At 56.1% G+C, this 57,671-nt stretch carries 50 protein-coding genes and 2 pseudogenes; 23 read left to right on the forward strand and 29 right to left on the reverse strand.

Features of this window, described 5'->3' with window-relative positions:
- From EGH23_RS17730 to EGH23_RS17760, 7 genes and pseudogenes are all read right to left on the reverse strand, one after another.
- Positions 1 to 75: pseudogene (locus tag EGH23_RS17730) on the reverse strand (IS6 family transposase); the annotation flags it as partial.
- A gap of 469 nt (positions 76 to 544) precedes the next feature.
- Positions 545 to 790 carry a hypothetical protein gene (locus EGH23_RS17735; RefSeq protein ID WP_220581316.1) on the reverse strand — a complete coding sequence of 82 codons (246 nt, stop codon included), beginning with the start codon at positions 788 to 790 and terminating at the stop codon, positions 545 to 547.
- A gap of 705 nt (positions 791 to 1,495) precedes the next feature.
- Positions 1,496 to 2,290, reverse strand: a complete 795-nt coding sequence (locus tag EGH23_RS17740) for a GNAT family N-acetyltransferase (RefSeq protein ID WP_220581317.1) — start codon at positions 2,288 to 2,290, stop codon at positions 1,496 to 1,498.
- A 4-nt stretch (positions 2,291 to 2,294) separates the two neighbouring features.
- Entirely contained in the window at positions 2,295 to 2,681 is a 387-nt protein-coding gene (locus EGH23_RS17745; protein ID WP_220581318.1) for a TFIIB-type zinc ribbon-containing protein, read from the reverse strand.
- A gap of 430 nt (positions 2,682 to 3,111) precedes the next feature.
- Positions 3,112 to 4,200: a CNNM domain-containing protein gene (locus EGH23_RS17750; RefSeq protein ID WP_220581409.1), complete on the reverse strand. Its 1,089-nt coding sequence runs from the start codon at positions 4,198 to 4,200 to the stop codon at positions 3,112 to 3,114.
- 95 nt (positions 4,201 to 4,295) lie between these two features.
- Positions 4,296 to 5,402, reverse strand: a complete 1,107-nt coding sequence (locus EGH23_RS17755) for a CNNM domain-containing protein (RefSeq protein WP_220581319.1) — start codon at positions 5,400 to 5,402, stop codon at positions 4,296 to 4,298.
- A 73-nt stretch (positions 5,403 to 5,475) separates the two neighbouring features.
- Positions 5,476 to 6,155, reverse strand: a pseudogene (locus EGH23_RS17760) (transposase domain-containing protein).
- Between the two features lie 1,713 nt (positions 6,156 to 7,868).
- Here EGH23_RS17760 and EGH23_RS17765 point away from each other — a divergent pair.
- Positions 7,869 to 8,057, forward strand: coding sequence for a hypothetical protein (locus tag EGH23_RS17765; protein WP_220581320.1), 189 nt, complete (start codon positions 7,869 to 7,871; stop codon positions 8,055 to 8,057).
- A 41-nt stretch (positions 8,058 to 8,098) separates the two neighbouring features.
- On the opposite strand, the gene EGH23_RS17770 is transcribed toward EGH23_RS17765, so the two are convergent.
- Together EGH23_RS17770 and coxB (EGH23_RS17775) are read right to left on the reverse strand one after the other, a co-directional pair.
- Positions 8,099 to 8,962: a cytochrome c oxidase subunit 3 gene (locus EGH23_RS17770; RefSeq protein WP_220581321.1), complete on the reverse strand. Its 864-nt coding sequence runs from the start codon at positions 8,960 to 8,962 to the stop codon at positions 8,099 to 8,101.
- A gap of 77 nt (positions 8,963 to 9,039) precedes the next feature.
- Positions 9,040 to 9,876: a cytochrome c oxidase subunit II gene (gene coxB / locus EGH23_RS17775; protein WP_220581322.1), complete on the reverse strand. Its 837-nt coding sequence runs from the start codon at positions 9,874 to 9,876 to the stop codon at positions 9,040 to 9,042.
- A 182-nt stretch (positions 9,877 to 10,058) separates the two neighbouring features.
- Here coxB (EGH23_RS17775) and EGH23_RS17780 point away from each other — a divergent pair, with 182 nt between their 5' ends.
- Together EGH23_RS17780 and EGH23_RS17785 are read left to right on the forward strand one after the other, a co-directional pair.
- Positions 10,059 to 11,774 (forward strand): cbb3-type cytochrome c oxidase subunit I, encoded by a 1,716-nt coding sequence (locus EGH23_RS17780; RefSeq protein WP_425433244.1) that lies wholly within the window; start codon positions 10,059 to 10,061, stop codon positions 11,772 to 11,774.
- Positions 11,774 to 12,019 carry a DUF6684 family protein gene (locus tag EGH23_RS17785; protein WP_220581323.1) on the forward strand — a complete coding sequence of 82 codons (246 nt, stop codon included), beginning with the start codon at positions 11,774 to 11,776 and terminating at the stop codon, positions 12,017 to 12,019. Before EGH23_RS17780 ends, EGH23_RS17785 begins: the two co-directional genes overlap by 1 nt.
- A 30-nt stretch (positions 12,020 to 12,049) precedes the next feature.
- Here the strand turns inward: EGH23_RS17785 and EGH23_RS17790 are convergent, their stop codons facing one another.
- The 5 genes from EGH23_RS17790 to EGH23_RS27245 form a co-directional block, all read right to left on the reverse strand.
- The gene (locus EGH23_RS17790) at positions 12,050 to 12,229 is read right to left on the reverse strand and encodes a hypothetical protein (protein WP_220581324.1); all 180 of its coding nucleotides are present in this window, start codon (positions 12,227 to 12,229) and stop codon (positions 12,050 to 12,052) included.
- Between the two features lie 66 nt (positions 12,230 to 12,295).
- A complete protein-coding gene (locus EGH23_RS17795) occupies positions 12,296 to 14,080 on the reverse strand; it encodes a GMC family oxidoreductase (RefSeq protein WP_220581325.1) in 1,785 nt (594 codons plus the stop codon).
- 1 nt (position 14,081) lies between these two features.
- A complete protein-coding gene (locus tag EGH23_RS17800) occupies positions 14,082 to 15,047 on the reverse strand; it encodes a gluconate 2-dehydrogenase subunit 3 family protein (protein ID WP_220581326.1) in 966 nt (321 codons plus the stop codon).
- A 107-nt stretch (positions 15,048 to 15,154) separates the two neighbouring features.
- A complete protein-coding gene (locus EGH23_RS17805) occupies positions 15,155 to 15,970 on the reverse strand; it encodes a DUF4396 domain-containing protein (protein ID WP_328766376.1) in 816 nt (271 codons plus the stop codon).
- Positions 15,971 to 16,062: 92 nt separating this feature from the next.
- Positions 16,063 to 16,413, reverse strand: coding sequence for a four-helix bundle copper-binding protein (locus EGH23_RS27245; RefSeq protein ID WP_236044924.1), 351 nt, complete (start codon positions 16,411 to 16,413; stop codon positions 16,063 to 16,065).
- A 221-nt stretch (positions 16,414 to 16,634) separates the two neighbouring features.
- Between EGH23_RS27245 and EGH23_RS17815 the strand changes: the two genes are divergently transcribed.
- On the forward strand, positions 16,635 to 17,375 hold the full coding sequence (locus EGH23_RS17815) for a proteasome assembly chaperone family protein (protein ID WP_220581328.1): 741 nt from the start codon (positions 16,635 to 16,637) through the stop codon (positions 17,373 to 17,375).
- A 429-nt stretch (positions 17,376 to 17,804) separates the two neighbouring features.
- On the opposite strand, the gene EGH23_RS17820 is transcribed toward EGH23_RS17815, so the two are convergent.
- Together EGH23_RS17820 and EGH23_RS17825 are read right to left on the reverse strand one after the other, a co-directional pair.
- The gene (locus EGH23_RS17820) at positions 17,805 to 18,293 is read right to left on the reverse strand and encodes a YciE/YciF ferroxidase family protein (RefSeq protein ID WP_220581329.1); all 489 of its coding nucleotides are present in this window, start codon (positions 18,291 to 18,293) and stop codon (positions 17,805 to 17,807) included.
- Between the two features lie 203 nt (positions 18,294 to 18,496).
- The gene (locus EGH23_RS17825; protein ID WP_220581330.1) at positions 18,497 to 19,648 is read right to left on the reverse strand and encodes an MBL fold metallo-hydrolase; all 1,152 of its coding nucleotides are present in this window, start codon (positions 19,646 to 19,648) and stop codon (positions 18,497 to 18,499) included.
- A 273-nt stretch (positions 19,649 to 19,921) separates the two neighbouring features.
- Here EGH23_RS17825 and EGH23_RS17830 point away from each other — a divergent pair, with 273 nt between their 5' ends.
- Positions 19,922 to 20,812, forward strand: a complete 891-nt coding sequence (locus EGH23_RS17830) for a sulfurtransferase (protein ID WP_220581331.1) — start codon at positions 19,922 to 19,924, stop codon at positions 20,810 to 20,812.
- Between the two features lie 94 nt (positions 20,813 to 20,906).
- Here EGH23_RS17830 and EGH23_RS17835 read toward each other — a convergent pair whose 3' ends face one another.
- Both EGH23_RS17835 and EGH23_RS17840 read right to left on the reverse strand, forming a co-directional pair.
- Positions 20,907 to 21,191: a DUF6684 family protein gene (locus EGH23_RS17835; RefSeq protein WP_220581332.1), complete on the reverse strand. Its 285-nt coding sequence runs from the start codon at positions 21,189 to 21,191 to the stop codon at positions 20,907 to 20,909.
- A gap of 66 nt (positions 21,192 to 21,257) precedes the next feature.
- The gene (locus tag EGH23_RS17840; protein ID WP_220581333.1) at positions 21,258 to 22,124 is read right to left on the reverse strand and encodes a cytochrome c oxidase subunit 3; all 867 of its coding nucleotides are present in this window, start codon (positions 22,122 to 22,124) and stop codon (positions 21,258 to 21,260) included.
- 860 nt (positions 22,125 to 22,984) lie between these two features.
- Between EGH23_RS17840 and EGH23_RS17845 the strand changes: the two genes are divergently transcribed.
- Both EGH23_RS17845 and EGH23_RS17850 read left to right on the forward strand, forming a co-directional pair.
- A complete protein-coding gene (locus EGH23_RS17845) occupies positions 22,985 to 23,503 on the forward strand; it encodes a hypothetical protein (protein WP_220581334.1) in 519 nt (172 codons plus the stop codon).
- A gap of 10 nt (positions 23,504 to 23,513) precedes the next feature.
- Positions 23,514 to 23,852: a hypothetical protein gene (locus EGH23_RS17850; RefSeq protein ID WP_220581335.1), complete on the forward strand. Its 339-nt coding sequence runs from the start codon at positions 23,514 to 23,516 to the stop codon at positions 23,850 to 23,852.
- A 393-nt stretch (positions 23,853 to 24,245) separates the two neighbouring features.
- Here EGH23_RS17850 and EGH23_RS17855 read toward each other — a convergent pair whose 3' ends face one another.
- Entirely contained in the window at positions 24,246 to 24,671 is a 426-nt protein-coding gene (locus tag EGH23_RS17855; RefSeq protein ID WP_220581336.1) for a hypothetical protein, read from the reverse strand.
- Between the two features lie 150 nt (positions 24,672 to 24,821).
- On the opposite strand from EGH23_RS17855, the gene EGH23_RS17860 reads away from it, so the two are divergent.
- From EGH23_RS17860 to EGH23_RS17890, 7 genes are all read left to right on the forward strand, one after another.
- The gene (locus EGH23_RS17860; RefSeq protein WP_220581337.1) at positions 24,822 to 25,280 is read left to right on the forward strand and encodes a DUF6789 family protein; all 459 of its coding nucleotides are present in this window, start codon (positions 24,822 to 24,824) and stop codon (positions 25,278 to 25,280) included.
- A gap of 109 nt (positions 25,281 to 25,389) precedes the next feature.
- Positions 25,390 to 27,129 carry a cbb3-type cytochrome c oxidase subunit I gene (locus EGH23_RS17865; RefSeq protein ID WP_220581338.1) on the forward strand — a complete coding sequence of 580 codons (1,740 nt, stop codon included), beginning with the start codon at positions 25,390 to 25,392 and terminating at the stop codon, positions 27,127 to 27,129.
- Positions 27,126 to 27,875 carry a cytochrome c oxidase subunit II gene (gene coxB, locus EGH23_RS17870; protein WP_220581339.1) on the forward strand — a complete coding sequence of 250 codons (750 nt, stop codon included), beginning with the start codon at positions 27,126 to 27,128 and terminating at the stop codon, positions 27,873 to 27,875. The genes EGH23_RS17865 and coxB (EGH23_RS17870) overlap by 4 nt, the downstream gene beginning before the upstream one ends.
- 239 nt (positions 27,876 to 28,114) lie before the next feature.
- The gene (locus EGH23_RS17875) at positions 28,115 to 28,474 is read left to right on the forward strand and encodes a DUF5789 family protein (protein ID WP_220581340.1); all 360 of its coding nucleotides are present in this window, start codon (positions 28,115 to 28,117) and stop codon (positions 28,472 to 28,474) included.
- A 574-nt stretch (positions 28,475 to 29,048) separates the two neighbouring features.
- Complete coding sequence (locus EGH23_RS17880; protein ID WP_220581341.1) at positions 29,049 to 29,309, forward strand: hypothetical protein; 261 nt, start codon at positions 29,049 to 29,051, stop codon at positions 29,307 to 29,309.
- A gap of 97 nt (positions 29,310 to 29,406) precedes the next feature.
- On the forward strand, positions 29,407 to 29,991 hold the full coding sequence (locus EGH23_RS17885; RefSeq protein ID WP_220581342.1) for a hypothetical protein: 585 nt from the start codon (positions 29,407 to 29,409) through the stop codon (positions 29,989 to 29,991).
- Entirely contained in the window at positions 29,988 to 30,638 is a 651-nt protein-coding gene (locus tag EGH23_RS17890; protein ID WP_220581343.1) for a DUF2238 domain-containing protein, read from the forward strand. Before EGH23_RS17885 ends, EGH23_RS17890 begins: the two co-directional genes overlap by 4 nt.
- 3 nt (positions 30,639 to 30,641) lie before the next feature.
- Here EGH23_RS17890 and EGH23_RS17895 read toward each other — a convergent pair whose 3' ends face one another.
- The gene (locus EGH23_RS17895; protein ID WP_220581344.1) at positions 30,642 to 30,863 is read right to left on the reverse strand and encodes a hypothetical protein; all 222 of its coding nucleotides are present in this window, start codon (positions 30,861 to 30,863) and stop codon (positions 30,642 to 30,644) included.
- 286 nt (positions 30,864 to 31,149) lie between these two features.
- On the opposite strand from EGH23_RS17895, the gene EGH23_RS17900 reads away from it, so the two are divergent.
- Positions 31,150 to 33,111: an archaea-specific SMC-related protein gene (locus tag EGH23_RS17900; RefSeq protein ID WP_220581345.1), complete on the forward strand. Its 1,962-nt coding sequence runs from the start codon at positions 31,150 to 31,152 to the stop codon at positions 33,109 to 33,111.
- Between the two features lie 828 nt (positions 33,112 to 33,939).
- Here the strand turns inward: EGH23_RS17900 and EGH23_RS17905 are convergent.
- The gene (locus tag EGH23_RS17905; RefSeq protein ID WP_220581346.1) at positions 33,940 to 34,131 is read right to left on the reverse strand and encodes a hypothetical protein; all 192 of its coding nucleotides are present in this window, start codon (positions 34,129 to 34,131) and stop codon (positions 33,940 to 33,942) included.
- Positions 34,132 to 34,371 carry a hypothetical protein gene (locus EGH23_RS17910; protein ID WP_220581347.1) on the reverse strand — a complete coding sequence of 80 codons (240 nt, stop codon included), beginning with the start codon at positions 34,369 to 34,371 and terminating at the stop codon, positions 34,132 to 34,134.
- A 150-nt stretch (positions 34,372 to 34,521) separates the two neighbouring features.
- Here EGH23_RS17910 and EGH23_RS17915 point away from each other — a divergent pair, with 150 nt between their 5' ends.
- The 6 genes from EGH23_RS17915 (at position 34,522) to EGH23_RS17940 (ending at position 46,776) form a co-directional block, all read left to right on the forward strand.
- Complete coding sequence (locus EGH23_RS17915) at positions 34,522 to 35,016, forward strand: hypothetical protein (protein WP_220581348.1); 495 nt, start codon at positions 34,522 to 34,524, stop codon at positions 35,014 to 35,016.
- 135 nt (positions 35,017 to 35,151) lie between these two features.
- Positions 35,152 to 36,276, forward strand: a complete 1,125-nt coding sequence (locus EGH23_RS17920; RefSeq protein ID WP_220581349.1) for a TrbL/VirB6 family protein — start codon at positions 35,152 to 35,154, stop codon at positions 36,274 to 36,276.
- Positions 36,277 to 36,296: 20 nt separating this feature from the next.
- A complete protein-coding gene (locus tag EGH23_RS17925) occupies positions 36,297 to 39,341 on the forward strand; it encodes a VirB4 family type IV secretion system protein (RefSeq protein WP_220581350.1) in 3,045 nt (1,014 codons plus the stop codon).
- Positions 39,341 to 43,285 carry a DUF8128 domain-containing protein gene (locus EGH23_RS17930; protein WP_220581351.1) on the forward strand — a complete coding sequence of 1,315 codons (3,945 nt, stop codon included), beginning with the start codon at positions 39,341 to 39,343 and terminating at the stop codon, positions 43,283 to 43,285. The genes EGH23_RS17925 and EGH23_RS17930 overlap by 1 nt, the downstream gene beginning before the upstream one ends.
- Before the next feature lie 510 nt (positions 43,286 to 43,795).
- Entirely contained in the window at positions 43,796 to 44,401 is a 606-nt protein-coding gene (locus EGH23_RS17935) for a class I SAM-dependent methyltransferase (protein ID WP_220581352.1), read from the forward strand.
- A gap of 2,162 nt (positions 44,402 to 46,563) precedes the next feature.
- Positions 46,564 to 46,776 (forward strand): type II toxin-antitoxin system VapC family toxin, encoded by a 213-nt coding sequence (locus EGH23_RS17940; RefSeq protein WP_220581353.1) that lies wholly within the window; start codon positions 46,564 to 46,566, stop codon positions 46,774 to 46,776.
- A gap of 217 nt (positions 46,777 to 46,993) precedes the next feature.
- Here EGH23_RS17940 and EGH23_RS17945 read toward each other — a convergent pair whose 3' ends face one another.
- On the reverse strand, positions 46,994 to 47,956 hold the full coding sequence (locus tag EGH23_RS17945) for a transcription initiation factor IIB (protein WP_220581354.1): 963 nt from the start codon (positions 47,954 to 47,956) through the stop codon (positions 46,994 to 46,996).
- 394 nt (positions 47,957 to 48,350) lie between these two features.
- Here EGH23_RS17945 and EGH23_RS17950 point away from each other — a divergent pair, with 394 nt between their 5' ends.
- Positions 48,351 to 48,782, forward strand: coding sequence for a universal stress protein (locus tag EGH23_RS17950; RefSeq protein ID WP_220581355.1), 432 nt, complete (start codon positions 48,351 to 48,353; stop codon positions 48,780 to 48,782).
- Positions 48,783 to 49,251: 469 nt separating this feature from the next.
- Here the strand turns inward: EGH23_RS17950 and EGH23_RS17955 are convergent, their stop codons facing one another.
- From EGH23_RS17955 to EGH23_RS17970, 4 genes are all read right to left on the reverse strand, one after another.
- A complete protein-coding gene (locus EGH23_RS17955; RefSeq protein WP_220581356.1) occupies positions 49,252 to 49,914 on the reverse strand; it encodes a helix-turn-helix domain-containing protein in 663 nt (220 codons plus the stop codon).
- Between the two features lie 107 nt (positions 49,915 to 50,021).
- Entirely contained in the window at positions 50,022 to 50,210 is a 189-nt protein-coding gene (locus EGH23_RS17960) for a hypothetical protein (protein ID WP_220581412.1), read from the reverse strand.
- Positions 50,207 to 50,605 carry a DUF7344 domain-containing protein gene (locus EGH23_RS17965; RefSeq protein WP_220581357.1) on the reverse strand — a complete coding sequence of 133 codons (399 nt, stop codon included), beginning with the start codon at positions 50,603 to 50,605 and terminating at the stop codon, positions 50,207 to 50,209. The genes EGH23_RS17960 and EGH23_RS17965 overlap by 4 nt, the downstream gene beginning before the upstream one ends.
- A 74-nt stretch (positions 50,606 to 50,679) precedes the next feature.
- A complete protein-coding gene (locus tag EGH23_RS17970; protein ID WP_220581358.1) occupies positions 50,680 to 51,519 on the reverse strand; it encodes a helix-turn-helix domain-containing protein in 840 nt (279 codons plus the stop codon).
- Between the two features lie 4,105 nt (positions 51,520 to 55,624).
- Between EGH23_RS17970 and EGH23_RS17975 the strand changes: the two genes are divergently transcribed.
- The gene (locus EGH23_RS17975; protein ID WP_220581359.1) at positions 55,625 to 55,957 is read left to right on the forward strand and encodes a DUF7344 domain-containing protein; all 333 of its coding nucleotides are present in this window, start codon (positions 55,625 to 55,627) and stop codon (positions 55,955 to 55,957) included.
- A gap of 801 nt (positions 55,958 to 56,758) precedes the next feature.
- Here EGH23_RS17975 and EGH23_RS17980 read toward each other — a convergent pair.
- A complete protein-coding gene (locus EGH23_RS17980) occupies positions 56,759 to 56,968 on the reverse strand; it encodes a dodecin (protein ID WP_220581360.1) in 210 nt (69 codons plus the stop codon).
- A 139-nt stretch (positions 56,969 to 57,107) separates the two neighbouring features.
- Entirely contained in the window at positions 57,108 to 57,644 is a 537-nt protein-coding gene (locus EGH23_RS17985) for a hypothetical protein (RefSeq protein WP_220581361.1), read from the reverse strand.
- Positions 57,645 to 57,671 lie beyond the last annotated feature (27 nt).

The raw sequence follows: 57,671 nt of genomic DNA on the forward strand, positions 1-57,671 counted from the left end.
GGGTGTCCGCTCGCGCTCCACAAAATCCAAATCAATCCAGTCTCTATTCCCGCTGAGGCGGCTGATTTCTGGCATGGACACCAAGAAATCCGTCCGCCTCACTTTTCATGCTTAACTAAACACGACCACATAGTCTGGAAAGAGAACTCAGCTTCTCAGCACTATTGCGTTTTGGCTGATCGCCTCCCACTCCACTTCTCCACTATTCTCCGCTTTTGTGGCGTATTCCCCTGATTTCACTAATCTCATTTGGAGACTGTCCTCTATTATCTGGTCTTGTTTCACCGGAAACGTGGTGTGTGTGCGGGATTGGTATCTTGTTGGAAGCCATTCCTCTAAAACAGATCTTTCTAAACTTTCGAGGGCGAGTTCTCCGACCCACTAGGGTTAGGGTTGAAGCCCAACACTCGGCTTAGTGGTCTTCGACACCGCTCTCGTTGTCCTTACGTAGTATTCGACCTTCCAGAACCAACCCCCAGAAATATGTCTCCCAAATCTCGGGATACTGTTCCAGCAAATGCTTTCCATCAATACCGTTCTCGTTTCACCGGAAACGTGGTGTGTGTCTCTTTGATCGATTTGTTCTACTTTCCTTGAATTTCACCGGAAACCCGGTGTGTGTCTCTCTTCTACTCTCGCTTCTCAGTTCTCCAAATAGACTCAAATCAATAATGATCAGTGCTTTGACCACGGTGAACGCGTCCTCATAGACTGCTTGCAGATAATCGTCATCGAATTTGTTGTCGATCAGGGTTGCCAGTGCCTGCTCAGCTCGACCGGAGCTGTCCATGGGCTAACCAACACTTGCGGGATAATTAGCTGTCTTGTTGGTTAGTGGTTCGGCCTCCGTTCTCTTTGAGGTTTTTCGCCTCAACAGCCTTCCCGTTGTGTGAAGTACCTCGGGGACAAGCCCCGAGGCACTCGCCTTGCTTATCTGTAAAAGATGTGACGACAGGTCTCGGGGACGTCGACTGGCCACGTCTACGGAACAACGGTAGCTAGCTGGTTCCACAACCTTGCCGAACGCGCTGGCGTACCTAAGAAGATTAACGGTATCCAGCGGAAGCCACATATGGGTCGACGATTCTGGTATGATGCATATTCCCGAACGACTCAGGATCTATTGGACCATGTGCAGGATATCGCCGACGAACAGGGGAGTGCAAGTGCGAACGTTGTATGGACAGCTATCTCGAAGAAGACCGCCGGCGAGAACTCCGACGGGAGTTCATGCGCGAAAAGTTGGAGTGTGCCTTCGAGAGGAGCTGACAAACTGCCATCTCTAAAAATAAATCACTATGAACGAGCGTATACCTAACTCGAATAGTGTAGATTATTCACTCGAAATAGCAATTAATATCTAAAAACTTAAATTATCGTTCTAATAGACGCCTATCGTCTGTATGAAAAACAAAACAACTCGTATCGGCTATGATGAACACATCGTATAGTGCTATCTGTTCTCTTTTCAGGTTTCATAGCATCGGGTTATGGATTATAGATATGCGCCGTCATAATCATCATTCGGCTTGCGGGTATTCCCGCAATCACCGCAGCGAACTCGCTCCATGTTGTCCATGGTGACGTCCGCCGACCTGCAGTTCAGGCAGTAGTAGCCATACTGCTCCGAGCGGTCAGCGTCGGAAAATGTTTCCACGAACCACCCCTCCGTTCCCTGGAATGGGTCGCCGCCCAGATGGAGCTCAGTGCCATCTGTCGCTGGTGCCGTCTCGGGAATTTCGGATGGTTGGTCAGCGCCCGACGCATCTGCGCTAGATGTATTTTGATTTGTCTCCCCGTCCATTTGTTCGACAAACACGTACTCGACGGTTTCTCGACCACCGATGTCAGTCGTTCGTTCGTCGAGCTGCTCAAAACCGAAGCGCTCGAAAAATGAGCCAGCGGACGTATTCGCCGCCAGTGTAACTGCACGAGGCTCCTCGATACCTTCGTCTGCGAGTGCTGACTGAATGCGCTCGAATAGTGCGGTTCCGACGCCAGCACCTCGTCGCTCGGGGTCAACGTGGAGCCATCGGATTTCAGCCTTGTCGTCATCGAGAGAAGCTTCAACGATACCGGCCACGACATCATCAAGTTCGGCGAGCACGATGATCGTTTCGGAGGCGTTGATTCGCTCGCGAATGAGGTCGGCATCGAACACGGATTCGGAGATCATTTCGATGTCCTGTGGACTGAGCGCGTACGACGCCGTCATCGAACTCTCGACGAGTTCCTCAATCCGTGGAGCATCCTCGGGCTCCACAGGACGGAGCGTCGGCTCGGGGCTCATCCGATCAGTCCTCCCGTTGCTTGTGGACGGCGTCCGATCCACAGGCCGGGCACTCGGTCGGCAACCCGTCGTCGAGTTCGTCCATCTCGCCGCAGTTCTCACAGCGCCACATGATGTACCCCTCCCCGAACTCGCTGCCGGGGTTGTTCTCCTGTTCGGATTTGTGCAGGCTCTCCTCGTTAGTCGTTGCTGCTTGATCACGCTCGTCATCCGACGAGGCGAGTGTCGCATACCCGTCTTCGTCGACATTTTCGATTTCCGCTTGCATCGAGACCTCGAAGCCTCTGCTCGTCATATCTGTGATGACACCAAGCTCGTTCCCCTCCGGGTCGTACACCATCAGTCCGGTCTCGATAGCTGTGGATGCTTCCGACGTATTGTCTTCGCTCATACTTTGACTTGTAGCGGACGACAGTTTAGTTTGGCGGTTGAGATGAGTTCTATTAAAAGAGCGCATTCGTAGGAATTCAAAAGAGAATATTGTGATATTTCCGATTTGAGTCCGTGTCGGATTTGTACATGTCAGTAGTATCAGGAAAATAGACATTCTACGGGCAGCGCTCACTCCTATCATTGCCCTCAGATGGGATGTAGCGTCGAGAATCATCGGGATGTTGCATGTCCAACCGGTTTGTGGTAGAAACCGAGGAGAAGGTATTTCGGCGGCGGCCGGATTCGGCCATAGATTCTGTGGCGTCATTATCGCCTGTCAATATTTCGTCTGCCTGGTCGGACTCGGATTCCGATAGCTGGTCGCGTAGCGACGACTGCGTATCCATACAGAAACCACTACGACCGCCCGAATAAGACTTCAGGGCGTCTTAGGTCCCGGTCGGATCCGCTCCACGGTACGCGTGTCCGGTTCGGTTGTCTATCGGATCTTCGAGGTCGCCCATGACCTCCTCAAAGGCGTCTGTCGAGGTTAGGAGACCAACGGTCTCGCCGCCCTCGGTGATGAGGGCGAGTTCCTGATTTTCCGTCTGGAAGCGGTCGATGGCGTCGCTGATTTCTTCATTGGCCGAGAGCGTCATCGGCGACGCGGCGATGTCTGCGATGTCGATGTCGCCGCTCATGAGCTCCTCAAAATGGTTCGTGATCGTTGGGAGATAGACGATGCCGCGGAAGTCATCTATATCTTCGCCGACTACTGGGTAGCGAGAATGGGAGTGTTCCTCGACGAGCGCGAGGTTCTCCTCGGGAGTGTTCTCGGTCGAGAGCGCAACGATCTCCTCGCGCGGAACCATGATTCCCTCGACCGGGATATCGCCAACGGCCAGCGTGTTCATCACCTCTTGCTGGCGTTCTTCGGAAACGTCTCCCGCTTCGAGGGCCGAGCCGAAGCGCTTGTAGAGGCCTGCACGCCCTTGCATGACATCGGCTTCGGTTTCGAGCCACGCGCCGGTCATCTCGACGCCGAACAACGAAAGCGTCCATTTCGCCGCCCCATCTCCAAACTGGATGACCGGCCAGATGGCTCGCGTCCACCAGTACAGCGGCGTCGCACAGTACTGACAGACCTGTTTCGAGCGCTCGACGCCGAGATAGGTAGGCGTCTGTTCGCCGTGGGTGAGATGGAGGAGGTTGACGATGAGAAACGCCAGGATAGCCCCTGCGCCGACCGATGCGAGAACAGTTCCGCCGAACAGCGGCTCGAACAGCGCTACGAGCGCGGGTTCGGCGACGATACCGACCGCGATGCTCGAGAACGTAATCCCGATCTGACAACTAGTCAAGTAAATTTCTAAATTCTGAGTCATCTCCCACGCGCGTTCGAGACCCGGTTCCATGAATTCCGATTTGGAATACTGTCGGGCGCGGGTCAACGCGAATTCAATAGCCACGAAAAACCCGTTAGCGAGAATGAGTAATAGACCGGCAATAAGCCTGATCGAGATCCCGAGCGCAGTCATCGGCATAGTAAGTTATACAAACGGCAATACACAAAAACAGTTCGTCTGCGAACCGATTTTTCGCGCTACGATGAATACCGTTCTCACGAGGCGTCTCAAGTCGGGTCGCTTTGGGAGTCTAGGCCCGATGCGTCGTCCCCACGTTGTTCGCGTTGGTAGACGTCAATGGGATCTTCGAGTTCGCCCATCACTTCCTCGAAGGCGTCTGTCGAGGTGAGCAGGCCGACGACCTGTCCCTCCTCAGTGACGAGCGCGAGTTTCTGGTTTTCCGTCTGGAAGCGGTCGATGGCGTCGCTGATTTCCTCGTCGGCTGGCAGCGTCATCGGCGACTCAGCCAGGTTTTCGATGTCGACGTCGCCGTTTTTGAACGCCTCGAACTGGTTTGTGATCGCCGCGAGATAAACGACTCCTCGGAAATCGTCGATGTCTTCGCCAACCAGTGGAAAGCGGAGATATGGATGGTCCTCGATGACCGCGAGGTTTTCTTCGGGAGTATTGTTGGTTGAGAGTGCGGCGATCTCCTCGCGCGGCACCATGATGTCACGGATGGGGATTTCCTCGACCACCAACGCGTTCATCACTTCCTGACGACGCTCTTCGGGGACCTCGCTGTCGTCGAGCATTGACCCGAGTTGTCGATGGAGGTCCGTACGGCCTTCGATGCCATCGTCGTCTGATTCGAGCCACGCGCCAGTCATCTCGACGCCGAACAGCGAAAGCGTCCATTTCGCCACCCAGTCACCGACCCGGAGAATCGGTCGAATGACCCACGTGAACCAATACAGCGGTGTCGCGCCGTAGCGGCAGACCTGTTTCGAGCGCTCGACGCCGAGATAAGTGGGGGCCTGTTCGCCGTAGATCTTGTGTACCAGGCTCACGATGATGTACGCCAAGATCACACCTGCGCCAATTGATGCGAGAACTGTTCCACCGAACAAGGGCTCGAACAGCGCTGCAAGCGCGGGTTCGGCGACGATACCAAGTCCGATACTACAGGCGGTGATGCCGACCTGACATCCGGTGAGATAGATTTCAAGTTCCTCGGTCATCTCCCATGCGCGTTCGAGACCGGGCTCCATGAACTCCCCTTTGGGATACTGTCGGGCGCGAGTCAGCGCGAACTCGATAGTGACGAAAAACCCGTTGCCAAGAATCAACGCGGCACCCGCGACAAGACGGAGGAGTATTTCGGATGCTTGCATTCAGTATAGATTCATCAATACGGTGTCGAGGCAAAAAAGCATGGGAAAAACGGACGGTAGTGTTTAGTTTGGACTATTGTACTAGCGAGCGAAGATCTACAACCAATTTTAGCTGTTTCGCTTTGACGTGGCTAAAGTAGTTCGAAAACCACGACGTTCGTCGCTTTAGCTCTCGAAAATTCGTCGACAGCATTTCGATCTCCATGGCGACGTATGTGAAACCGGAGACCAGATCATTGAAGTGCTGTTTGGAGGTGTTGAGCGTTATCGATGAGGAACGCGGTAGCTTCGATATCGTGATTTTACTGACGTTCGTGCCGAAAGATTTCGGTGAAAGCGGTCGTGGCCGCTGAAAACAAGCGGATGTGAAGCAGTTGGTTCGTCTGCAGGTCAGCAGCGTTCGCAAAAGCACAGCTCTTGCGCAGCCTATCAGAATGGCTGTGCCCTTCTGAGGACGGTGTACAGCCAGAACTGCTCGTCGTTGATGCGAATCACGGTTTAGTCGAGCATGACCTGATCCGAAGACTGTCTGGATTCTGGCTGTAGATTGGCTTTCTGCACCCAATCGTGGCTCGCTTTCTTCGACCGTTGGACACCCATCGAGTCGAGTAATTCGGCGGTATTCGAGAGTGACAGCCCCGCAACGTGGGACTGAATACCAATCTTCATCGCCAGCTCGGGTGTCCGTTCACGCTTCACAAAATCCAAATCAAGCCAGTCTCTATTCCCGCTGAGACGATTGATATCTGGCATAGGCACCAAAAAATCCGTCTGCCTCACTTTTCACGCTTAACTAAACACGACCCGTCAATCGGCCATGTCATATTAATAGCTCCAGGAACAATATAGCAGTATGTCCCAAGATACACTATCCGAATGTCCATTCTGTGACTTTGAGCCGGATGTCCCGGACGGAGACGTGAAGACGGCGCCCGAGCAAGCCACACACCGCGTCCACAGGCACGTTGAGAACGAACACCCAGACAGAACTGACGAACTCTCGACCTATACGAGCCCTGAGTAGGTATCGGTACTTCCTGAGAGCTGGAGTGCCGTACGGCCGATACGTGCCCTGTATAGCTATCACAGTTCACGGATCGCTACTTGAGTGTTCGATAAATCCCTGTTTTAACTTCTAATTGGCAATGCTAAATATAGAATCGACAGGTGTTGCGGCTCTTCACGGCCTAATAGCCCACCAGCGGATAAGCAATCAGTAGGCGCCGTGCGGCGCGGACATTGGCAAATTATCTTTGAAGTAGCGGCCACCGCCGCATCGCTATTCTCAACCTGCTTAAATCGAATATCACCGATAGCCATTCCCAGTAAGTAGTATTCGGCCGCATACCCAAACTTCCAGCCGTATCACCGTCGTATGAGTCAAGCGGTTGAGCGCGGTGATTTGTCTGCCGGAGCATACTGATGGCATGATGGCCCGGTTCCGATCATATTTGATCGCTGAGCTCAAGGATATTTTTCCTCAATATATCAACATGTCTACTTCAATCATACGCTGTCTCAAGTGAACCGAGCCGCCTATCTGCTTGCACTAGCATGTGTGTAATTTACTATCAGTATTATCTATTCAGTAGTTCTCTGACCTCGCTGGTTTACGTCTTAACGTAGAAAACTAAGCGGTAGAGTGTTCCCAAGGAACGGTATACCTTTTAGAGCCAGAGAGGAGAGTGACTTGTGATTCCCGCCTATTCAGACGCTTAATATGCAGACCTCTTAGAATAATGAACGTACATGTGTTATCTCTCGTTGAGTACAGGGAGTATCGTCAAGAACAGCTAGACGTAACGAAAGTTGCTTTCTGAGAGTCAGCAACAAGTGATTGAACGCACCATCGTTGGCTTAGCCCGCTTGCACCCCACGAAATCCAAATTAATTCAGCCGCTATTCCCATTGGCGCGGCTGATCTCTAACAGAGATACCAGAAACTCATCCGCCTGACTTTTCGCGTGTAACTAAATACGCTTTGGTTGGCAAGCGTCCATCTATCAATGATTCTCATGCCGAAAGGTGGACTAAAGGCACAGATACCGAACACATCACCTTCTGTGGGGTGTAGGGATGGCTACTAGCAGTCACAACAGTATGACTCACGACCAGGCTCTGCTATCCCACATAGCCGATGCAGTGTATAGGAGACGGACTGATCGCCTCAGAATAGAGCAATGAGCATCACAAACCTGCCACCCACAACCGCCATCAGGTGCCGGTGAGTCGCTCCTCTGACCATAGCTCGTCGCGGTGGACGCCGCACCTTGAGACGAGACTCTTCGTGGTGGGTTACAGCTCCGACGGTGTCTTTTCGTCATGGCTTAGGTAGCCGCGCTTCTCGATGGCACTGCGCTCTTTATCGCTGTGTGTTCTATTAGGTGTATCCCAGTTCCGTGGCTACAGATACAGCATAGCAGGCATCCGCTAAGAGTGAAATTGTGACGCAGTGTCTCTTTAACGGTGGCTCTTGAAGAGCGGGTCAAATACAACTGGGGTACCGTTACGTTTGTGAAGGAGGCACGCGATAGGTCCTTCATGGAGTTGCCACCGTTGACCACGACAGAAGGTGCATTCAAATACCTCGTGGCTATGATCCTCGGATTCGCGGCACTTCTCGTACTGTTCATAGCGGTTACTGCCGTGTTCTGAGCGAGTTGAATTGAGATTCAGAACAGTGATCGTTTGTGGCCTCAGCTAGTTGGGAGTGTGGTTGCGCTGACGTAGACTGTAACGACGATCAGAACCCACATCGCATCAACGAAATGCCAGTACATCCCCGCCGTCATCACCGACGTATTCCGCCGGTCAGAGTACTGCCCCAACAGTGCGCGCGCAAAGACTATGCCGAGCAGGATTACCCCGAGCGCGACGTGGAGGCCGTGAAGACCAGTCAATCCATAGAAAGCGCTCGCGAAGAGTCCACTGGTGGCGGTGAACCCCTCACGGGTGACGAACTGGTAGTATTCGTAGAGCTGTCCAACAACGAACACGATTCCGAGCAGAAGCGTCATCCCGAGGAACCGGAGGAAGCGTTGGCGGTTGCCATCAATGAGCCCACGGTGGGCGATATGGAAAGTAATGCTTGACGCGAGCAAAGCGAGCGTATTTCCGACGACTACCGGCGATATCATCGCCGGCAGTGGGTCGGGAGGCCACGTGCCGACACGAATAAAGAAGTAGTAGAGGAAGCCGGCGCCAAACGTCGCAATATCAGTCCCCAGAAACAGCAGCATCGCGAATCGAAGTGCGCGGCTATCACTCTCAGCAGGCGTAACTGTCCAAAAGGTAGAGACGAACCCATCATAGAGCCAGCCGTAGAGTCCAGCGAGGAAGGTGAAAACGCTGATGACGGTCAGTACCGGAGCGATGATATCGGGAACGAACGCACCCTCACCCAGGCTCATCACGTAGCACGCGGTCGCGGTATACAATCCAGCTACGCCCACTCCGGTTACAAGTGGCCACCAACTTGACTCGGAGAATCCGCGCGGCCAGTCCTCGCCGACAGGCAGGTGATACTCCTGATCGTTCGCACCGTCGTCAACGGTACCCATACTCGATGTCGTGTGCCGAATGACAAAAAGTTTCGTCACGCTCCGGGAACGCGCTCGGCGGATTGCTAATAGGGCTGTCAGCCGTGAGCGGGAATAGGGGTAGATGTCGAATACTGCCGCTCAGCTGCGGTCGTCGCGGTTGATGCGTTACGGGCAGTCGAGTTGTTCTCTGTCGGGGTACCGATATCCGTTGTTGCGGGCTCTTCTCCAACAGAGTGCTCGTTGATCCACGTCTCGTATTCAGTAGCGTTGAGGACATGAAGCGTGGCGAGCATCTCAGAGTGTTCGCGTCCGCAGAACTGTGCGCAGTACACATCGTATGTACCCTGATCAGTCGGTGTGAACAGGAGTTCATTCCGCTGGCTGGGGAAAGCATCCTGTTTCAGACCGATCTCGGGAGCATGGAATGAATGGACCACGTCTTCGGAGGTGAATATCAACCGGACCGGTGTGTCTACCGGGACAGCCATCTTGTCTACGGTCACGACCTTTTCTTCCGGGTACTGGAACTTCCAGAGCCACTGTTGGCCGATTACGTGGACTGTGACTGCCTCATCTGGTGTATCCGCTGCCCCTGTCGAAACGGTTCCCATGGCGCCGAACGTCTGGAAAGAAGCGAGGCCAACGAACAGAAGAATGACTGTAACGGCCACTACATACGAGAGGTGGAATCGTGGGTTCTCAGTATTCGGACTCGCTTCGCCGCTATTTCGATACTTAATGGTTCCGTATACGAGTGCGCCCTCAACCAGAAGTCCGACTGTCAGCGCGACGAAAACGAGCCTATTTGTGAGCGACTGGATGAGCGCCTCCATGTTCGAATCGTGTCCTGGCGCGGCCGCCGCGGGGTCGGTGAGCGCGACAAGTGCAATCCCCGAGACGAGCACGGCAATGGGCAGTGCTTCTCGTCTCATTCTTCGCTTTCGATATCAACGGGGGCATGTAAGTAAGTTCGGGCGCGAATGTTGACAGATAACATTGGGACCCGATGTTAGTACTCCTCACCAGCGGGAGACCAAAGCATCTCTCTACAGCGACATGTGGTTTTATGCACGTTCGGTATGATATACTCACCGCCAGAGGTGAACAGAGACCAGTGAACCAGTCACTCATATTCGGAACGCTCGGGTTGTGTGTGGCGCTATCTCTCGCGCTAGGGGCCTACTATCGCCGACAGGGCGACGAGCGCAATCGTTCGGAAACCGCGATGGTGGCCGACGGCGGGCAAGTCGAGGAAACGATACGCGAACATCCAACCGGCTTCACACGATGGCTGACGACTGTCAACCATCGGGACATCGGCAAGCTATACGGGGTCTACTCGGCTGTTACGTTCGCGTGGGCCGGAGTAGCGGTCGTGCTGATGCGGACAGAGCTAATTACTCCTGACGCGACGATGATCAGCATGGACCTGTACAATGCGTTGCTCACGACCCACGGGCTCACGATGTTGCTTCTATTCGGCACGCCAATGAGCTTTGCATTCGCGAATTACTTTATTCCGCTGTTGGTTGGGGCCGATGAGATGGCGTTCCCGCGAGTCAACGCAATCGCATTCTGGCTGTTGCCGCCAGCGACGATCCTCGTGTGGGGTGGGTTCTTCTTGCTCCCGTTCGATGTTGCAGTCGGACCCGCAAAGACGGGATGGACCATGTACACGCCGTTATCACGCCAGCTGGTGAACCCTGGAGTGAGCCTAACGCTTCTCGGCCTCCATCTAAGCGGAATCAGCAGCACAATGGGGGCTATCAATATCATTACGACCATTGTCACTGAGCGCTCAGAGGGCGTCTCGTGGGCGAATCTCGATATCCTCTCGTGGACCCTGCTTACGATGAGCGGATTGATCTTGTTTGCGTTTCCGCTCCTTGGGAGCGCGATCATCATGCTCCTGCTCGACCGTGTTGTCGGGACCACGTTTTACGCCGTCGAAGGCGGGGGAACACTACTGTGGCAACATTTATTCTGGTTCTTCGGCCACCCCGAAGTGTACATCCTGATTCTTCCCGCGATGGGGCTGACCAGCTTCATTCTCCCCCGCTTTGCGGGGCGGCCGATCTTCGGCTTCCAGGGGCTAGTCTACTCGACGCTGGCCATCGGCGTCCTTTCGTTCGGCGTCTGGGCACACCACATGTTCACGACAGGGATTGATCCACGCCTTCGGATGGGGTTCATGGCTGTCTCACTCGCCATCGCGGTACCAAGCGCGGTTAAAACGTTCAACTGGATCGGAACGCTGTACAACGCGAACATCCGACTGACCACCCCGATGCTGTTCTGTCTCGGGTTCGTCTCCAACTTCATCGTCGGCGGGATTACTGGCGTTTTCCTCGCGTCAATCCCATTCGACTACCTCGCACAGGGAACATACTGGGTCGTTGGCCATTTCCATTACCTATTCATGGGCGGGCTCGTATTCACCTTCTTCGCTGGGTTCTACTACTGGTTCCCTTTGCTGACGGGACGGTGGTACAACCGGCGACTCGCACAGGCCCACTTCTGGCTAAGTTTGGTTGGGGTGAACATCACTTTCTTCGCGATGCAACTCCTTGGATTCCAAGGAATGCCGCGCCGGTATGTCACCTATTTCCCGAAGTTCGCACTGCTTCACCAAGTCACCACCGCTGGCACGTACATCATTGGAGCGGCAATAGTGATCTGGCTCGCAAATATGCTCTACTCATGGCAGTATGGCGATCGAATCGAATCCGGTGATCCATGGGAACTGGAAGCCGACGGGCTGCTCACACGAGAGTGGAGTTGGTTCCGGGACCGGTGGGAGGAACGAGGCACGAACGGGGGGAGTGACTGATGGCTTCCGACTCCGCCGGATCACTGGAAAAGGAGGTCTCTAATCTCTCGTCGAACTTGGCGCCAATGGTGATCCTTACGGTGTTCATCTTGCTTCCCCTCTTCTGGTTCTGGTGGCCGTGGGGAATGGATCCCGTGTACAGTCCTCTCCACCACTTCCTTACCGTGTTCCCACTCGCCTTACTCGCTCTCGTCACGTACGTCGCTCACGAGAAAATCAACGAAGCCGAGGAATCAAGCGGTTAAGAGACGGTGTCAGCGGCCGCACCAACTGTCTCACGATATGCCGACGAGATAAGCTCCGACCGCCAGTCCGAGTGGGAACAATACGTACACGAACGCTGGAATTGGCTTGATGAGCAAGGTCGCGAATAGGAGCAAGGCAGAGGCGGCAAGCAGTGCCTCGCCGCGGATGCGTTTCGAGTGGTCGTCCCAGTCTACGACGTTCTGACTCATAGAGTTCATTCGTAAATTGACCACCGAGGCGTATTAATCCGGGTGGTCTGGAGAGGATCGGCCAGTCTATTCGAGCATCCCTCCGCCTTCGAGGTACTCTAGCATTCCCTCGGCGGCACGGAAGCTGAGTGCACCGACGGTGTCAGTCGGATTGTAACCGGCTTGGTGGGGGAATGCAGATGCGCCGGGGACGAACAGATTCTCTGCGTCCCAATGCTGAAGGTAGGTGTTGACGACGGACTCGTCGGGATTATCGCCCATGATTGCGCCGCCGGCGTTGTGAGTCGACTGGTACTCATAGATGTTGTAGCCGCCAAGCTCACCGCTCGCGGGCCGCATCTTGTCGGGATTCATCGCCCGCATTACCTCGTTATTTTTCTCGGCCATGAACTCCGCCATATTGCGGTCGTTTGGTGTCCAGTCGAACGTGATCCGCAGGAGCGGTCGGCCATATTCATCAGTGTATTCTGGATCGAGGTCGAGATAGTTGTTAACTGACGGGAGCTGTGCGCCCTGTGTGTTGAAGAAGAGGGTGGAGTAGTTGTACTTCAGGCTCTGTTTTTTGAACTCCGATCCCCAGGAGTCAGTACCTGGCGGCACGGGGTTGTGATTGACCGGCCGGATTCCCACCTGCTCTATGGCAGTATTCCCGCCATGGATGAAATCAAGGTCAGAGTGATCGAAGTTGTTACCGTTGAAGTCGTCGAATGCACCCGAAAGCGCTCCGGCCCCCATGTAGAGGTTCCACTTCTCGTCGTCGAAGAAGCCGGTTGGGGTTCCGCAGTTATTCTGATAGCAGTAGTTCTTCCCAACAACCCCTTCGCCAGTTTCGGGGTCGTACGGCTCACCGATTCCCGAATAGAGGAGGAGGTGGACGTTGTTGAGCGCAAACGCGGTAAGCGCGACTGCCTCCGCAGGCTGGTCGTATATGTCGCCAGTCTGGCGGTCGATGTACCGGACGCCGTCGACTTCTTGGTTTGCCTCATCGTAGAGGATCTCTAACACCTCCTTATGCGTCCGAATCTCGTAGTTCCCCGTTTCTTTGGCCACTGGAATGGAGGTGACGATCGGCGATGCCTTTGCCCCCCACTCACAGCCGAAGCGGTCGCAGAAACCGCAGTACTGACACGGATCGCGCGAGACACCATCGTCGTTGGTGTACTCTTCCGAGAGGTTAGCAGACGGTGCCATGAATGGGTGGAGACCGAGCGAATCGGCGGCATCCATGAATCGCTCGATCGATGGCGTCTGAATCATTGGTGGCGTGGGGAACTCGTGGGCGCGTGGCCCCTCGAATGGGTTCCCCTCGTGTTTGTCGAATTCGTAGTTCGGTCTCCCCTCTGCCTCAGGAAGGAGATTGCCTGCCTTTCCTGAGATGCCGGTCATCTCCTCGAATTCCCAATAGTAGGGACGGAGTTCCTCGTACGTGATTCCCCAATCCTGAAGCGGCATCCAATCGGGAATCTTCTCCTCGCCGTACGCCTCAATCGTTCGCGAACGGATCTGAAAGTCGTAGGGGAGGTACCGCCATGTCTGTCCATTCCAGTGGACGCCCGCCCCACCGACGCCGGTCCCCGGAAGGAAGGACCCATACTTCCGCATGGGGAGCGCCTTCTGGTCGCGGGAATGGCGAAACGTATACGTGTTCCGCGAAAGGTCCTGCATGAACTCAAAGTGGAGGTCGTACCGGAGTTCGTCGTGCATCTTCATGTACGAGTCCGGTCCCCTGTCGCCACCACGTTCGAGGCTGACGACTTCAATGCCCTCTTCAGTGAGCTCCTTCGCGATGATGCTTCCCGCCCAGCCGGCGCCGATCGTCACCACCTCCACTGGATCGAGTCTCGTAGGCATATTATTCGTTCTCCTCCGTGTTCGTGTCCGTAGTCGTCGTATTCGCGTCAGTCGTCTCGTTGGCGTCTTCACCGAGCCCCGGCCCGTCGGCGGCCGTGTTCTCGCCAACGCCCTCGCCTGCGGGCTCTGGGCCCCCTGCCCCCGGTTCTGGGCCCAGATCCTGCCCCTCTAAGGACGTCGGGGGGATTTCGATGAAGTCTGCCTCGCCGATTCTGCCGCGGTAACTTCCGAGCGCACCGGGCGTTCCAGGAAAACCCTTCAGCCGCCACCCGATCATGTTCCGGTTCCCTTCGTAGACGGGGTCGGAGTACACTCCTTCGAGAACGTTCGTCCGTAGCATATCGAAGAAGGCTGACGGCGCAAGTGTCCCGAACGTGTCGATCTCACCGGCTTCGAGCGCCGAAATCACATCATCCTGACGCTCAGGCGGAAGATCGACATATGTGTCGTCGTACTCTTGTTGGACGTACTTGCTGAGGGCCGTCAGCGCTCGGTTATACGCTTCCTTTGGCGTGAGATCGTACTGCCAGCCCTGCTCAGGGATCGCCCGCTCGGGGTAGAATGGCCCCTCCATATAATGTTTCTCTCCTTCGCCGTATGGGCCGTCGAGGCGATGGTCGATGAAGAAGACGACACCTGCCTCGGTCGCCCCCGGTCCTAGTTCGTCGGTGGGGAAGATGCGGGCTGCCAGCGCTTCGACCATCAGCGCCTCATCGAGGTTGAAGAACTCGAATGCCTCCGCGCCCGCCTCCTCGGCAGTGGGGAGTTCCTCGACTGGCGGCTCTCCCTCCGGAATCTCACCGTCGCCGTTCTGCAGCATCGCGACAAGGTCATAGCCGAGTACACCGCTTGCGGCCGCGCCGCCGGCGACACCGGCACCTTTGAGTAGATTTCGCCGCGAGAAATGCCAGCGGCTCTCTACCCCGTTATTCTGCTCCGAATCGTGTTGTTGATCATTATCTCTCATGGGACCGTCTTTCCCTGCCTCCACACAGGAGGCTTATCAGTATTTACAGAGACTCATAGTTAGTGTTTGGGGAGCAGACACAGGGCCGAGATAGCCACCGCTGCTGATTAGTCGGCGCTTGAGGTGTCTCTATCGCCGGAACTCCCACTAGGGCTGCCATCCATCTCGGCAGGGTTGCCCATTCCTTCTTTCACTCCAACCATGATGAGGGCAACGTTGACGGGATAAGCGGCGATGAAGCCGATAGTGAGTGAGAACAGTAGTGCTGTCCAGAACAGGGGGGTAGTCCATTTTGCGCCACCAGCCAACAACAGATCAGTTCCGATGGCGGCAATCTCCATGATGGTGATGCTGGGCGTTTCACTGTAAAATGCATCCCACATCGCCTCGCCGAAGCCGACGCCCTCCTGCATGAGGGGGCCGACGGTGAGCGACCACCCGGCGATGTACGCGAGGCTGAACGTCACAACGGTCACCCAGAGCGTCGAAAAGCTCAGGATAATGGTTGCTGCGGTAATGCCGATAACCTCGCCCATACCACACCCCGAGTAGCAGTGGGATGTCGAGCGAAAGCCGGTCTTCCATAGTGAGTCGCTCTCCAGTTGCGTCCGGCCGGTAAACCAGTAGACACCGAGACCGAGAGGCCCAGAGTAAGCGATGACAAGCGACCAGACGAATTTCATCATTGAGGGGAGATTCTGGTTGCGTTTTCGAATGTCCCACCAGAGCACGCCCAGGGAGGTAATATTCAGCCCAGCCCAGATACCGAGCGTCCACCAGCTCGCCAATACTGGTTTGATGATGTCACGGGCAGGCGCGAATGCCTGTTCGATCTGATGCGCCCACTGAACCGCCCACGAGGGGAGGGGTGAACTCGCTAGTGCGAGTAGTGCTTGCTCCGACATACCTATGAATAGGTGCACGCTCCTCTTTGTTTGCTGGGTTGCATTCAAAAGTTCAACTGCCCAGTTGGAGGGCCGGTGAGCCGCGGGAGGTGAGCCGAATAGTTTGCTGCTTAAATCATATCACGGCAAGTATCGGCGCACTCTTGGAGAACATCAGCGGTGATCTGGCAGTGCTCGGCGTCGTGCTGCTGGCGCTCGTCGATACAGTCCTCACACGCGTCCACACAGCTCTCGGCGAGGTGGGTGTCGTAATTCGACCCGCGGGCCATAAGACGGGCGTGCAGGGATGTGAGATCGGCTACGTCACGGCAGAGGCGGGCACACTCTTCCATCGCTTCGTTACCGAGACACTCGTCGGCGCACCATTCGGCAACTTCGCTCGCCTCGTTACAGTTCTCGATGCACTCGCGCTGTTCGTCACTCAAGTGGTCGATCTTAGATACTGTTTTTGCAAGGGACATCGCACTCAAAAAAGATCTGGAAAGATGATAGTGTTGCTTGATGCATTCGCATACGGCTTACTATGTGTGACCCCTTCTGTACACACCGATAAGTTTGAACGACCGATACTCGCTGTATATTCGGTATCACTTCTAGGGTCTTTCACAGAGTGGGAAATTTCAACAATACCCTAAGCATATGTGTGGCGTGACCGTAGTTTAGAACGGAGGTAGAAGCTAACATGACAGACGCCACTTTTCACAAGCAGACTGAACTCGAACCGACGGAGCCGACCCTAATCGAAGGGCTTCCAGGCACCGGAATGGTCGCTTCGATCGCAGTTGATCAAATCACCGACCAGCTGGGACTCGACCGGCATGGCGCAATCCGCTCTGACGCATTCCCTCCTGTTGCGTCGTTCACAGACGGACGCATCCAAGATACTGTTCGAGTCTACTTGGGGGACAATCCCGATGTGATGACGCTCCAAAGCGACGTTCCGATCCCCCAGGATGGGTTTTCTGCCCTAAGTGGATGCGTGTTAGAGGACTTAACCGAACAGTACAAACGAGCGATCTTTCTTGCTGGTGCTCCCGCCCAATCAGAGGAACAGCGAGGGGATGTTATTGGTGTTGCAACCACTGACAGCCTAAAGCAGGAACTCGTCAGCGCGAACATTGACGTCAAAGAAGAATCCGGCGCAGTTGGTGGCGTGACTGGAAAACTCGTAACTGCTTGTTATCATGCAGACATTCCCGCAGTATTACTTCTCGTCCGTACAGACCCACGCCTCCCGGATCCGAAGGCAGCACATTCCGTTATTGAGGATGCATTAGAACCTCTCGTTAAGTTCGATATCGATACCGATGAACTCCTCGATCAGGCCGAGGGGATCCAACAGCAGAAACGTCAGATTGCTCAACAGCTACAAGAACAGAGTCAGCAAGGAGAGACTCCACAATCACAATCGATGTTCCAATAGAAATACCACCTGTCGTAGAAACTACCAAACCACGAACGCCCCACGAACGACAAACAACGTTATGAGTAATCGACCGACGCTCCCTGCGAACGTGGCAGCCGCGAACTTGAGGTAATCCTCACCCAAAATAGAAAACGCGTAGATAGAGAACGTATCGGGAAAAAATGGAATAGACAACGCGACCGCGAGTCCGACGTAGCCGTGACGCTTTGCTACTCGGACAGTCTGTCGTTTCGACCATTCACCAATCTTGAACCCAAATCTCTCGAACGCTCGCACTACCGGACCAGCTTTCTCAGCCACTCAATGATGACCCGCACGTGCCGTTCGGCGGCGTGAAAAATTCGGGGCTCGGCCGCTACAATGGCGAGTGGATCATGGACGAACTGCACTCTCAGCTGATCCGACAGGCGATGCTATGCGAAGCCATTAGCTTTCGACTTTTGATTGGTCGAACTGTTCACCAGCCTGCGAGAGTTCTTCGAGTGCGTCCTCTTCTTCGCGGAGCGTTTCCTCTAAGAGATCTGCGGCTTCATCATAGCCTGCTTTGCCGGCCAACGAGGTGACATTTCCGTAGGCGGCGATTTCGTAGTGTTCCGTCTTTTGTCCGACCGAGATGTTGTATCGGTCGAGCATTTCGCCGTCGTTTTCTTGGGCGAATTGTTCGTGCTCTTCGATGAGGGCGTCCACAACCCGCTCTTCTTTTGTTTGTGGCTCTTCGCCGATCGCCTCGAACACGTCTTCTAACCGCTCGACGTGACCTTGGGTTTCGTCACGATGCTCCGAGAACGCTTGCTGGGCTGCTTCGTATTCAGTCTGGTCTGCAAGCGTCTCAAGCGCATCGACTAACTGCTGTTCAGTGTAGTAGAGCTCCTGTACCCCTTCAACGAGAAGTTCCTCAGTGGAATCTGTTGTCATCGTAATCCTCCATCATGCTGTTGAATCGCACGGTGGATGAATGATGGGGTTGTCAAGGCAAGCCCGCTAAATGCGGGTGGACAAGATTTTCGTTTACAGCAGAAACAAGGCGAGTGCCTCGGAGTCTCATTCCGAGACGGTTCACTGAACCGGTTGTTGGCGAAGAGACTGTACTACTCGGGATAGTATTGAACGTAGACCTGTCAGGCAGCGCAGTTGTTCGCCCCCGTTTCAAGCATCGTGGCATCGCGACTGCTGTCGACGCTTTCGCCTCCCTGATTGATGCTGATAATCGTCTCGTAGTTATCCGGCTTTGCTGGGATGTTCTCAATCATTCGCTTAACAAACCCCTCCTCATCGAGATCAATCAGGCTGAGACTGGCGTGGACCTCCGCCAGCGCTGCACCGATGAGCTCGCCTGGCGACCCATTCTCATAGGTGCCGTCGTTGTTCACTGTGACGTGTCCTGGCAGTACGAGCAGGTCGTCCGGGAGCTCAAGTAACGTGTCATGAAGCGTCTCATACTGCATCCTCGCGCCCTTCTCGGCTTCATCCTCGCCAAACTCGAGTTCAGTACGACCGATTGAATCAAGGAACAGGGCGTCGCCTGTGAGGACCGCTTCGTCATCGATGCGGTAGGTAACCATCTCGGAGGTGTGGCCAGGCGCATGGAGTACCTCGACCTTGAGCTCGCCGACTGAGATGGTGTCGCCATCCGCCATAGGTTCGAACTCATAGTCGATTTCTCGCTCAGTAGCATGTTCACCAAGATGGTAGGGCACGTTGAGTTTGGCGGCAAGGGTATGTCCTCCAGAGATATGGTCCGCATGAATGTGTGTATCCAGAACCCGCATGATTTCAAGACCTTCTTCGGCAGCTCTAGTCACATATTGATCGATGTGGCGGGTTGGATCAACGACGACGGCCTCTCCGGTACTCAGTTCCCCGATTAAGTAACTAAGACAGCCCTTCGCTCGGCGCTGGAATTGGACGATAAGTAGGTCGTCATTTTCGGTATCGACACGAGTGGTCTCGTAGAGCGAGTTCCAATCACGCATCCCGCCTTTGACGACTGCGACGTCGTCGTACCCGTTCGTGTCTAACTCGGCAGCGAGTGCAGACGAAGTCGCACCTTTCCCACAAATAGTTATTATTTTTCCTCCCTGTACGATTTCATCGACAGCTTCTCGCTTGTCCTCGTCTATGGTCTCTGCTGGCCCAAACGGAATGTTCTTGGCTCCCGGGACCCGCCACGCTTCATAACTATCCTCCGGACGAGTATCGATGACTGTGTAGCTGTCGTCATCCGAGTCCTGCTTGTCTGCAAGCTCTCGGGCAGTGATTTTCTTGTACATCGCCTCTATCGTCGTGTACTGGTGTGGCGAATTAAAACATTTGTGCTCATCTCTCGATATCATGGAGCTGGAGTTCCCCGGACTGAAAGACGCTGCCTCTATCGAGATCGGCTATGAGAGTTGAAGATATATGCTCAACAAATATTGTGACGGCAACAGCACTCAGACTGCCATTAAAGGCCGGAACAGTGTTCGGTAATACAGGACAGAGAGATCGACATACGTTCGGCCAAATGATTCTTGTCGATAGGACTGTTTCGTCCAGACGTAATTATGTCGTCGGACTACGAGAGCGACGCACTCGTCACGGCTGACTGGGTCGCAAATCACCTTGAGGAGTTCGAAAACGACGACCCGAGCTACCGACTCGTCGAGGCTGATATCGATTACGAGGAGTCGTATGCACGCAAACATATTCCAAATGCTATCGGCTTCCGTTGGGGCGAACATCTCCAAGATTCGGTACAGCGTGACATTCTCAGCAAAGATGACTTTGCTGAAATTATGGGTAATGCCGGAATTACCGAAGATTCGACAGTCGTTCTGTATGGGGATGAATCGAATCAATGGGCAGCGTACACGTACTGGCAGTTCAAATACTACGGCCACGACGACGTCAAGTTGCTTGATGGCGGTCGAGCGTACTGGATGAAGAATGACTATCCGGTGAGTGACGAGAAACCAACGCTCCCCGAACAGGAGTACAACGCCAGCGGGCCGTTTGATCATATCCGAATCTACCGCGAGGGCGTCGAAGACGACCTCGAACTCGACGTTCCACTGGTAGACGTTCGGAGTGCTGCAGAGTATCAGGGAGAGAAAATTGCCCCGGAGGGGAGCCCGGAAACTGCTCAGCGCGCTGGACACATTCCCGGCGCTGAGAACATTACGTGGAGCGAAAACCTCAATGAGGACGGCAAGTTCAAAGACCGTGACGAACTCGAAACATTATATGAAGAACACGGTATCGATGGGAACAGCGAAGTCGTGACGTACTGTCGTATTGGCGAACGGTCCTCTATTACGTGGTTCACGCTCCATGAACTGCTCGGTTGGAGTGACGTTCGGAACTACGATGGGTCGTGGACCGAGTGGGGGAACCTTATCCGTTCACCAATCGAGGTGGAAACTGACGACCCCGCAACGCGAGCGACCAAAGGCTAATCTCGACTAAACAGTCGCTCACATCGAAAAACCAGAGAGTACCCCGAAGGAAACAAAACAAGCGTTCCTGAGAGGGCGATGAGCAAGAAGCCGTTTAGGAGTCGTCCATCAATGCAAACCACGCTCTTACTTTCTCAGTTGTCTCCGATTTTCCGTTATTAGATTCTCTGAGAACCCTTACGAGGAGATACGTCACCGGCGCGAGCGTCAGGATGGGCACGAAGTGAAGCCCAAATACAATAGCGATTAACAGTGGTTCCTCCCACCCCCACGGGTTGTACACCACGAAGAGCAGTGTGAGCAGGACGATTATCGAGATCGGTACGACTCCGGCAAGGCTATCGAACAGCCCTTCTCGATCGAGACCCAATACTGGCATGGTACGTCTTAGTCCCACTTTGCGGCGTCAGCGGGAATAATGTACCGGCCAAGAGACGCATGACCGCTACGGGACGGCGATCGAACCGACGACGTACAGAGACACCACTAGGAAGAGCCAAATGGCGTCAACGAAGTGCCAGTACATCGATGCGGTACTGACTGATGTCATTCGCTCCGCGGAATACTGGTCCAGCCACCGTGCTCGGACGAAGACGATAGCTAAGACGACGACTCCCAAAGACACGTGCAGACCGTGCAACCCCGTTAGGCCGAAAAAGGCGCTTGCGAACAACCCGCTTGACACGGTGAACCCTTCTACGACAACGAACTCGTAGTACTCGTAGACCTGCCCGCCGAGAAAGAGGATGCCCAGGAAGACAGTCGCTCCAGTCAGGTATTCGAATCGTTGGTGGTCTCCCTCCCGGAGCGCGTGGTGGGCGAAGTGTATCGTCACACTGCTCGCGACGAGCAAAAGCGTGTTGACGAGGACCAGTGAACTGAGCAAGTGGGGGAGCGACTCGGGTGGCCACGGACGGACTCGCACGTAGAAGTAGTAGGCGAACCCGGCCCCGAACGTGGCGATTTCCGTCCCGAGAAACAGAAGCATTGCGACCCGAAGGGTCATGCTCTCGTGGCGGTCAGTACCCCGCTGCCAGTAGTGATAGATAAACCCGTGGTACAGCCAGCCGAACACCCCGAAGGCGAAGAGCGCGACGCCACCAAGAAACACGACTGCGCCGGGCCACGACGGAATAATGGCGTCAGAACCGTGACTAATCGCGAGGAGCATCGCTCCGAGATATAGGGTCGCGACGCCCGCCCCGGTGAGTAACGGCCACACGCTCGTCTCGCCAATGCCAGCAGGCCAGTCTTGGGTCGCGGGTTCATGGTGCTCCTTGCTCTGTTCCGTAGCAGTCGATCCCTTAGCCATACTTGTTGTATCGTCCGCATGGGGTAAAATAGCTCTGTCCAAGAGCTCGGAGTCGTTGCGACCCCGAATTCACCTCGTGTAAGAACGTTCCTCCTCTGCAAGTACGTCTCTGAGCCCGTCTCGGCAGGGTCACGAGAGAGGGTGCATGGCGGTTCTGCAATTTCTTTGTTCGCTTCCGATATCGTAAGCCGGATAGCTTAGGAATATATGCCCACATTCTTTCATATGACTAACGCTCTGAGATGGGGCGGCTCTTAACTACCCCCCTTGCAAATGCTTCGCTGTTCTATCCGATTGATAAACCGATAGTGCGTTTGAAACACATTCTATCGCGGCTGTATATTTAATTTAACAACCCTCTAGTAATAAGAGTACATATGTTATTTAATAGGCGAGCGAGACATTCACGACACCAGTAGATAAAGCAGGCCCGCTCCCGGCTCTTTGATCGCTGACCGAGATGGCCACCGATACTCTTTGACGAATTGACTAGCAGAGAACATCAAAATACATATTCTTCAACAGTGTGAGCTGATCAAGTTCGCGAGCGTCAAGCAGCTACCGGTAGTCAACCACACGCATGCCATGGCAAGCAGCTAGTCGAGTCGGTCTGCGGTAGAGAGTAGATCCCTCAAACGCGCGGGCCGGGTTAGGTTGCCGAGAGCCAGATCCGCAAAGTCAGTCCTCGGCTTCATCTGATTGATGGGTTCACTTATCGCTTCCACCGATCGGAGACCCCTATTCCCATACATTGATTACACTCGCACGATATATTCCAAGCTGTGACGGGACAGCGAATTATCGAGGTGAATCCAGCCTTGCGTGTTTCGGTCGGGAGCGAGAATCATTCGCAAGGTCGAGTGGTACTCGAGACGGTGCGCGATACCGGCACGTCGGTCGCGACAGAGGTCGTCGGACCGACCGGTCATGTGGGATTAGAACCGCTCGTCGCAACAACACTGAACGGCGAAACAGCAGTCCATCCGGGCTGTCCGCTGAAGCGGGCTCGGAGTATCGCCGAATCTTTCGATGACAGCACGATCCCGACCGAGGGCGCGATGGAAGTCGTAGACCACGAACCAGGGACGTTTACGCTCCCGATACCAGAAGAAGGTCCGCTCGCCATCGGTGAACAGCAAGCACTCGGCACGTGTGGCTGGGCGATCCCGGGAAGTATCGAGGACTACCGCGCGGGAGCGGGCTCGCTCCCGGCAGACCTCAAACTCGCAGACGTGCTGTCGCGGCTCCGCGAAACCGGCCTTCGCGGCCGCGGCGACGCGAGCGCCGACGCCGACGCGGACGGCTCCGTCGTTCGCGTCTCGAACCCCGACACCACGGACGAGACCGACACGGACGCACCCCGGACGACTGATCAGTGAGGACTCCACGATGACAGACCCAACGGAAGACGACATCGGCAAACCCATACTCACCGCCGAGGGGAATCGAATCGGCACGCTTCGGGAGATAGATTATCCCACGATATACATCGAGATCGACGACGAGATTGACGAGGAACTCCGCAGCGACATCAAGGTCTCCGAGACGACGGCCCGACGAGCAAACGGCAAGGTGCTCGCCGGCGCGCCCATCGGCGCGATAGAGGGTGTCACCGACGAGAAGATCCACTTTTGGCCGTCCTACGCCGCGGAAGCACGGCACGAGGCGGTCTCCTACAAGGAGATTCCTGAAGAGGGCGGCCACGAGGAACCCGAGGAGCGGCAGTAGTCGAAGGAGAACCGAACGCGCCAGCAACAAGCGGGCGGTGCAGCGCTAGCGTTACACGACAACCATACGGACGGTACGGTAACAGCGAGCACACTACCCGTGATACTGACTATACTCGATACGCTGTTCGGATGAGACGATAACACAGGCATCGGCCGCGGCGAGCGGACCGACCGCGAGTGCAGCGTTTGCGGGACGACGTTCGACACCGTCTAGACCACCTGCCCGGCGTGTGACAGCCAGATATATCGCACCAAGACCAGAACGCCGAATGCACGGCTCAACTTGTTGTTCGTGATGGCGCTCGCCGGCCCCGAAGCGACCTACAACGTCGTGACCGGGAAGTATCCAAAAGAGGGTCCCGGAGCGTGAGTTCAGAAGCGCATATGTGCGCTATCCCGATGTGACGAGCAGCTCACCGCGCATCGTCACCGGGTTGAGTGGATCGAGATATGTCGTCATCTCCTGTGCCGACTCGAAGGTTACCGTTCGCGTTGCCCCTCGTTCGGAACTCTCCTCGGATTCGACGAGCGTCTCGCCAATGCTGTTCTCGATAGCGAAGCGATGGGGACTCCCGTCAAGGTTCTTCCACGTGAGGCGGATGGACTGCTCGGGAGCCGTTCGGAGTATCGGGTTACGTTTGCCTTCAATTTGCTTGGGCGCGAGCCCTTCCCAGCCGCCCGAGTGCGCACCGAGTTTAAACTCGGTGTTTGCGTGTTCTCCGGATGGTTGGACCGGTGTGATTCGGAGGTTCGTACACCCGGAAAGAATGGAGAGCGACGCGCCAGTCGTGAGCGTCAGAACAGTGCGCCGGTCCATCGAGGACAGTCGGGCCATTAACCGAGATATTCGAACCGAAGGTGGAAAAAACAACCGGCGTGGTGGCTTCGGTTACGATGACGGAGCGAGTCACGTCAATGGCCCCGGCAGTAAACACATCTTTAGGTGAAGGGGGGTATTAGCTTACCTATGCGGAAACTCTGGCGTACCCTCGTTAGCGGCGTCGTGAGTACGGTCATCATGATGTTCCTCCTACTCCTAATAGACATTCAAACCCGGGCGAGGCTGTTGCTGTTCGAGACGCTCGCTCGCCTCTTCGGTCTGCCCGGCCGAGTGGGATTAGGATTTCTCGTCGCCGTGTTCTTTGGCGTGGTCGTCTGGCCCGCGCTGTTTGTCGCGGCTGAACCATATCTCCCGCCGGAAGGAGACGAGGCCGTCTCCGGAATGCTGTTCGCGACTGCGTTATGGGTTGGGTTTCTCCTCATCGGTACGGCCGAAATTCCCTTGTTTCTCTTTCCCTTCTACGCAGCCGTGACGCTCATTACACACCTCGTCTACGGGTTCGTTTTGGGACTAGTGTATGGATGGGAGCCGCTGGCGGCGAACCGCAGTTCCATGGGGCAGAGAATGAACGGGGGAGAGGGATGAGAAATACCAGCCGGTGTAACCGACGTCGGACTGATACCGAATCTGGACTCCGACTCAGACGGGTCACTCGATCGGCATGCATGCCGCCTCGCGGTTCGGGGGCAGTGTAATGGTCGGATTCGAGGTTTCCGCTGTTGCCATCCTCGTCGCCGTCGTTGTCTGCGGTCTCCTGTACTGGCAGGCCGGCCTGTGGCCCACCAAACGGTTCCGAGCAGATGGTGGGACCGTCGGCGAGACCAGAGCGGAGTTTCCCGACCCAACGGAACTGCTTCAGTGGCTCGTTACCGTCGATCATCGTCGTATCGGAATTCTCTACCTTGCGTTTGGGACCGTTGCCGGCCTCTGGGGAGCCACGGATGCAATGATGATCCGAACTGAACTGTTGACACCGGAGTCGACTGTCTGGACGGCCAACACGTATAATGCTTTGTTCACGACGCATGGCCTTACGATGTTGCTGCTGTTCGTTACACCGATTTTCACGGGTATCGGGAACTACTTTGTGCCGTTGCTCATCGGTGCTGACGACATGGCGTTTCCACGGTTGAACGCCATCGCATTCTGGCTGCTCCCGCCATCTCTCGTCTTCGTTCGCATCGGTCTCATCACTGAAACTGTCGGCCGACTCCTCGAAGCGGTCGGCCTCCGGGTCGCGTTCCTCTTCGCGCTCGAACCACCGAAACTTGGATGGACACTTTACCCGCCACTCTCGGCGCAAACGGTGAACCCGGAAACGGATGTTCTCTTGCTCGGCTTGCATCTCTCTGGAATCGCGACCACCGTCGCCGCTATCAACTTTATCGTCACGATACTCCTAGAACGCGGCGAGGACGTCTCTATAGCTGACATCGACATCTTCTCCTGGGGCATCCTCACAATGAGCGGTCTCATCCTGTTTGCATTTCCCGTCCTCGGGAGCGCGCTCATCATGCTGTTGCTTGACCGTAACCTCGGGACCACCTTCTTCGTTGTTGACGGCGGCGGACCGATCCTCTGGCAACACCTCTTCTGGTTCTTTGGCCATCCGGAGGTGTACATTATCGTATTGCCAGGCCTGACACTTGTGAGCCTCATCCTCCCGAAGTTCGCCGGCCGAAAGGTATTCGGCTTCCGGTATATGGTATACACGACCCTCGCGATCGGCGTCCTCTCCTTTGGTGTCTGGGCGCATCACATGTTCGCCACCGGTATTGACCCGCGTCTCCGGATGTCGTTTATGATCGTGTCTGTGGCTATCGCAGTGCCGAGCGCTATTAAGACATTTAGTTGGATCGCAACACTGTGGAACGGGCGGATCCGATTCACCGCACCGATGCTGTTCTGTATTGGCGGCGTCAGCACGTTTATCATCGGCGGCATCACCGGTGTCTTCCTTGCGTCTATTCCCGTAGACCTCTTGATGCACGACACATGGTACGTCGTCGGTCACTTTCACTTCATCATCATGGGGCTCATCATCTTCGCGATGTTCGCCGGGAGTTACTACTGGTTCCCGATATTCACCGGGAAGATGTACGACCGACGGCTTGCTTTGATACATATCGGATTGACATTCATTGGCGTCTGGCTCGCCTTCACTGCGATGCTCCTACTCGGGTACGCTGGTCTTCCTCGACGGTACGCGACGTACCCGCCGAAGTTCATCCTCCTCCAGCAGATTGCGACTGTCGGTGCGTACATGATCAGCGCTGGCACGTTCGTATGGCTCTGGAATTTGATGCAGTCTTACCGGAAAGGACAGCGGATCACGGACGCCGACGTGTGGAATCTGAAAGAGACAGGCCAGTTCACCCGCGAATGGCAGTGGTTCGAGAACCGCCTCGAAGAGAAGCGGGGGGACGACCGATGAACCGGAAGCGACTCGCGCTCATGACTGTAGTAGCGCTAGGCACGACCGCCGCGGCAATACTCTTGGTGACGAAGGACGTCAGTCAGTACGACTCGACGACTGAAGGACTGCTCAGGAACCTCCACCGAACGCTGTTAGTTGTCGCCGTTGCCCTCGGGGTTGCCGTCGAAGCGGCGCTGTTCTACACGGCGATTCGCTTCCACGGCAACAACGACCCGAAACCGACCGAAGAGAACCAGCGGCTGGAGGTGACGTGGACAGTTGCCGTGGCCCTTGTCCTCCTGTTCGTCGGGAGCGCGTCGTACGTCGTGCTCGCCGACCCGATGGTGTCGACGCCACCCGATGCCACACCTGACGCGAACGACGTGCAGGTCCGAATCACGGGCCAGAACTGGTTCTGGTCGACCACCTATCCCGAACAGAACGTGGCGGTGAAAAACGAACTAGTCTTGCCCGTAAATCGAACCATCTTCTTCGAGGTTACATCGAAAGATGTGATTCACTCCGTGCATATCCCTGGACTCGGTATCAAACAGGACGCAATTCCCGGACGCGTGAACACGTACAGGACGCGACTGACCGGTACTGGGACCTACCGACTGTACTGTGCGGAGTACTGCGGGACCGGTCACTCGAAGATGATGGCAACGGTGAGAGTCGTGCCTCAAGATGAATACCAAGCATGGCTTCAGCAGCGGCGACAAGAGCCGAAAGCAAAGAACGCGTCGGCGCTATCGTCTCGTTAATTCCACCACGAATCCACCGTTTCGCTGCAAAGGCAGCCGGCTTATCATCCCTGATGCGGTCCTAGAACCGGCGAGCAGTCAGCAAGTATAGCCGTCCGGGTAGTAAACGGCTCCTTCTATACAAGCGTACAAGACCTATATTTCGACAACAGCTACGCGATAGGCGGTATCGATACGAGCATATTCTGCATTATCTATTTTCCACAATATCCTTGATGCTGGCATGCGTATCACCAGCCATGGTACCTAGCGAGAAGCCTGAAACCGAGACACGGGAACAAGGTGTTGAGTTCGGCGAGCTGGAAGCTAAGCTCCGGTCACACGAGTATCCGACCACCCAGAAAGAGCTACTACAGGAGTACGGCGACTACGAACTCGAACTGAGCGATGGATCAAAAACTCTCCAAGAGATTCTCGAAGGAGGAGAAAATACCAACGATGACGTGGGAGATAAACAGTACGACTCGCTTGAGGAAGTTCACCAATCGGTTCTCAATATGGTTGGGGACGAAGCTGTTGGTCGGCGAAACTATAGCGATCGCGGCGGGTCGTTGGAAGGACAAGGAATAGACAGAGAGAAAGGCGACGAAACGTTGTGAACAACTGTCTCAGTACCGCTCGGAGAGATTCATTCCACGATGATGAGATAATATTAGTGTGTTGAGCTGTCCGACTACGAGTTAATTCACTGCGAGCGCGGTTCTTCGTCACCAACTTCTCGGTTCGATTGACTAGTTCGAATAGCTTCCCAATCCTCACTGGAGAGAATTTGGCTATAGAGTGCCTCTATCGTATCGGCAGTAACCGTATCTTCTTGCTTTCTCTGAGAGCAAATGTCCCTCGGGGCCGGGCGAGGCATTTCGTCCTCCAGAGCAGGACACTGAACTTGGATAGCGATTACACCGCCTCCAACCATGCGTCGTCAGAAGAGAGTCCTGAGTTCAAGTCTACGACTTCAGTCTTGGTCGATGACCTGGTGTGGATAGCAGGATGCCTGCTCCGAGGGCCGTAATCAGGTGGAGGCGACAAATGATACAATATCGCCTCCGAGAGGAAGGAGTTAGGCTACTGGTCGAAAAATGGGTATACCAATGTGGGTAGCCACCCGCTCCTAGACCTGAACCTGACAATGCTGGCAGTCACTTTAAGACTGTTACGGAAAAACATCCAATTATGGTTTCGCCCAATACGGTTGAGACCGAGGACGAGTACATTCATGTGCAGTTCCGTGACCCGGATCAGTTCGACGAAATCCGGACACCCGACTGGGCAGAGAATCCGGCTCACTCTGTCTCTGAAGGTAGCGAGGTCCGAATGGGCAGGGAAGAGGAGAACGATGATTGGGAGGTCGAGTCGGTGCTCCTGAAAAAGAGCGTCGGCGAGGAGAAGGCAGAGGAAAAGGCCAAACAGATCGTCGATAAGATCGAGTCTTGAACCACCTCATCTTTACCGATGACTGCACAGCAGTTCGACTCTCCCGAGAGTTAACTACGACGACCATCGGTTTTTCTGCTGACGAATACTAGAAATTATGCCCGCTGCGGGGACTCTCATCCACGACGAGGTGACGAACGCGGTCATCGGGTGGGCGCTGATTAGCGTTGTGACGATTGCTGCCATCTCGACTGCTATCAGCGGGGACTATCTTCGGACTACGTTCACAGTACTCATTGCCGCCGTAGCTGCACTCCCAGCACTCGTCCGGGCTAACCACGAAGTGATGGTACCGTGGCCGTTACTGGCCCTCACGACGGGGGCCGTCGTCACCCTTTCCTTCGGTGGACGACCGGACATCGGCACGCCTGTGGCTGTCGCGGGGTTGGCGCTGATTGGTGTTGCCGAACTCGGCGCGTTCACGACAGTCGAGATGAGTTACCGGTTTGCGGTCGGGTTTGCCACGCTCACGACGCTGGCTCTTCAAGGTGTCTGGATCGTCGCGCAGTTCTATGCCGATCGGTGGCTCGAGACCGAGTATCTTACAACGCAGGTAGAACTCCAGATAGACATCGTCATCGTCACAGTCATCGCTGTCGTTGTCGGGCTCCTGTTCCAGTGGTACGTCACCCGGTTTGAACCACCGGGATCACGAGCGTATCACGGAGGGCCTACAGAATGACGCTGACCGGCGTGCTGGATTTGTCTACTTGTAGAGAACAGGTCCTGACCCGGGGGCTCCAAGTTGCCCTCCTAGTACTGGCAGCGGGTGGCGTGGCGACAGGCCGATTGGGGGTCGCTGCGAACGCGGCACCGGCCTTGGGGGTGACGCTCCTCCCGGCCGCGCTACGCCGGGAGTACGGCTACGTTATGGACGCCCGACTCGCCCTTTGGATCACTGTCGCCGTCTGTCTCCACTCGCTGGGTGCCCTTGGGCCCTATCGCTGGTATCCCTGGTACGACGAGATCACGCACACTGTCTCGGGCGCCCTCGTTGCCGGGATTGGATACGCGACGCTCCGTGCGTTCGAAGAACACTCCCCCGAAGTCACCGTCCCTGATTCCTTCAGAGGATTCTTCGTGGTGATCTTCGTTCTGGCATTCGGCGTCATCTGGGAAGTCTTTGAATTCACCGCGGTCGTTCTGGCGCAGGCTCTTGGGACGGATGCACCGGTCACGGTCTTCGGTATTAACGATATCGTCACCGATATGGTAGCCAATATGACTGGCGGTATCCTCATCGCACTGTGGGGAACGCGCTACTTTCAGGGTCTGGCAGGCTTCTTCAGAACCCGGCTGGATGCGTCCCGTGACCGAGATCCTCGGTAATGATCATCTGTCCTTTTCGGGATTCTCGATAGCGTTCGAAGAGAACACTGTCGATACCTTGGTATAGCGTTCGGGATCAACAGGCAACCAGCACATAGTTCCGCCGTCTTTGTCTACACCTGCCTTGACGCATCCAGAGGATTCGTCGCTGTCGGTCACGAACACAGTGGCGGAAGCGTCACCTGTTCTCCTTAAACCGCTCTTCAAGGACCATACCGAGATCATCTGGACTTCATGTGTATAATCTGGTCTTGAAAGTTTCCGCGATAGTCACGCCGCGGTCGGCGTCACTGATTTGAAGCCAGACGGCGGGATATGTGCTTCTCTCAGTCCAGTTGTAGATGTTTCAGAACCGCAGCTTAGCCATTCAGTCATGAGTCCATCATCGATCATCCCCATCTCTCCGCAGTAGTCACAGCGGTAACAGTGCGGAAGCCACCCCTTTAGGGGTGGGTAACTGACAAGGCTACGTGATTGGGGGTTTTAATAGTTGGAGCCTCTTCTTCGAAACATGAGTACGCCTGAGACCGTAGCTGAAACGGCAGAATTTTCGGCAGAAAATATCGGTGGTATCGATAGTACTCAGGTCTCGATTCCATCTGGTGTGACCGTTCTGACCGGCAAGAATGCGACCAATCGGACGTCGTTCCTCCAATCGATTATGGCGGCGATGGGGAGTAATCAAGCGACGCTCAAAGGCGACGCCGAGGAAGGGCGTGTTCAAATGAACCTCCAGGGAGAGACTTACGAACGGACACTCACCCGAGTTGGTGATTCAGTCACGTTCGATGGCGAAGGCTACCTTGACGATCCCGAAGTCGCCAATCTCTTCGCGTTCCTGCTGGAAACCAACGAAGCACGCCAATCTGTCGCTCGTGGTGATGACCTTCGCGAAATTATCATGCGCCCCGTCGATATCGACGATATTAAAAGTAGAATTCGCGAATTAGAGGAGAAAAAGGATGAAATAAATAATGAACTAGCCACCATCGAAGATAGAAAAACGGACATTCCTAAACTCGAACAACGACGAAATCAGATACAAGAACAGATTCAGGATAAAGAAGATAAACTTGCGGAAAAAGAAACAGAAATAGATGAAAGCAATCAAGATATCGAATCGAGTCGGCAGGAACAGAAAGAGCTAGAAGACAAACTCGACGAACTCCGCTCGACGCGCTCAAACCTCGAATCGACGCGCCGCCAAATCGAAACGCAAAACGAGAGTATATCCTCGCTCAAGCAAGAGCGGAGCGATCTCGAAGACGAACTCGAGGGCCTGCCCGAAACGCCGATGGGTGATCACCAGCATCTCGAAACCGAGATCGAACAGCTTCGAGAGCAGCGCCAAACGCTGAACTCCCAAATATCAGACCTTCAGAGCCTTATCCAGTACAACGAAGGACGATTAGAAGATGAAGACTACGAGGTCCTCGAAACGCTCGATAGGGCTAACCAATCCGAACCGGACGGTTCGCCGACCGAGGCACTCCTTGCTGATGGCGATGACTCGGTTACCTGTTGGACCTGTGGCTCGACGGTCGAGCGTGAGCAAATCGAGGACACTGTCGAACGTCTTCAGGAACGCCGGCAAGATTTGGTACAGGAACTGAACGGCGTCAAATCCGAACTTGAAGACCTCAAATCGACCCAGCGCGAGGCCAAACAGCAGCAAAACGAGCGTGAGCAAATCGAGCGCAAGCTTGCGGACATTGAAGATGAACTAGAGAGCCGCGACACACAGCTCGACTCGCTCAAATCCCAGCGTGAGGAGCTGACCGACGACGTCGAAACGCTTGAAGCCGACGTTGATGACCTCGAGTCCGATGATTTCGAAGAGGTACTCTCGCTCCATAAGGAAGCTAACCAGCTAGAGTTCGAGATCGATAGTCTCGAGTCTGATTTGGAGGAGGTCACCAAAGAAATCGATGAGATCGAGGATATGCTCGATCATGCGGACGACCTCCGAGCAGAACGCGACGAGTTACTCGAGCAACTGACTGACGAACGGACGAAGATCGACCAAATTGAAGCCGACGCTGTCGATGAATTCAACGAGCACATGGACGCGATGCTCGAGATTCTGGACTACGAGAATCTTGACCGCATCTGGATCGAGCGTGTCGAACAGACCGTGCGTGAGGGCCGACAGAAAGTTGACAAGACCGCGTTCGACCTCCACATTGTTCGGACCACAGAGAATGGGGCAGCCTATGAGGATACAGTCGAGCACCTAAGTGAGAGCGAACGCGAGGTCACTGGGCTGATCTTCGCACTAGCAGGATATCTCGTGCACGATTTACATCAGACAGTGCCGTTTATGCTAGTGGATTCACTGGAAGCCATTGACTCGGACAGGATCGCCCAGCTCGTCGAATACTTCGAAGACTATGCAGAGTATCTTGTGGTCGCCTTGCTCCCGGAAGACGCGCAAGCACTTGATGACGATGTAAATCGAGTTACTGCTATCTGAGCGACAGCACGAAATTATTCTTGTTATCTAATCATTCTTATTCATCGTGCTAGAGTGGCTTTTGATGGACTCTTCTTCATGAGTCAAACTAGCTGTATCCGAAGCTCCAAATGATAATATTCATAGTAAATTCGCTTCTTCGGATGTATATTCTTCTGAAATCGCAAGGCTACGAGCGTCTGACTCATATTTTAATAGGAGATATTTGTCATGACTTGCGGGAAAACGCAAGACTGCAGCCGGATGAGTCAAAAACAATGTGGCTCTTTATCTTGCCCACAGATTTGGTGCGGTAATCAAGATAGTAGTCGAACAAACATATCGAGATTGAGAGGGTTTCGCTGAGGGTTTCGCTAGGCGATCCATCCCCTGCCATCGATCTGTATCTCTGTGGCTATTCGACCTCTCACAAATCATAGATAAAGTCACCACACGCCGATATACGTAATCTGAGCGTATCTAGCTAGATGGACTGCGTCCACTCGCGTCAACGCTACGAGCCACCCTTGCCTCGGCTGGCTATACCGTATCGTTCACCGGAAACCCGGTGTCTCTCGGCTATCTGTCTGCCCCACGCCTCAAGCATAAATATCGATCCGTTGCCGAGCAATCTAATTGACGTTGAGAGTGACCAACTGCTAACGGCAGGCAGTATGTCGATTTCACCTCGGGTCGTGTCTACCCACTGTACACGACGTCATCGCTGAGAGGGAAAGGTGCGCCCCGCGCTAGAACACGGGGCGTAGTGGTCTGCGCCCCCTCTCTCGTAAGTAGGCGACGCGGACCATCGCTAGGTGAGATGGCATACGTGAAAAGCGCACGGGTCGCTTAGTCAAGGCCAACGAGACGGCGACCAATCCATCGAGCGACGTATATCGCCATTAGCAGGCCAGCGGCCTGGCTGACTGGTGATTCAAACGCCAAGAGCGGGATAGAAATTGCGACGAGGGCAACAACCACATAGACCAGAAATCCAACGGCCCTTCGGGCCGCGAGTTCAACGATGTCCACGGCGGACATTCAACCTTTACCTCCATTCTCTTGCTCGTCGAGGAGATTGTCGAACACGACTGTGAGCTTATCATCGTTTGGATGAGGCTTGCATCCGGTATTGCCATCGAGGGCGACGAGGAGGCGAGCGGCCAGGTCGTATGCCTCGTAGACTTCGAGCTCTCGTCGACCAGCGACGTCCTTGATTGCTCCATGCAGCGCGTAGTCGATGTAGTAGTGTGGTCGTATGCCGTCGTATCTCGCTGTCATTGATTAGATACTATTCAATTTGAACGCTCATAATAGTTTGGACTAACTAGATAGTTTTTGGACCAAACTTTTATTGCTAGTGAGTGTGTTGTCTAGACTAGGCGTAAGAGGTGCTAGAACACTGATGACGTACGCCCCCTCTCTCGTCCCATGTTCGAGCTATCGCTCCCCGGCAATCTCGGGGACACGGCAGCGCAGTTCGTCGACCGTCTTGACACGGTCGAACGAAGCATTCTCGATCAGCTGTCCGTCCAGCAGGTGCGTTCGGTCGCGATTCTGCTGGGCACAGCTTCAACGACATCAGGCGTGGCGGCCGCACAGAGCGTGAGTGAAGTCGGGAGCGCGATGTGTGGCTCCGGTGTCGGGCAACTCGTCGGGTTCGGATTCATTGCCGGGTCGCTGTACTTCGTGTTAAAGGGTGTCGCGAAGGCCATGACCGCGATGGACAAGATGGGCTCGACGAAACAACAGTCGGCCCGTGAGGGCAAGGAGGCGATGGCCGGCTCAGCGAAGACGTTCTCGGCGGCGTTCATTCCGGCTGTCGCAGCCGGGGTGTTCGAGGTGCTGGACATCTCGACGGTCTCCTGTATGTCACCAAGTCAGTGGAGCGTCCTCATGACCGGCGTCACTGCGCTCCCGTTCTAACAGAGCCCGCCCGTGCCCGACACTTCTTCTGTACCGACGCCAGCAGAGACGCCGCCACCGTCGCCGTCGAACGCAACGAATGGGACGGCCGGAGACGCCGGTGGCGAATTGTTTCCGTCACCGATAGCGGCGGCGGTGAAGTCGCTCGTCAAGTGGGCGGTTGACTCGGTCGTCGGCGGCGTGACGACTCTTCTAGAGACGTTCAACGGGTTCGTCTTCGGCATCCGCCTTCCGGGGCGTGCTGGTGAGGTCGCATCATGGGGCCCACCGGAGGCTGGCCTCTGGTCGGGCGCGTGGGCGCTGTACTGGACACTCGTCCCGTTGGCCCTCGCACTCCTCGTCTTTCAGGCCATGCGCGTCCAGGGCACCCTCTCGGGACGAGAAACGAAAGCGAAACTCGGCGAGATTGGGAAATGTGGTGTCCTCATCCTTGCAGGCTGGCCGGTCGCAATCGGCGGCCTGCACCTCGCCGACTCTATCGCGATGGCGCTGGCCCCGAACGCTTCAGCACTACTGTCGACGCCCGGAAATATTGGCAAGCTTGGGCTCGGCATCCTCGTCGGCGCAGGGCTGTTGCTGACTCAAGCTACTCTCGTCGCGACGGCGATTGTCGTCGTATTCGTCGAGCATGTTGTGCTCATCGCGGCCGTCGCCGGCTGGCCGATCTGGTGGGCGCTCCGACCGTCGGACTCTGGGTTTGCGAACGCCGCGTCGGGTATCGGTATCTCGATGTACGTCGGCGTCGCCGGCGCGAAGGTCGTGCAAGCCTGTATCGCCTTCTTCGTCTTTCATAGCGAGTGGTCGCTGGCCGGCGGTGTCGGTGACGCCGTGCTTTCGCTGCTAGGGTCGGCGGTCGGCCTCGGTGTGGCCTTTGTCGGCGTTCCAGTCGTCATCGGCCGCAACTTCGTGCCCGAAGTGATGACCGTCCTCGGGACACCGGGCGTGAAAGTCGCCGAATCCTCAGCTTCGGTTACGAGAGACCGGGCTGGTGGCGCGGCGGGGACAGCCAGTAACTACGCCTCGTCAGCCCGGTCCCGAGCGGCGACAGCTGCTCCGTCATCGGTTCCATCGCCGACATGGTCGAGAGGCAGTGACGGGGCCAGCGCTGCTCGGTCGGTTCCCGACGACTACACGCCTTCACCGGAACCTGGGGCGCGACAGGCGTCTTCACTGTCGTCGCCTGACAGCGAGGCCTCGTCGAATAGCACTCCGAACACAAGCAGGAAGCGACGTATCGAAGCCCTCAATGGACGATACTAATCCTCTACTTACAGAAATCCATGAGTAACAACTCTCAGACGACGGAACAGACACGCAAAGACCCCGGTCAGTTAGTCCCGCCGCGAGTGGACACTGACCCAGAACTACTCGGCGGCTACACGTGGAGCGATATGAAGGCCTACAGTCCAGCTGTGGCCTCACTCGCCGGGAGTGGCGTTGGAATGGCGACGTCGTCGCCAACGCTCACTATCGGCGGTCTCGCTGGAGGCCTTGGATTAGGCCTAACTGGGACCTACCTCCGAGTCTCTGACCGGGCCTATACGTCACCACGTGGCCGCGTTTCGGCATGGTCGTCACATCTCCGGCGGCAGTACCTCGACAGTCCCGATGACGTGCTTGCCGACGTAACGGGCGTATCTGGTGTCACCGAGCGCGGTTTCCTCAAAATGGACGACGGCCGATTCGTCGTGCCGGTTCCGATCGAACCGCGGAACACAGCGATGCTCGATGCCGACCAGCGGCACAGGCTTGCGGCATCACTGTCGTCAGCGATCGATGAACAGCTGACCGACATGCCGTTTCGATTCTACTCGACGACGCGAGAGGTTGATGTCGATGACGTTGCCGAGCGCTACGAACAACGTGCCCTCAATCCAGAGACCAATGAGCTACAACAGTCGGTGCTGCTTGACGTCGCCGACTGGCTGACCGAGGCCGACGCACCGAATTGGGAGGCCCGCGACTGGCGGCATTACGTTGTCGTCGAGGCCGATGCGAGCGCAGTGATGAGCGCCGATGAGCCGTCGTTCATCGATATGCTGAACCCACTGGCTGATGCCGACGCAGTCTCCGACAGTGCAATTGAGGCGACGCTGGCCGACCGCGTTGAGACTGTCCGGGCCGCTATCGGGAGTGTCACGGGCTTAGACACGCGTAACCCGACATCCCACGAGTCACTGACCGTAGCGCGCGAGTACTGGGGGCGCGATGACGAGCTTCCTAATGAACTCGTTGGGGACCTCCTTACCGACGGTCAGGACGGCGAGCACAGCGGGGACCTCACCGATCGTCTCGCCCGAGTAGTTGAACCCGAGACGTGGGATCCTCGAAACGGGTGGGTGCAGGTCGGCGACCAGTACGCAACGGCACTGTGGCTGGCCGAATATCCCACGGAGACAGCGAGTCTCTGGCTCAAGGACCTCTGCACGCTTCGGGGTGTCGACGTTGATGTGACGGTCAACGCTGAGCCTGTCCCCCTCGACAACGGCGTCCATGAGGCAGGGGCGAAGGCCGCCGATATCGGCTCCGAGGGAGAGGAGCGCGCCGAAGAACGGGACATCACGGCGATGGATACGGAGACAGCAGGACAAGCGACCCGCAAGCTGCGCGAACTGTTCCGCCAGACGCCCTCCCAACCGTGGCGGCTCTCGACGTATGTCGTGGTCCGGGCCGATGACCGAGATGCACTTGACGCGGCGACCGAGGAACTGGCAACGTTCGACAATGTCGAGGGAGCAAAGCGGCGAGCTCTGCAGACCGCCCGCGAAACGGTACGCGATACGCTGACTGGCGCACCGGCGAACACGACACCCGTCGCTCCCGGTGCTGCCCAAGAGTGTGCTTTCCGTGCGGCCTCACCGTTGACGGGCAATCGGTGGGACGCCGAGACGCCAGCAGAGAAAGACCGGCTCGTCCCTGGCGCTGTCATCGGGTCGATGTTCCCCTTCGCCGCTCTCGACCAGCGCGAAGCGACGGGTATGGATTGGGGGCGCAACGAGGAGAACGGGTCGCATCTCCGGCTCTCACCGTTTGAGCGCGGCGGCGGGCCGCACATGCTGACGATTGGACAGACCCGGTCGGGCAAAACCTACTCAGCGTCGAAGGCAGCGCTCCGGTGGTATCTCGAACGCGAGGATCGAACGCTCATCGTGTGTGATACCCAACGCGGCTTCGACGGGCTAACGCAACTCTGTGACGGCGAGCATATCGTCGTCGACGGGAATCAGTCAGTCAACCCGCTCCGTATCGAACCCTCGCCTGATCACCGTGCTGAGGGTGCCGACGAGTTCCGTATGACCGTTGAGGAAACGGTCGGCTTTCTGGTTGGGTTGCTTCGAGCCGATGATGTCGCCGACGCCGGGGAGTACGCGCCACTGCTAGCCCAGGCGGCCGAACGAACACTCACAAATGCGGGCATCGAACCAGGCCAGCCCGAGACATTTGATGCCGGGAACCCGAATCTCGCGGATCTCCTCGAGACGCTGACAGATATGACCTCGAACCCTGAGGAGTACACGATGGCCGATGGTGAGGGTCATGAGGGTGAGACGCATCTCGAACAGGTCGGCGAACTCCTGACGAAACTTCGGTCGTTCCAGGAGGGTGGGAAGTACGCGAGTCTGCTCGGAGCTGATGAACTGGGACTCCTAGACGACGACGTGGACATGGCGTACCTCGACTTGCACGCTGTCGGCGGCAGTAATGACGCCGAGAAATCGGCGAATCTCCAGTTGATGCTCTCGCAAGTACGGGAGAAAATCAAGCAAACCGATGGCGAGGTCGTCTGTATGTTCGACGAGGCCCATGTGCTTCTCGATGCCGACCGAACGGCTGATTGGTTGCAGAAGGCTGCTCGGGAGTTCGCTCGGTATGACGCCTCACTATGGTTCCTCAGCCAGTCGCCGAAGGACTTCGTCTCAGGGGAGAGTGAGACCGACGCTCGGGACACGATTCGGGCGCAGTGTTCGACGGTGCACTTCTTCCGGACGCCACGAGTTGACGAAGATGTCCTCGCTCAGTTCGGGCTCAACAGCGCCCAGCGGGAGTTCGTGCAGGATATAGCCGTTCGTGGGAAAGAGGGCCGGGGGTACTCTGAATGCCTTATCGATGCTGAGGATATCGAGGGCTGGATCCCATGCTACGTCGAGGCGACGCCGCTGGAAGATCGAGTGCTGACCTACTCTCGCAGAGACTCGGGCGGCCACGGCACGGCAAGAGAGGACTTTGTCGAACACATGGCCGAAGGAACTGCTATTCCCTCGAACGGTGAGAGTGACGACTCACAGCCTGCTGAGGCGGCCGGTGAAAACGGGGGGCGAGAGTAATGGGACTTTTCGACCGCTTCGCTTCGACGACTGACACGGAGACATCGGGCTACGAAACTACGCAGGTTGACGCTGACCTCGCCGAGGCGTTGACTTCGCCCGGTGAGCGCGACGCGATCTCGGTACGACCACATACGGATAACGGCGGGATTGAAGCGATGGACAGCGTTCTGGAGTCGCTGCACTCTGTCGAAACATCGTCGGGGCTTCTCCGTGGTAGCGACGAGAATATCAGCCCTGCCCACTCGTTCGAAGTGCGATACACCCGGCCTAACGACGGCGGCGACCGGGTACTGTCGCTTCGTTACGTTGCTGGCGACGATCGCACAGATGGCCCGCTCGAACGACAGCTGACCTCGCAGTATCCAGATTCACAGCTCTCGCGAACTTCCTCTGAGTTACTCTCCGGGAGTGGCGTCGAAGGCCGACACATCGCCGGGGCGCGATTACAGCTCCGGCGCTATACACTGTACCCGATCAAGAACGTGGACCTCCCTGGGTTCACCACCGACCCGATGGGGAGTATCCTTGAAGAAATGGTCGGTCAGCAGGCCGAGGATGCGACCGATGCCGACGTCGTCGTCCAAATCCAGTTCAAGCCCGCCCAGCGAGATTGGACCGACGGTATCGAGAATGGCCACGGCGTCCTCGACGATAGTGACGAGCGAGTCCGGGGCGATCCGAGTATCAAGTCGCTGGCGATGAACCTCCGGGAACCGACGTTCGAGAAACAGTGGCGGGTGTTCACTCGGGAGACCATCGAGTATCCGCCCTCGAAGGTCGAAAAACAGGTGGCAAAGCTTCTGGAAGAACAGCAAGGTGAGAAAGGCTGGCGGCTATGCCTTCGCGTGTTCGCCATCTCTGACGATCCCGACGTTGCAATCTCTCGGGCTAGCAGCACTGCCGGGATGTTCCGGAACTTCTACGAGAACAACGCCGAGCAAACGTTCGTCCCTGATCCACTCGACGGCCGCGAACTGCGCAACGTCGTCGAGAAAGCGGCTGAACGAGAGTGGGCCGACCAGGGTATCGTCAAGGCTCAACGCGAGGTGTCGGGACTGCTGAACGTTCCCGAGGCAGACCACGTTGCCACGAACAAGATGCGTTGGTCGATGTCCCGGCCGGGCGAGGGGATTCCGCCGGGAACGCCGCGTTTCGACTTTCAAGCTCATGATGTCGCCGGGGCTGACGATGACGTCCAGCAGGTCGCGATGCTCGACGAATCGTCAGTGGGCAACCCCTACTGGTACGGGTTCGGGAGTCGGCACGGCGTTGAAGCTGGTGTGACGCCCGAAACTCTCGAAACACACCAGTTCGTCGGCGGCGGAACAGGGAAAGGCAAGACAACGTGGTTGGTCAACTTCGCTAGCCAGGTCATGCAGCGGGGGCATGGCGCGCTGATTTTCGACCCGAAGGGGAAAGATGCTGACGAGTTCGTCCGTGAGTGGCCCGATGACCGCGACCGCGAGGATTTCGTTTTTGTCGATCTCACTGACGAGTTCGATAAGCAGGTACGATTCAACTTCTTGGAAGTGCCCAGTGACGCCGACCCCGACAGTCGACAGTTCGCCTCGACTGTCGAAGCGCTGTGTGATGATCTCGCGAGTATGGTCGCACTCGCTGGTGGGCAAGACAACTACTGGGGTGCTCGGATGGACCGCGTCGTGCGGACGTTCATCCGTGGGATGGCGAAATCGGGGAAGACGTGTACGCTGTTGGACCTCGCGGCGCTCTGCACCGCCGAGGAAAACCGCGAGCGATTCACCGAATGGATGGATCGGGAACGGCTCCAGTTTATCAAGCGGACAGCAGAACGGATCGAGGGGTTCGACGACGCCGATCTCGAACCATTGGCTGGCCGGCTTGACCAGTGGATTCAGAACGACGCGATTCGGGACCTGATCGCGGCGAGAGAGTCGACAGTCAGTATTCGTGACGTCGTGCGTGAGGGAAAGGTCGTCGTCGTGCGAAACGCGCCGTCGTCAGGAGAGACAGAGAAGCGACTATTCGCGACGGCGCTTATCCGACGGGCGTGGGTTGCAGTTCGGGAGAACACCGACGCACCGCCGTTCTACGTGATTTGTGACGAGTTCGACAGTATCGTCTCGGAACGGACTGATATTGCGAGTATTCTCTCAGAAGCGCGAGCCTTCGAATTCTGTCTCACCCTCTCGTGTCAGAACCCCTCGAATCAACTCCCCGAACGGGTGCAGAAGGCCATCGAGAATCAGTGCGAGACGTTCATCTCGTTCAATCCCGGCGGGCGCGACGACGCACGTCTCATCGCCGGCCAGCACTCTCGAGACGTCGAGCAAGCGGATCTGACGAATCTCTCGAAATATCGGTTCTACATGCGGACCCACGACGCCGATGACGAATTGACCCATTCGTACAAGGTTGATGCTTTCCCGCCAGTTGGCGACGTTCGGGAACGAGTATCCGGCGAAGCTGGGCTATCCGATGATAAGCTGACGCAGCTGAAACGCGAGAGCGTCGAGCAGTACGGTGAGGAAGCCGAGTCGCCCGCCCAGCAGCGGCAGGCGAGTCACTTCTACGGCGAGGGTAGCGATGTCGAAACCGACGATGGCGACATCCGTCGCGACGACCAGGCCGCTGAGCGGGCTGTGCTGAAAGCCGTGTTCGACGAGAGCATCCATGCCGACGACCTCGAGACTGGTGGGTTCGTCCCGAAGGGCGACGCCGAGGCCCGGATTCGTGATTATCTCGACGCCGGGGGTGACGGTATCGCCGACGTGTGGGACATTGTTGAACGAGTCCCCGAGGATCTTCTCGATCGGAATCATCGCGATGGCGAAACTCACCTTCGTACTACTGACCGCGGTCAGAGCGAGGTGTTCGCTAGCGGCGACGACGAGAATGCTGGCGGCTTGGAGCATCGGCAGTTACTTCGAGACAGCTACGTTCCGCTGACCCGCCTCGGCCTCTGCGTCGACATCGTGCAGCAGGATGGTAACGGCGGCCTCCCAGATGCCCGTGCTACTCCTGAACCGATGCGAGACGTCGACGTGGAGGCGTTATCTCTGGCTGAGACGCGTGTTGTGGCCGAGAACTTCGCCGAGGACTACCCGACACTCGACCGGCTCACAGGCGGCGAGACAGTTAGCGTTGAGGCTGAGTGCGAGACAAGTACCAAGCCGGGCCAGACGATTAGGAACCTCGCACAGGCCGTCGATCGTGACGAGCGATGTCTATTCGTCGCGCGGCCTGACGCCGCCCAGCGTGTCAAGGGGGCACTCTCGGACCCGCCGCTGCTAGCCGGCGGCGACTCCGAGGGTGACCGCCGGTTCTACAATCGACGCGATCTCCGTATCGATGGTGACCGTATGCTCCGGCCAGCAGACGCACACAACAGTGTGTGGCGGTTCGACGCCGACCGAGAGGTGTACATCCTCTCGGACAGCGAGGGCCGCGAGCTGGCGACGTTCGACGATAGTGATGCTATCTACGAAGACGTCGAAGCGTATCCCGAGACCGAGGGCGACCTTGACGACCCCGAGGCATGGCGGCCAGTCAAGCAGCCTGTGATTCCCGAGCGACTATTCAACGACGAGACGGTCGACTGCAACGACTGGAACCTCGTCGTGCTCGATCCCGACGAGCTGGCAACCGACCTCGCATTCCGAGCAGACGGCGAATTGACGCCACTCCGTAGAGACCAGGAGACAGCTATCGAGGGCGACCACCCTAACCCCGAGGACCTCGACGTCTCCGAGGGGGCTCGCGCGCTGTACGACTGTCTCCTCACCTACGGCGAGGCTGTCACTGTCTCCGAAGCCGTCGATCTGGCGGCTGCCGACGGCCGGGATTGTCTTGCCGTCTCCCGGCGAACTATCTCGAAGCGCATCGACGAACTGACTGATGTCGGTGCGCTCGTTGAAGGCGACTATCGCCAAGACGCCGGGACCGAGTATCAGGTCGCTTAGGGATAGTCAGCGGCCTTGGTCTGGTTCGTTCGTCCTGAGGTTTGACCCGGATTGGCCCCGGTTCGAAGCGGCCTTCGAAGCGGGGGCCAACGCCCTTCTCAAAATCCCGCTTCGAAGCCGCTTCGAAACCCGCTTCGAAGTACCCCGAAGTCGTGCCGTCCGTCGATTATGTTCTGATTTGAAGCGAAATCGCTTCGACCCTCTATGTCCCCACTCTACCCGGAACTGAATCAGTGCGATAATAGGGGGACACCCGACCGGAGCGTGATACACTGAGGACACCCGAACGAGTGCCGATACCTCTGACACCCGACATACTTGATACACCTCGATACCGGGGTGTGACGATAGCTCAACTTGACGATGACCGCGGCAAATTCCTACCGACATAACTGGTTCAAGGCCCGACTGTTGGGTAGTACCGCGTGAGCTGCGAATGGTACACAGTTCAAGGAAACGGCGCTCTCAGTCTGAGGAAAGGGTTTTACTCATGGACTCTCGATCCAATCTATGGAACGGTTTCAGAACACACGACAGCCCGATTGGGACTGGTGGGGACGACTGTGGCCGACTCCCGGGGAAACACTCCGTGAACTCGGTCTGAAATCGGGAGACACGATTGCTGAAATCGGCTGCGGAAACGGCTACTTTGCGCTCCCAGCGGCTCGAGTCGCCGCTCCTGCGTCGGTTTATGCGCTAGATATCGACGACTCTCTGTTAGCAGAGCTCTCACAGATTGCTGCCCTACAAGGTATCGAGAATCTCATCACAATCAACGGCGACGCTCGACAGTTATCGGACCAACTCCCAGAACCCGTCGATGTCGTTTTGATGGCGAACACCTTCCATGGCATCGACGAAACAGCTGCCTTCGTCCAGCAAGCCTTCGAATCACTCCACCCTGGCGGCCGGTTCGTTGTCATCAATTGGGAGGACTCCCCACGGAAGGCAACTACAATTCGCGGGACGCCGCGTGGTCCGCCGACCGAGTTACGAATGTCTCCTGAAACAACGGAGCAAATAGTTCTCGATACGGCGAGGTTCGTTCTCGAGGCCACTGTCGACCTTCCGCCGTATCACTACGCGCTCGTGTTCAAGCGAGAATACACCGACTAAACGATTAGGACTCGTGTTCTCTTTAACGGCTGTTTCGGCCGTCTGTCCGTGAAACTAGCATCTCTGGCAGATAGTTGACCTGGAAGTGGTCACAACGAGCGAGCAGCACAACCGAGACAACAGTCCTACGAGCACCAGCAGTCTACTCACAGGACTGGTGGCTCCTTAGTCGAGTTGGAGACAGGGTCCCCGACCGCCTGAGTGACACTTGCAGCTCTATGACGGCAGTAAGCGACGATGGCCCTCCAGTTCTCTTCGGGTACTGAATTAGCGAACACGTGCTACGTCGTTGATGTTTCTGATGTCGCTGATGGGTACGACGCTGACGCTGTGTCATTTCGATGAGCGTTGACCGTGATTCCGCGGTCCCAGCTATGGTGCCCGCGTTGGAAGCTCCCCCAGCCCGCTAGTGCGGACATGACGGGATGGCCGTTCCGGTGGTGGAACTGTCACGGTCTGGGCCACTCTCGCCGACGAGAGTACGTGCTCCTCAACTGATGACGACACTACGCTGTCTTCGACCCACGAGGGGAGGCTGTACTACAAGCACAAACGGTCAGCGAGAATCGGGACAGTCCCAAGCGTGGCGACGCCGAAGCATCTGCGACGCGATACGCGACCTATCTGAAATGTGGCAACAACCTCACAGTGTAACTAGCGACGTACTCCTACGGGAGACCGTCGCTGTCCATCGGGATACTCCTCGACGTTCGAGGGAGTTCACGAGGTAGCTCAGTACTCTCTGTCCGGCAAGACATCTGGCTGAAACGGCCGCTGTACGGCGCCGTCGAGCACAATCGATCGGCAGTCAGCCTGCGACCGGCGAGTCCGGCGTGTGGTACTGCTATAGGAGGCTATCGGCAGCTACCGTCTGGCACTCCTCGTCGACGGTACCGATTGACGCAGTAGGGTGTCCATCGTCTCGACTGGCGGGGTGCCCGGCTATCCTGCTGACCTCGGGTGTCTGTCTTGTCTCCGAGTACGTCGACGCCGTCGGCAACGATCTCTTTACTGTCGGCCGCATGTATCGCTGTCCACCGTTGGGGAGCGAACCTGGGTGTCGAGTGGGTCGCGACGACGAAGACGTCCTTCGATGCGTCGCCAGATGCGACAACCGCCGGTCGGTGCTCTTATCGGTGGGCTTGCTGGCGTCGACGGATTCTGGTCGTACCGGTAGCAGTGTGAGTTCGATCACGTCTGTCGGCGACGTCGGCTCGTGGTTCGTGCGACGGTGGTCGTGAATATGGTCGGTCTTCTACTGGTCAGTGGTGTCGCACTGTCACGCTACATGTTTCGAGAGCTCCCGTAGATGGGTATGCTGGCCGCAACGAGTGTGGCAGACAGCTTGGGTCACTCGAAATGGGGACGTCGGTGTCATCCAGACAGTGTCTGCTGGAACCGACGGCACGTGACCGTCATGCACAGCGTGGTGGTCGAGCAGTCCAAGCATTCTGGGATAATACGGTAGGTCCGAATCTGTGAATCTGCTATGCCGGTCTCATCTGGTGAGACAGATCCACCAGATGACTCCTCATCACTCACATCGTATTCTTCGATTCTGACAGGTACGACAGTTATTCGCTCTCGGCGCGTTTTGCAGTCGGCCCGTGAAACACACTGGCTTCACACCTGTACCCCACCCTTCCTTTGGACGATTTTCGAGGTACAGATATCGGTATGAGAGCCACAAAATTCCGAAGCGCGGCGTAGGGCTGGATTGCGGCCGTAACATCCAGCCTCAAGATTGTGTTGTGGATCTTGGAGACGTAGATGTAGCCGTACAGCGTTTCAAACTGGCGAATACTGTCTTCTGAGATACTACAAAAGAAATTGTTACTATTCCAACCTTAGGCTTCGGAGTTCGTGTTACTATTCCAACCTTAGGGTTGACGGTCGAAAACCGCTAAGACGGTCGATATACTGCCGTAGAGCTCTGCTATCCAGCCTCAAGATTGGCTTGTTTCGCTGTGAGGTCGTAATCGCTGTACTTCTCCGAATTGTTATGGGATGGGCTGTTTTCGGTCGGTCAGCAATCGAGACACCGTCGTGCCATTGGAGATAGTAGTCACGACCGTCGGTGGCTGAACACGAAGGAGCTCGTGGCTGGGCGAGCGATACATGGACAGCTCAACCCTGCTGAACTGCGCACGAAGTTCGAATGGATGACCATTATCCCCTTCGGTTCGATCATGTCATTGCCGCCGGGAAGATGGAAGCGGACCTGCGCCAATGAGGAGCTGAATCAGGACAAACTCAATACCCTCACTGGCGATCTTCCAATCGCGGCCGTCGCAAAAGACCTCGGGGCGACTGTCGGGACGCAAAATACGGCTGCTTTCGAAGTGCTTGACGGCGTGAAAGTCGAATCGTATTGAAACTCCCCCACTGCGCGCAGTTACCATTTGAGGCGCTGGCTCGAACTCACTAGTGACGCTCGTCGATTACGTCGACAAGAATGTTTTCGATATGCAGCACGACCTCAATAGCTCTGTTTATCGAATCGCCGGACGGTCCCCGCTTCTTCGTTTGTCACCAAGTTCTAGTGCGCTTCGTGACTATGCCCGTGCATCCCACGCCAGCCGAGGATGAGTGTTACCCAATGGGCAGGCTCTGCTCAGCTTCGAGCAGTTCGTGGTAGCGGTTGCGGATCGTGACCTCGGAGATGTCCGAAACCTCGCTGACAGCCGTTTGTGTCACCTTTTCGTTGGCCAGCAGCGAGGCGGCATACACCGCGGCCGCGGCGAGGCCGACCGGCGACTTTCCGGAGTGGACGCCTTGCTCCTTGGCGTTCTGAAGCAGTTGGCGGGCGCGGTGTTCGGCCTCCTCGGAGAGTTCGAGATCCGAGGCGAAGCGCGGGACGTAGCTCTCGGGGTCGGCAGGTTCGATTTCCAATCCGAGTTCACGGACGACGTAGCGGTGCGTGCGGGCGATCTCGTCTTTCTCGACCCTGGACACCTCGGTGATCTCGTCGAGTGAGCGTGGGACACCGGCCTGTCGGGCGGCGGCATACACCGAGACCGTCGCGACGCCCTCGATGGACCGGCCCGGCAGCAGGTCCTCGTCGAGCGCGCGGCGATAAATGACGCTGGCCGTCTCACGGACGTTCTTCGGCAGGCCAAGCCCGGAGGCCATGCGGTCGATCTCGCCCAGCGCCTGCTTGAGATTCCGCTCTTTCGAATCACGCGTGCGGAAGCGCTCGTTCCACTTGCGCAGTCGCTGCATCTTCTGGCGCTGCTTGCCTGACAGCGAATTGCCATAGGCGTCTTTGTCCTGCCAGCCGATGTTGGTTGAGAGGCCCTTATCGTGCATCATGTTCGTCGTCGGCGCGCCGACGCGGGACTTCTCGTCTTGCTCGTTGGCGTCGAACGCGCGCCACTCGGGGCCGCGGTCGATCTCATCTTCCTCGACGATGAGCCCACAGTCCTCACAGACCGTCTCGCCGTGTTCGTCGTCCACAACGAGCGTCCCGGAACACTCCGGGCAGGCTGTCGAGGTGGATTCCGTTGTCTGTTCGTCTTCGTTGGCTCGTTGCTGGGTTTGTGTGCGTTCGCTCATTGGTTGCGAAGGCGAGGTTCACCGGGCACTGGGACCAACCGTAAAACCCGGCAGCAATCGGTAAGAATACGTTTGTCCAAAAGATATTTAATTGTTATGATTCTAATCACGGATGAGCGGTCGAGCCACGAAATGCGTGGTTGTATTTCCGTCACACAATCACCTTGTCCTGCCGGCAGTTCGCGAAGAAATCCAGCGGCGAGGAACTCGGATCAATGCCTTCGAGGAGGGTTTCAGTGTTTTCCTGCTGGGCGAGATTAGGCTCGAGTATGGATATGGCTGGATCCTGCCGCTAGCTATGCCTGAAACTGTGCTCTCTTCGAGAGTGGTCGAATATGGGATTCGAGTCACGTGTAGCACAGGTTTTTTGCTGTTCATCTAATACCACAGTAACGTGTACCATGACATCCTGATCCCGACGGATGGGTCTGATGCAAGCGTCACAGCGTTGAATCATGGTATGGAGATCGCATCGAGTATGGATGCGACGGTGCATCTCCTGCACGTCGTCGATGTTGGGGTAGAGATGTCCGCAGCTGCTGTCGGAGATATTGCGGATGATCTCACCGAAGCACTCGATGAAGACGCGAAAGAGGCGCTCAACCAGGCCGAGCAAATGGCTGATGAGGCCGGCGTTACATCCAAACGAGCCATTCTCGAAGGCGTCCCGGAAGACGCAATACACCAGTATAGCGCCGATAACGGAATCGATCTTATCGTGGTTGGGGAAAGCGAGGAGTCGACCATCACGGAACAATTCTTCGGTAGCACGACGGACGACGTTCTCGAGTCAGCAACGGTTTCAGTTCTGGTTGCTCGGGACTGAACCTTCCGTTGGAAACCTCCCATTTTCTCGTGCCAGTTCATATTGGCATCCACAGGTAGGCAAACTAAGCGCTCAGAGAGCCCGAGATAGTGAAACCGTCTCATGATGCGAGAGAGCGATAGCCGTTTGGACTACTGACCCTGAGATAGTTCGCTCGCTATAGATCAAGTGTCTGCGGTCAGAGGAGAGCCTTTGGGGAATCGCCGAGAACAAAAGGAGATAGAGAGACCCCGTATGCGTAGACTGCACACGCTACTAAAGTGTAATCCGACATCCCAGAGTCGGCAGAACGAGCGTCCACTAACGAGTCGCCCCTTGAGATAGCTGCCTATACGCACGCGATACTCTCTTGGAAAGGCACGTGCGTTAGCCGAACTCTCTACGCACGAATTTCAGGTGTTTCTTAGGAAGCACAAAATTTTAGCAGCAACCAACTGCACAGAGTACAGGTTTTATCAGCTCTCGTGGGTCAGGGATGTGATTCAGCGGGCCCGATCAGTACGGTGTTTTCGACGAGCGCGTGGGTGCCCCGACGGAGACACTCCGATAAGGCTTGATGTGAGATCTCCATCTCGGTAGCGACCTCACGGAGCGTCACCTCTCGGGGTACGTCGAAAAAGCCCGCGTTGACAGCTGTGACGAGCGCTCTATATTGTTTCGTCGTCAACCCATAGCGGCCGGACGGCTCACCCTCCAGCTCTTGAATCGCCTCGATACTGAACGAGAGTTCGTGCTCCGAGCAGAACATCTTCGTTTCGGAGAGATGCTCACGGGAGGGATACATGAGCCGAAGCGACCACGTTCCATTCTTCCCGAAGGCGTCGAGTAGGCAGGCTTTCGCGTTTGTCAGCATCTGGAAGAGCAGACTGACCTGGTCGAACCACTGCATGCGATAGAGGAGTTCATCATCGAATGCTGTCAACAGTTCTAATTCGTCGACTGTTGGGTCCGATTCACAGGCTGCTTCGAAGTCATCAGGCTCGACACCTCGAACCCATAGGAGTGGCATTACGGTGTTCTCACCCCCTTTGATGAGTTGTTCGGCTTCGATTTCGAGGTTTGGGAGCGAGGTGAAGGCCTCGGACAGTGCGAGTTCACAGGCTGGGATAGTTGCGTTGATGAGTGTCGCCATTCTAATTTGTTGCTCCCGCTTGCGAGCTGATGGGGCGGGAAACCCATTCGATCAGCATGGCTGGACGAATTCCCGGCAGAGAGGGTCTCGGTATGACCCGTAGAGACTTATCTCGTCTCTTCATTCACAATTTCCCTACTCGGTGTCGCTCGTGCAGCCTCAACGTAGCGGTACTGGAGTGCCTGCCGGAGGTGATACTTCATTGAGTCCGTATCATCCGCGGCCAGCGCCGCCTCCAGTTGCTTGGTCGCCGCCTCTATGTGCGTAGGTACCACACGTTCACTGTCTGTATTCACAGTTCGTCACCGCCCGTGCTGCCGTGGTGTGTCACTAGCTGTTCGACGTCTGGATGCCCGTGATACCGGACTGTGCGGCTTCGCATGTCGTAGTCGAGTATTCCGTTTGCGGCTAGGTTCGGGAGATATGCCTGATGAAGTGCAACGGCGATGGACTCGTACTGTTCGTTCTCTTGAGTTCCTTCTCGCCGGGCTACCCAATCGATAAGTTCACGGAGAGTTGCTACACCGTCGTCTGCTGCTTGGAGACACGAGAGGGCGTAGCGGCAGCGCCGGTTCGAGAGCAACTCGATGCGGTTGCCACAGGACTCACTCTCGCCGAGCCGACTGTGGGTGGCCGGAGTTCCGTCGGCTAGGTCATGTCCTCGAGCAACATTGGTTGTCCTGTCACTCATATCTCGAAAGTGCACCTCACGGCAAAAGACAGGACGCCTCAACAGAGTCCGTTCTTTAAATAGGACCATGGACCTCAGGGGGTGTCTTCGTTGATTCCCACTCCTGTTGGTTGCCCAATCTGCAGCGTATTGCTTACTAAATTGGTGTGGGCACGCCGGAGTCGTTCGGACGCCGCCCGTTTCGTGATACCGACCGTATCCCCGAGCTCTTTGAGCGTCATCTCGCGTGGAATCTCGAAATAGCCGTGTTCCAGCGCTGCCAGTAGTATCTCGCGTTGCTTCGACGTGATATTGTACTGGCCGATCTTCGGATCAGTCAACTCGTAGAGCCGGATAAGTTCGAATGCGATGTCGTGGTCGTCGCAGTAGCTTTGCAAGTCGCTCAGTATTGCCCGCGACGTAGCCCGAAGTTTGAACGTCCATTTGTCGTTGTTACCTTCCGCTTCGAGGACGACGATGTCGTGGGCCTGGAGCCACTCCAAAAAGGGAGTCCCAGCATCAGCCCATTCGATCTCGTAGAGTGCGCCACCATTGAGATCCGCCGCTCGCGAGAACGTCGCGATAGTGGGATCGGCAGCTGCGTGTTCCTCAATGATGGTACAGTTGCCATTGTCTGTGACCCACAGATACGGGAATTCCTCGTCGTACGTGGGCACGAACTGTTCGAGTTCGACGATAATCTCAGGAACGGCCTGTAGCGTCTGGGCGAGAACGAATGTGTCAGCGGGGACAGTGAACTCGACGATGAGTCTCGAGCTGTCGTTGGATGTCTCTGTGTCGCTTCGGTTGCGGTCGCCGCCGTCATTGGTAGTTCTCATAACTGACGTGGTCGCTGTTGCGGAACAGACAGTTCCTCTGTGCTGTGTCCCGCGTGGCGACCACGCGAATGAACCGTGCCCTGCAATCGGCGGCACGTCGTCCGATATCCATTGGCCCCTTCATAATCGGAGCGTGGCTCGGACACTCAATGTGGACTCGCAGTTCCGTCCGTAGATATCACAGGGCAAGTCAGTTAACGCTGGTGGGCGATGACTAGTTGCCAGCCTGTCGACGTGGGCCATCGCCGATCGTCCCCACTCACCGGCCGAACAGCGCCAGCTGACTGTTGGAATCAAATCGAATGACAGCGGCAGGACTAGCGAGAGCCACACAATATATATAGCAAGAAACGTTTTCAAGCATACAACCTAATTAGTGAGATGCGGGTACGTGTCCCGTCAGCAGTAGTCCTGTCCCCTTTGGCCCCGTGTCCGGCGGTTTAGTTCACCCGCCGGGCTCTCCGTAGTGTTTCGGCACTATGTGCGCTTAGTCAGCTAAATCGGTCAGCAGAACACCCGTGGTTGTCTCATCAGCGTTGTCGACGTCAGTAACCCACCGCTTAGGCGCTATTGAACGGTCGGCCACAAGCACTATTCCGTGTGCGGGCGATAGCCACACATGGGTTCCGGGAAGCGCGATTCTCCCAGACTACCATCATACCTGGCCCCGGAGCCCATCCCTGCCACCGCACTGGAGTGGCGATGCCGGAACGCGTGTTCTCCCCGGCGTGGCATAGCTTTTTCACGGAGATTCCGCCACTATCTAGTTGGGTCCTGTCCGTCTGTGAATCGCTCGAGTCCAGTATCTCAGTTCACAGACGGCGACGCTAGGACCCACAGTCCCCGCCGCTGTGTGGCGGTTCGGTCTGAATCATCGCCAGTATACGTGGCAAGTGACGTGGTATCATTGCTCGCTTCAAGTGACCGGCCTAGTCGTGCTCGACGTCTCACTCCGGTGCCGTCGTGTTCGTGGCCGGCCCAACAATGATAGGCCTGGCCCTGCATGCTCTACATGGACTCTGGGCGACTGTCAGTGTACTCCAACCTATCGTGTGACAACCGCCCAGAGTCCGTTTCTAAGTCGCTCCATCAACGTGTTAGGACTGAGAAGAGCGACTGCCAGGCGAGCACGGTCATGTAGTAGCTGCTGTCTGTTCCCGTGCCCCGCTATTGGTGGCCACACGCACCCGGGACCTGCTGGCAACAGACGTACCAAGCCACGCCATCGAGCGCCCACGTGGGCGCTGGGCCACAGCCATTGTCATGGATGGTTGGTGCTGTCCCAGCTGTCCCACCGTCCGCTGTGTTTAGAGAGTCGTCCGTTTAGTCTCGCCTCGACACTGCTCGTGAGCCGATGGCTCAGCGCGATGTCGCCCATCGGTGGCGGCAAATCGAGGCCGAGTACAAGCTGTCTCCCTCGCGCACGAGCGAGCCACACACAGATTCTAGGATCGTATCCTAAACGATCACCGCAACTCCGAGACGCCATCTCTGTCGTTGCACGGCCGCCGTGAGGGCTGTCGACCAGCCTGTCCTGGCGCACTTTTATACGGAGGTACGGCCACTGGCTAGACGGATCCTGGTGTCTGTGTTCGATTCCTTGCGGTCGCTCTCCTAATCCCCTGTCGAACACGGGCATCGGGATCCACTTTCCATATCGCTGCATGGCCCTTCTTGGTGGGCCACCACCCCGAGCCCCATTGGCTAGCCAGCCACAAGCACTACCTTGCGTGCCGGCGATAGTCGTCTGTGGATTCCGGCCACATTCTGACGTCCGTACCGCAGTTACCAGTATTCTTGGAATCCACCCTTGTCGTCACAGGTGTAGACTGGGGCGACCGACATGTTGCAGTGGCGTAGTTTTATGGGCTAGTCCCGACCACTGACTAGATGGGTCCAGCGTCCCACCGTCGGCCTGTACCAACCCTTACCGACTGCGGGCGTCTGGATCTACTCTCCGTATCGCTGCATGGTTCTCCGAGAGGTTGATCCGGAAATATCTCCGGTCGCTGCCCAGTTCTGGTGGCGATACTGTGTAGGTTGGCGTAATATACAACGAAACAGATATTCATACTGGACAGCGCGTAGCAGACTGCCGGCGTCCAGCGGTTTGCCGTCTGCCAGCCAACTGTCAGAGGCGCACGATTGGACGCTCTGTCACCGTCGGCGACGGGGGTTTCGTCGTTCGAATAGCATCCCGTTGTAGACCCATCGCGGCGGCGATCTATATCGTCAGCGTAGTAGCTTGTAGGACGTCGAGCAGTCACCAGACAAGTGGTTCTGTGCCGCTGACACCACTGACTGATGGAGTCCCCCGTCGTACTCGTTGAGCAATGGCGCTGGGTGGGCGAACGGTTGTTCATCGCTGGGTGTTCCCATTGACGACACTACGGTGGTACCCGGTCCTTCGCTCTGATGGGCCCTCACACTGATAGGGATAGGCACTCATACTCCACATGGACTCTGAGCACTGAGAGTTTCCAAAGCGAATCGCAGTGTGTACTCATCAGAGTCCATTTCGACGCCCTCGACCCAGTATGTCGAGTCCATATCCGCCGACTGACGGTGAGCACCTGACGCATGAAATCTGGCATTGTCACTTGCTCACCGTTGTCGGTGTGACTTGCCGGCGCGCGTGCTAGTGGTAACCTTGACAGTGCTTGACGTGCGATGTATCTGTGGGCGCTGGGATCTGCCCGTCGTCTGAAGTAGCTCATGACGCCACCACCTCAGCGTCCGCGGTTGTGCCTGCGAGGCCGTCGTCTGGCCGGCCTCGCTTTTGTGTGCCTGCTAGTGAGATTGTCCGAAAGTGCCATCAGTAGTAATAGGGTGCGGGTAGACAGAGCTGGCCAGCATGGTGACTCGATGGTGAGTGTACTCGATGATGGGAGCGGCGCGGCAGTGTGGTCGTCGATCGGGACTCGGATGTCGAGGGGCTACCGACAGGTATCGCGACGTTTCACCAACGTGAGAGGGGCCACCCTCCATCCGGTTTGGATGTCTGGGTTGTCGTGACGACTCGGGATCTCTACCGGCGACGCGATTGTTTTTTCGACGAGTCAGGTCAGCCGTGATCAACGATGCCGTCGACGTTCGCTGCGGCGCGTCGCTAACCAACGTGGCTAGAACCCAGGGTATCTGTTGGGTAGCCATGGCGGGCGTCGGCGAGTCGTCAAGTGCGACAGCTACCGGTTGGTGCTGTACTCGTTGGCGTTGCGATCGTGTAGCTAGCTTTATTTCGCTGTCCGATCAGCAGCTGTGGCTCGTACCTCTCAGAGTGCTAACTAATACCGGTTAATTGACGCTGATTATGATTTCTAGCGATCATTCGACCTTCCTCACATCGGGACCGTTGACGGCTCGATAGATAATATTCGTAGTAAGGTCATTTCTTCGAATGAATACTAACTCGAAATCACGGGACGGGATGGCTGTGAGTTAGATATATACAAGAAAATATTGCCTCTGAGTCGCCCTAATCGCACGACGGCGACCGGATTAGTCACAAATAGCATGACCGTTTATCTTGTCCCACAAATTCGGGGTGTCTGCGTAATAGTATCTAATAAAACATATCAGATTGAGAGTGTTCCGCTGAGGGTTGTCGCCAGACTAATCACCCCCCGTCATCGATTTGTATTTTGGTAACGACTGAAAGTCTCATATTCCATATATGAAGGCGCTTTGCGTCATTATGCCCAACTAGGACGCTGACGATGGAATATCATCTGACTCCAACCACACACCGGCCAAGCCGATGCTGAGGCCCACCGACGCTTGGAACGTACGTGTCTCGAGATCGAAGAACCGTACTCGGTCTGAAACCCTCTGATGGGAGTTCCGCATTTTTACAATTCCTCAAGCAGCGACTGTGCTGCATGCTTACCGTCTTTGACCAAGCTGTCCAGAAATTCCGGGATGAGTGGTTCGTCACACCCATTGTGAACCAGGATTTGGGACTGGTCGCTCCCGGTTCCTGCAGCTACCAAACAGCCACGGCAGCGGCGGCAGGGCACGTGCTACCGCGTTCCTCAACGTCAATTATCTCTACCGAATAGACTAACAATATTGGACTGTAGCGTCATACTGGAGTAAATTGACATACATTAGAAGTTCTCCCATCGAGAACTAAACGTATGTTTCTGCTTGATAGTTCAGCCAGGTTGCTTATAATTGTGGATAGGATAATATGTCATCAACAATGGAAGCTGACCGTATTTATCGAGCGTTAGCTGACGGGGTTCGTCGGCAAACGTTGCGCGAGCTGCCCGAGGGAGAAACAGTCCCGATATCCACCCTCGCCGAGGCAATCGCTGCGGGGGGCTTCTCGACCGGAGACGGCCCTACTCATGAGACGGTCCAGCTCAGCTTGTATCATACACATCTTCCACTCCTATGCGATGCCGGCCTTGTTGAGTTCGATGAAGATCAGAAAGTAGTAACAATGACTACCTTGGGCAAGACAGTCCACGCAGAAATCCTCCAACCGTCCCAAGAGTTGCTGGAAAACGACGACTTCGAGCCAGTCCGATAGCTGTTCAGCGTCCCGGAAGGTGTGCCCAGACCGACCGATCCAACACTAACTTCTCGCGAATCCACAGAAAATGGTGTATGATTGTCTTCGGATAATCTGTTTCACTAGTACCGGGTATGGAGTTGTGCCAACATTGACAACAGTTGACGTACGATACGTAGATGGACGCTGAGCGGTACCCGCCGTCTGAAATGGCTCACGACGCCATCAGCCTCTCAGCGTCCGTAGGTGTATCTGCGAGGCCGTCGTCAGGTCGGCCTCGCTTTTGTGCGGTTGTTCGGGAGTATTAGTGGTACTGACGCGGTGCGGGTGGGCATGGTTAGCGAGCGTGGTAGCTTGGTTGCGGTGGGCCTGACCGGCGTCGGGCAGCGGCGGACGGTACGCTCGTTGATCGGGATTTCGATGCCCTGGATCTGCTTGATGCGTGTTATGAGAGGTTGAGAGCGGCGACTGGCGGCCATGCCACCTAGTCACTCGGACCGGTGGAGATTCATCGAGCCGCTCGATATAGGTCCCGGATATGAACCCAAGTGTGGAGAACCGGTTGAGCAACGCAGCCTTGTTGAAATCCACAGCTGGTGAGATATTTTGACTCGATGAGTCAGTACAAAACAGAGTAGAGCAGCGTGAGAACCACTCGGATGACCAGCCGGGCTTGGAGGAGACAGACGGAAACGAGGAAGGCGAGAAAACCCTTGACAACATCATTGACACCGACTCTGCCTAACATGGCAGAGCAATCGGCCTCGACCACCACGGGAAATGTGACCGAAATCAGTAGGCGGCTGGGTTTAATACGTGCTATTCGTCAACTCCGTCATGTAATTCGAAGGCAACCTCCACCTCTGCTTGATACTCTCGTTCGGCTTGGGCTAATTCCACTGCTTGGTCTACCACAGTGACCCATTTGAGATCCTCTAGCGTGGCTTCGGCTCGGTCGATGGCGTCCTCGACAGCACCTTCGAAATTCTCATTGCTCCGACCGATGAGCGTGACTTTCTTGAATACCATTGGTTAATCATCCACCGATTGGTGGGTGGTAACAAACAACGCGCTTTGACATAAAGGTATCGGCATGCTGAGACGCCGCAGGAATAGGTGCGCGTAAAACGTAGATGATAGGTACAGAGGAGATCTCCACTACTTGTAGTCAGTCGATAGATACCTCATTGTGTCCTACCCCGACAGGAAACTCCGTTGTGAGCAGTTGTCCGGCGAGGGTGACAGTGACCGTTATTGTCCGAGGTGCCACTGAAATGAGTTGTTCGAGTGTTACGTTGGGTTCGTTTACGATCGAGCCGTCTCTATCTCGGGTAACAGTATGGTCAACAGTAATGACAGGGCCGAAAATCAGATACCGGACTCCTGAACCAACACCCGCTACTGTCGTTTCGAGACGGTCATCGACAACTGGGACGATTTCGTTTGCCCCGATTTCCGCACACTCTCTCCGTGCCCAGGTATTGAATGGGTGGGTGTGACTGTTCTCTCTGATAGTGTTCGTCGCTTCCAGATACTCTACTGACTCACGGCTAATTGTTTTTGCTATTATTCTGGCTTCTCCCTCCCCTCGAGTCAGTTCGGTATCAGCGAGAATATCTGCTCTTGTTGCATCTGCGACCGCTGTGCCGCCCGCCAACGCTACGACAGTCCCACCCCCTGCAAGGAGGAATTGACGACGGTCCATCTCCAATAGATAACCGGTGTACCAGAA

This window comes from Haloarcula nitratireducens (genome assembly GCF_019599505.1).

Coding starts and splice junctions, on each gene's coding strand:
- EGH23_RS17885 (WP_220581342.1), top strand. CDS start 29,407: ATGCCCGCTGCGGGGACTCTCATCCACGACGAGGTGACGAACGCGGTC.
- EGH23_RS17850 (WP_220581335.1), top strand. CDS start 23,514: ATGACAGACCCAACGGAAGACGACATCGGCAAACCCATACTCACCGCC.
- EGH23_RS17905 (WP_220581346.1), bottom strand. CDS start 34,131: ATGTCCGCCGTGGACATCGTTGAACTCGCGGCCCGAAGGGCCGTTGGA.
- EGH23_RS17825 (WP_220581330.1), bottom strand. CDS start 19,648: ATGTACAAGAAAATCACTGCCCGAGAGCTTGCAGACAAGCAGGACTCG.
- EGH23_RS17980 (WP_220581360.1), bottom strand. CDS start 56,968: ATGGTATTCAAGAAAGTCACGCTCATCGGTCGGAGCAATGAGAATTTC.
- EGH23_RS17900 (WP_220581345.1), top strand. CDS start 31,150: ATGAGTACGCCTGAGACCGTAGCTGAAACGGCAGAATTTTCGGCAGAA.
- EGH23_RS17880 (WP_220581341.1), top strand. CDS start 29,049: ATGGTTTCGCCCAATACGGTTGAGACCGAGGACGAGTACATTCATGTG.
- EGH23_RS17815 (WP_220581328.1), top strand. CDS start 16,635: ATGACAGACGCCACTTTTCACAAGCAGACTGAACTCGAACCGACGGAG.
- EGH23_RS17750 (WP_220581409.1), bottom strand. CDS start 4,200: ATGACTGCGCTCGGGATCTCGATCAGGCTTATTGCCGGTCTATTACTC.
- EGH23_RS17785 (WP_220581323.1), top strand. CDS start 11,774: ATGGCTTCCGACTCCGCCGGATCACTGGAAAAGGAGGTCTCTAATCTC.
- EGH23_RS17800 (WP_220581326.1), bottom strand. CDS start 15,047: ATGAGAGATAATGATCAACAACACGATTCGGAGCAGAATAACGGGGTA.
- EGH23_RS17755 (WP_220581319.1), bottom strand. CDS start 5,402: ATGCAAGCATCCGAAATACTCCTCCGTCTTGTCGCGGGTGCCGCGTTG.
- EGH23_RS17865 (WP_220581338.1), top strand. CDS start 25,390: ATGGTCGGATTCGAGGTTTCCGCTGTTGCCATCCTCGTCGCCGTCGTT.
- EGH23_RS17895 (WP_220581344.1), bottom strand. CDS start 30,863: ATGATCTCGGTATGGTCCTTGAAGAGCGGTTTAAGGAGAACAGGTGAC.
- EGH23_RS17985 (WP_220581361.1), bottom strand. CDS start 57,644: ATGGACCGTCGTCAATTCCTCCTTGCAGGGGGTGGGACTGTCGTAGCG.
- EGH23_RS17975 (WP_220581359.1), top strand. CDS start 55,625: ATGGAAGCTGACCGTATTTATCGAGCGTTAGCTGACGGGGTTCGTCGG.
- EGH23_RS17820 (WP_220581329.1), bottom strand. CDS start 18,293: ATGACAACAGATTCCACTGAGGAACTTCTCGTTGAAGGGGTACAGGAG.
- EGH23_RS27245 (WP_236044924.1), bottom strand. CDS start 16,413: ATGTCCCTTGCAAAAACAGTATCTAAGATCGACCACTTGAGTGACGAA.
- EGH23_RS17840 (WP_220581333.1), bottom strand. CDS start 22,124: ATGGCTAAGGGATCGACTGCTACGGAACAGAGCAAGGAGCACCATGAA.
- EGH23_RS17940 (WP_220581353.1), top strand. CDS start 46,564: ATGACCATTATCCCCTTCGGTTCGATCATGTCATTGCCGCCGGGAAGA.
- EGH23_RS17965 (WP_220581357.1), bottom strand. CDS start 50,605: ATGAGTGACAGGACAACCAATGTTGCTCGAGGACATGACCTAGCCGAC.
- EGH23_RS17830 (WP_220581331.1), top strand. CDS start 19,922: ATGTCGTCGGACTACGAGAGCGACGCACTCGTCACGGCTGACTGGGTC.
- EGH23_RS17935 (WP_220581352.1), top strand. CDS start 43,796: ATGGAACGGTTTCAGAACACACGACAGCCCGATTGGGACTGGTGGGGA.
- EGH23_RS17925 (WP_220581350.1), top strand. CDS start 36,297: ATGAGTAACAACTCTCAGACGACGGAACAGACACGCAAAGACCCCGGT.
- EGH23_RS17915 (WP_220581348.1), top strand. CDS start 34,522: ATGTTCGAGCTATCGCTCCCCGGCAATCTCGGGGACACGGCAGCGCAG.
- EGH23_RS17835 (WP_220581332.1), bottom strand. CDS start 21,191: ATGCCAGTATTGGGTCTCGATCGAGAAGGGCTGTTCGATAGCCTTGCC.
- EGH23_RS17875 (WP_220581340.1), top strand. CDS start 28,115: ATGGTACCTAGCGAGAAGCCTGAAACCGAGACACGGGAACAAGGTGTT.
- EGH23_RS17795 (WP_220581325.1), bottom strand. CDS start 14,080: ATGCCTACGAGACTCGATCCAGTGGAGGTGGTGACGATCGGCGCCGGC.
- EGH23_RS17910 (WP_220581347.1), bottom strand. CDS start 34,371: ATGACAGCGAGATACGACGGCATACGACCACACTACTACATCGACTAC.
- EGH23_RS17790 (WP_220581324.1), bottom strand. CDS start 12,229: ATGAGTCAGAACGTCGTAGACTGGGACGACCACTCGAAACGCATCCGC.
- coxB (WP_220581322.1), bottom strand. CDS start 9,876: ATGAGACGAGAAGCACTGCCCATTGCCGTGCTCGTCTCGGGGATTGCA.
- EGH23_RS17855 (WP_220581336.1), bottom strand. CDS start 24,671: ATGGACCGGCGCACTGTTCTGACGCTCACGACTGGCGCGTCGCTCTCC.
- EGH23_RS17930 (WP_220581351.1), top strand. CDS start 39,341: ATGGGACTTTTCGACCGCTTCGCTTCGACGACTGACACGGAGACATCG.
- coxB (WP_220581339.1), top strand. CDS start 27,126: ATGAACCGGAAGCGACTCGCGCTCATGACTGTAGTAGCGCTAGGCACG.
- EGH23_RS17860 (WP_220581337.1), top strand. CDS start 24,822: ATGCGGAAACTCTGGCGTACCCTCGTTAGCGGCGTCGTGAGTACGGTC.
- EGH23_RS17770 (WP_220581321.1), bottom strand. CDS start 8,962: ATGGGTACCGTTGACGACGGTGCGAACGATCAGGAGTATCACCTGCCT.
- EGH23_RS17890 (WP_220581343.1), top strand. CDS start 29,988: ATGACGCTGACCGGCGTGCTGGATTTGTCTACTTGTAGAGAACAGGTC.
- EGH23_RS17740 (WP_220581317.1), bottom strand. CDS start 2,290: ATGAGCCCCGAGCCGACGCTCCGTCCTGTGGAGCCCGAGGATGCTCCA.
- EGH23_RS17735 (WP_220581316.1), bottom strand. CDS start 790: ATGGACAGCTCCGGTCGAGCTGAGCAGGCACTGGCAACCCTGATCGAC.
- EGH23_RS17945 (WP_220581354.1), bottom strand. CDS start 47,956: ATGAGCGAACGCACACAAACCCAGCAACGAGCCAACGAAGACGAACAG.
- EGH23_RS17745 (WP_220581318.1), bottom strand. CDS start 2,681: ATGAGCGAAGACAATACGTCGGAAGCATCCACAGCTATCGAGACCGGA.
- EGH23_RS17955 (WP_220581356.1), bottom strand. CDS start 49,914: ATGGCGACACTCATCAACGCAACTATCCCAGCCTGTGAACTCGCACTG.